This window comes from Nocardiopsis sp. KDC1DS13DA1 (genome assembly GCF_055632325.1).
Genome location: NZ_JBVMUY010000015.1, coordinates 1 through 56541, shown reverse-complemented (window position 1 = coordinate 56541; position 56541 = coordinate 1). Strand labels below are relative to the sequence as shown.

52 protein-coding genes (1 of these 52 only partly in view) are annotated in these 56541 nt (G+C 72.0%); 34 read left to right on the top strand and 18 right to left on the bottom strand.

Annotated elements, in window-relative coordinates; genetic code table 11:
- Window positions 1–92, bottom strand: partial view of a nitrite/sulfite reductase gene (locus tag ACTVAJ_RS10635; RefSeq protein WP_470387939.1) — the beginning only. 1606 nt of this gene lie to the left of the window's left edge; only the first 92 of its 1698 coding nucleotides appear in the window; its start codon is at window positions 90–92; its stop codon lies beyond the left edge, outside the window.
- A gap of 402 nt (window positions 93–494) precedes the next feature.
- Here ACTVAJ_RS10635 and ACTVAJ_RS10630 point away from each other — a divergent pair, with 402 nt between their 5' ends.
- From ACTVAJ_RS10630 to ACTVAJ_RS10620, 3 genes are all read left to right on the top strand, one after another.
- Entirely contained in the window at window positions 495–1505 is a 1011-nt protein-coding gene (locus tag ACTVAJ_RS10630; RefSeq protein ID WP_470387938.1) for a YihY/virulence factor BrkB family protein, read from the top strand.
- 361 nt (window positions 1506–1866) lie between these two features.
- Window positions 1867–3330: a hypothetical protein gene (locus ACTVAJ_RS10625; RefSeq protein WP_470387937.1), complete on the top strand. Its 1464-nt coding sequence runs from the start codon at window positions 1867–1869 to the stop codon at window positions 3328–3330.
- A 28-nt stretch (window positions 3331–3358) separates the two neighbouring features.
- Window positions 3359–4258, top strand: a complete 900-nt coding sequence (locus ACTVAJ_RS10620; protein WP_470387936.1) for a hypothetical protein — start codon at window positions 3359–3361, stop codon at window positions 4256–4258.
- Window positions 4259–4350: 92 nt separating this feature from the next.
- On the opposite strand, the gene ACTVAJ_RS10615 is transcribed toward ACTVAJ_RS10620, so the two are convergent.
- Complete coding sequence (locus tag ACTVAJ_RS10615; protein WP_470387935.1) at window positions 4351–5559, bottom strand: MFS transporter; 1209 nt, start codon at window positions 5557–5559, stop codon at window positions 4351–4353.
- A 241-nt stretch (window positions 5560–5800) separates the two neighbouring features.
- Here ACTVAJ_RS10615 and ACTVAJ_RS10610 point away from each other — a divergent pair, with 241 nt between their 5' ends.
- From ACTVAJ_RS10610 to ACTVAJ_RS10600, 3 genes are all read left to right on the top strand, one after another.
- On the top strand, window positions 5801–6244 hold the full coding sequence (locus ACTVAJ_RS10610) for a zinc ribbon domain-containing protein (RefSeq protein ID WP_470387934.1): 444 nt from the start codon (window positions 5801–5803) through the stop codon (window positions 6242–6244).
- A gap of 398 nt (window positions 6245–6642) precedes the next feature.
- Window positions 6643–7203 carry a GNAT family N-acetyltransferase gene (locus ACTVAJ_RS10605; protein ID WP_470387933.1) on the top strand — a complete coding sequence of 187 codons (561 nt, stop codon included), beginning with the start codon at window positions 6643–6645 and terminating at the stop codon, window positions 7201–7203.
- Window positions 7204–7336: 133 nt separating this feature from the next.
- A complete protein-coding gene (locus ACTVAJ_RS10600) occupies window positions 7337–8644 on the top strand; it encodes a phosphoribosyltransferase family protein (protein ID WP_470387932.1) in 1308 nt (435 codons plus the stop codon).
- 137 nt (window positions 8645–8781) lie between these two features.
- Here the strand turns inward: ACTVAJ_RS10600 and ACTVAJ_RS10595 are convergent, their stop codons facing one another.
- On the bottom strand, window positions 8782–9081 hold the full coding sequence (locus tag ACTVAJ_RS10595; protein ID WP_017588640.1) for a WhiB family transcriptional regulator: 300 nt from the start codon (window positions 9079–9081) through the stop codon (window positions 8782–8784).
- A gap of 667 nt (window positions 9082–9748) precedes the next feature.
- On the opposite strand from ACTVAJ_RS10595, the gene ACTVAJ_RS10590 reads away from it, so the two are divergent.
- The 6 genes from ACTVAJ_RS10590 (at window position 9749) to ACTVAJ_RS10565 (ending at window position 16719) form a co-directional block, all read left to right on the top strand.
- On the top strand, window positions 9749–10156 hold the full coding sequence (locus tag ACTVAJ_RS10590; RefSeq protein WP_470387931.1) for a YccF domain-containing protein: 408 nt from the start codon (window positions 9749–9751) through the stop codon (window positions 10154–10156).
- 125 nt (window positions 10157–10281) lie between these two features.
- Window positions 10282–11586: an AI-2E family transporter gene (locus tag ACTVAJ_RS10585; protein WP_470387930.1), complete on the top strand. Its 1305-nt coding sequence runs from the start codon at window positions 10282–10284 to the stop codon at window positions 11584–11586.
- A 265-nt stretch (window positions 11587–11851) separates the two neighbouring features.
- Window positions 11852–13450 carry an ABC-F family ATP-binding cassette domain-containing protein gene (locus tag ACTVAJ_RS10580; RefSeq protein ID WP_470387929.1) on the top strand — a complete coding sequence of 533 codons (1599 nt, stop codon included), beginning with the start codon at window positions 11852–11854 and terminating at the stop codon, window positions 13448–13450.
- A gap of 221 nt (window positions 13451–13671) precedes the next feature.
- The gene (locus ACTVAJ_RS10575; protein WP_470387928.1) at window positions 13672–13890 is read left to right on the top strand and encodes a helix-turn-helix domain-containing protein; all 219 of its coding nucleotides are present in this window, start codon (window positions 13672–13674) and stop codon (window positions 13888–13890) included.
- 82 nt (window positions 13891–13972) lie between these two features.
- Window positions 13973–14806, top strand: coding sequence for an enoyl-CoA hydratase/isomerase family protein (locus ACTVAJ_RS10570; protein WP_470387927.1), 834 nt, complete (start codon window positions 13973–13975; stop codon window positions 14804–14806).
- A gap of 329 nt (window positions 14807–15135) precedes the next feature.
- The gene (locus ACTVAJ_RS10565) at window positions 15136–16719 is read left to right on the top strand and encodes a DEAD/DEAH box helicase (protein WP_470387926.1); all 1584 of its coding nucleotides are present in this window, start codon (window positions 15136–15138) and stop codon (window positions 16717–16719) included.
- Window positions 16720–16812: 93 nt separating this feature from the next.
- On the opposite strand, the gene ACTVAJ_RS10560 is transcribed toward ACTVAJ_RS10565, so the two are convergent.
- Window positions 16813–18159, bottom strand: coding sequence for an MFS transporter (locus ACTVAJ_RS10560; RefSeq protein ID WP_470387925.1), 1347 nt, complete (start codon window positions 18157–18159; stop codon window positions 16813–16815).
- A 224-nt stretch (window positions 18160–18383) separates the two neighbouring features.
- On the opposite strand from ACTVAJ_RS10560, the gene ACTVAJ_RS10555 reads away from it, so the two are divergent.
- The 3 genes from ACTVAJ_RS10555 (at window position 18384) to ACTVAJ_RS10545 (ending at window position 21919) form a co-directional block, all read left to right on the top strand.
- Window positions 18384–19928: an alanine/glycine:cation symporter family protein gene (locus tag ACTVAJ_RS10555; RefSeq protein ID WP_470387924.1), complete on the top strand. Its 1545-nt coding sequence runs from the start codon at window positions 18384–18386 to the stop codon at window positions 19926–19928.
- Between the two features lie 120 nt (window positions 19929–20048).
- Complete coding sequence (locus ACTVAJ_RS10550; protein ID WP_470387923.1) at window positions 20049–21128, top strand: permease; 1080 nt, start codon at window positions 20049–20051, stop codon at window positions 21126–21128.
- Window positions 21125–21919: a TIGR03943 family putative permease subunit gene (locus ACTVAJ_RS10545; RefSeq protein ID WP_470387922.1), complete on the top strand. Its 795-nt coding sequence runs from the start codon at window positions 21125–21127 to the stop codon at window positions 21917–21919. The genes ACTVAJ_RS10550 and ACTVAJ_RS10545 overlap by 4 nt, the downstream gene beginning before the upstream one ends.
- Window positions 21920–21923: 4 nt before the next feature.
- Here the strand turns inward: ACTVAJ_RS10545 and ACTVAJ_RS10540 are convergent, their stop codons facing one another.
- Window positions 21924–22088, bottom strand: a complete 165-nt coding sequence (locus tag ACTVAJ_RS10540; RefSeq protein ID WP_470387921.1) for a hypothetical protein — start codon at window positions 22086–22088, stop codon at window positions 21924–21926.
- 124 nt (window positions 22089–22212) lie between these two features.
- Between ACTVAJ_RS10540 and ACTVAJ_RS10535 the strand changes: the two genes are divergently transcribed.
- Window positions 22213–23553 carry a sensor histidine kinase gene (locus ACTVAJ_RS10535; protein WP_470388045.1) on the top strand — a complete coding sequence of 447 codons (1341 nt, stop codon included), beginning with the start codon at window positions 22213–22215 and terminating at the stop codon, window positions 23551–23553.
- Window positions 23554–23563: 10 nt separating this feature from the next.
- On the opposite strand, the gene ACTVAJ_RS10530 is transcribed toward ACTVAJ_RS10535, so the two are convergent.
- Both ACTVAJ_RS10530 and ACTVAJ_RS10525 read right to left on the bottom strand, forming a co-directional pair.
- On the bottom strand, window positions 23564–24886 hold the full coding sequence (locus ACTVAJ_RS10530; protein ID WP_470387920.1) for an ABC transporter substrate-binding protein: 1323 nt from the start codon (window positions 24884–24886) through the stop codon (window positions 23564–23566).
- A gap of 342 nt (window positions 24887–25228) precedes the next feature.
- Window positions 25229–26173 (bottom strand): helix-turn-helix domain-containing protein, encoded by a 945-nt coding sequence (locus ACTVAJ_RS10525; RefSeq protein ID WP_470387919.1) that lies wholly within the window; start codon window positions 26171–26173, stop codon window positions 25229–25231.
- A gap of 244 nt (window positions 26174–26417) precedes the next feature.
- Between ACTVAJ_RS10525 and ACTVAJ_RS10520 the strand changes: the two genes are divergently transcribed.
- Both ACTVAJ_RS10520 and ACTVAJ_RS10515 read left to right on the top strand, forming a co-directional pair.
- Window positions 26418–26996: a hypothetical protein gene (locus tag ACTVAJ_RS10520; protein ID WP_470387918.1), complete on the top strand. Its 579-nt coding sequence runs from the start codon at window positions 26418–26420 to the stop codon at window positions 26994–26996.
- Entirely contained in the window at window positions 26993–27424 is a 432-nt protein-coding gene (locus ACTVAJ_RS10515) for a hypothetical protein (RefSeq protein ID WP_470387917.1), read from the top strand. Before ACTVAJ_RS10520 ends, ACTVAJ_RS10515 begins: the two co-directional genes overlap by 4 nt.
- 5 nt (window positions 27425–27429) lie before the next feature.
- On the opposite strand, the gene ACTVAJ_RS10510 is transcribed toward ACTVAJ_RS10515, so the two are convergent.
- Window positions 27430–28389: a LysR family transcriptional regulator gene (locus ACTVAJ_RS10510; protein ID WP_470387916.1), complete on the bottom strand. Its 960-nt coding sequence runs from the start codon at window positions 28387–28389 to the stop codon at window positions 27430–27432.
- A gap of 218 nt (window positions 28390–28607) precedes the next feature.
- On the opposite strand from ACTVAJ_RS10510, the gene ACTVAJ_RS10505 reads away from it, so the two are divergent.
- Window positions 28608–29762, top strand: coding sequence for an acyl-CoA dehydrogenase family protein (locus tag ACTVAJ_RS10505; RefSeq protein ID WP_470387915.1), 1155 nt, complete (start codon window positions 28608–28610; stop codon window positions 29760–29762).
- A gap of 42 nt (window positions 29763–29804) precedes the next feature.
- Here ACTVAJ_RS10505 and ACTVAJ_RS10500 read toward each other — a convergent pair whose 3' ends face one another.
- On the bottom strand, window positions 29805–30581 hold the full coding sequence (locus tag ACTVAJ_RS10500; protein WP_470387914.1) for a 4'-phosphopantetheinyl transferase family protein: 777 nt from the start codon (window positions 30579–30581) through the stop codon (window positions 29805–29807).
- Between the two features lie 293 nt (window positions 30582–30874).
- Between ACTVAJ_RS10500 and ACTVAJ_RS10495 the strand changes: the two genes are divergently transcribed.
- From ACTVAJ_RS10495 to ACTVAJ_RS10485, 3 genes are all read left to right on the top strand, one after another.
- Window positions 30875–31681 carry a DeoR/GlpR family DNA-binding transcription regulator gene (locus ACTVAJ_RS10495; protein ID WP_470387913.1) on the top strand — a complete coding sequence of 269 codons (807 nt, stop codon included), beginning with the start codon at window positions 30875–30877 and terminating at the stop codon, window positions 31679–31681.
- A gap of 157 nt (window positions 31682–31838) precedes the next feature.
- On the top strand, window positions 31839–32657 hold the full coding sequence (locus ACTVAJ_RS10490) for a polyprenol monophosphomannose synthase (RefSeq protein ID WP_470388044.1): 819 nt from the start codon (window positions 31839–31841) through the stop codon (window positions 32655–32657).
- Window positions 32658–32737: 80 nt separating this feature from the next.
- Window positions 32738–33034 carry a hypothetical protein gene (locus ACTVAJ_RS10485; RefSeq protein WP_470387912.1) on the top strand — a complete coding sequence of 99 codons (297 nt, stop codon included), beginning with the start codon at window positions 32738–32740 and terminating at the stop codon, window positions 33032–33034.
- Between the two features lie 62 nt (window positions 33035–33096).
- Here the strand turns inward: ACTVAJ_RS10485 and ACTVAJ_RS10480 are convergent, their stop codons facing one another.
- The 3 genes from ACTVAJ_RS10480 to ACTVAJ_RS10470 form a co-directional block, all read right to left on the bottom strand.
- Entirely contained in the window at window positions 33097–34707 is a 1611-nt protein-coding gene (locus ACTVAJ_RS10480; RefSeq protein ID WP_470387911.1) for an MFS transporter, read from the bottom strand.
- 99 nt (window positions 34708–34806) lie between these two features.
- Window positions 34807–37533 (bottom strand): ABC transporter permease, encoded by a 2727-nt coding sequence (locus ACTVAJ_RS10475; RefSeq protein WP_470387910.1) that lies wholly within the window; start codon window positions 37531–37533, stop codon window positions 34807–34809.
- A gap of 4 nt (window positions 37534–37537) precedes the next feature.
- Window positions 37538–38302, bottom strand: a complete 765-nt coding sequence (locus ACTVAJ_RS10470) for an ABC transporter ATP-binding protein (protein WP_470387909.1) — start codon at window positions 38300–38302, stop codon at window positions 37538–37540.
- A gap of 356 nt (window positions 38303–38658) precedes the next feature.
- Here ACTVAJ_RS10470 and ACTVAJ_RS10465 point away from each other — a divergent pair, with 356 nt between their 5' ends.
- From ACTVAJ_RS10465 to ACTVAJ_RS10440, 6 genes are all read left to right on the top strand, one after another.
- Window positions 38659–39912 carry a sensor histidine kinase gene (locus tag ACTVAJ_RS10465; protein WP_470387908.1) on the top strand — a complete coding sequence of 418 codons (1254 nt, stop codon included), beginning with the start codon at window positions 38659–38661 and terminating at the stop codon, window positions 39910–39912.
- Entirely contained in the window at window positions 39909–40568 is a 660-nt protein-coding gene (locus ACTVAJ_RS10460) for a response regulator (RefSeq protein WP_470387907.1), read from the top strand. Before ACTVAJ_RS10465 ends, ACTVAJ_RS10460 begins: the two co-directional genes overlap by 4 nt.
- A gap of 142 nt (window positions 40569–40710) precedes the next feature.
- On the top strand, window positions 40711–41415 hold the full coding sequence (fabG, locus tag ACTVAJ_RS10455; protein WP_470387906.1) for a 3-oxoacyl-ACP reductase FabG: 705 nt from the start codon (window positions 40711–40713) through the stop codon (window positions 41413–41415).
- Window positions 41416–41529: 114 nt separating this feature from the next.
- Window positions 41530–42294: an enoyl-ACP reductase FabI gene (fabI, locus tag ACTVAJ_RS10450; RefSeq protein WP_470387905.1), complete on the top strand. Its 765-nt coding sequence runs from the start codon at window positions 41530–41532 to the stop codon at window positions 42292–42294.
- A gap of 113 nt (window positions 42295–42407) precedes the next feature.
- Window positions 42408–43232, top strand: coding sequence for a class I SAM-dependent methyltransferase (locus ACTVAJ_RS10445; RefSeq protein WP_470387904.1), 825 nt, complete (start codon window positions 42408–42410; stop codon window positions 43230–43232).
- A gap of 122 nt (window positions 43233–43354) precedes the next feature.
- Window positions 43355–44116 (top strand): SDR family NAD(P)-dependent oxidoreductase, encoded by a 762-nt coding sequence (locus ACTVAJ_RS10440; RefSeq protein WP_470387903.1) that lies wholly within the window; start codon window positions 43355–43357, stop codon window positions 44114–44116.
- A 6-nt stretch (window positions 44117–44122) separates the two neighbouring features.
- Here the strand turns inward: ACTVAJ_RS10440 and ACTVAJ_RS10435 are convergent, their stop codons facing one another.
- Window positions 44123–45568 (bottom strand): serine hydrolase domain-containing protein, encoded by a 1446-nt coding sequence (locus ACTVAJ_RS10435; protein ID WP_470387902.1) that lies wholly within the window; start codon window positions 45566–45568, stop codon window positions 44123–44125.
- A 63-nt stretch (window positions 45569–45631) separates the two neighbouring features.
- On the opposite strand from ACTVAJ_RS10435, the gene ACTVAJ_RS10430 reads away from it, so the two are divergent.
- The gene (locus ACTVAJ_RS10430; protein ID WP_470387901.1) at window positions 45632–46258 is read left to right on the top strand and encodes a TetR/AcrR family transcriptional regulator; all 627 of its coding nucleotides are present in this window, start codon (window positions 45632–45634) and stop codon (window positions 46256–46258) included.
- 87 nt (window positions 46259–46345) lie between these two features.
- Here ACTVAJ_RS10430 and ACTVAJ_RS10425 read toward each other — a convergent pair whose 3' ends face one another.
- Together ACTVAJ_RS10425 and ACTVAJ_RS10420 are read right to left on the bottom strand one after the other, a co-directional pair.
- The gene (locus ACTVAJ_RS10425; protein WP_470387900.1) at window positions 46346–48082 is read right to left on the bottom strand and encodes a helix-hairpin-helix domain-containing protein; all 1737 of its coding nucleotides are present in this window, start codon (window positions 48080–48082) and stop codon (window positions 46346–46348) included.
- Window positions 48083–48175: 93 nt separating this feature from the next.
- Window positions 48176–49129, bottom strand: coding sequence for an aldo/keto reductase (locus ACTVAJ_RS10420; RefSeq protein WP_470387899.1), 954 nt, complete (start codon window positions 49127–49129; stop codon window positions 48176–48178).
- Between the two features lie 82 nt (window positions 49130–49211).
- Here ACTVAJ_RS10420 and ACTVAJ_RS10415 point away from each other — a divergent pair, with 82 nt between their 5' ends.
- Window positions 49212–49982: an MSMEG_4193 family putative phosphomutase gene (locus ACTVAJ_RS10415; protein WP_470387898.1), complete on the top strand. Its 771-nt coding sequence runs from the start codon at window positions 49212–49214 to the stop codon at window positions 49980–49982.
- Window positions 49983–50007: 25 nt separating this feature from the next.
- Here ACTVAJ_RS10415 and ACTVAJ_RS10410 read toward each other — a convergent pair whose 3' ends face one another.
- Complete coding sequence (locus ACTVAJ_RS10410; protein ID WP_470387897.1) at window positions 50008–50397, bottom strand: SgcJ/EcaC family oxidoreductase; 390 nt, start codon at window positions 50395–50397, stop codon at window positions 50008–50010.
- Between the two features lie 134 nt (window positions 50398–50531).
- On the opposite strand from ACTVAJ_RS10410, the gene ACTVAJ_RS10405 reads away from it, so the two are divergent.
- The 3 genes from ACTVAJ_RS10405 to ACTVAJ_RS10395 all read left to right on the top strand — a co-directional run bounded on the left by ACTVAJ_RS10405 (window position 50532) and on the right by ACTVAJ_RS10395 (window position 52856).
- The gene (locus ACTVAJ_RS10405; protein WP_470387896.1) at window positions 50532–51113 is read left to right on the top strand and encodes a DUF3090 domain-containing protein; all 582 of its coding nucleotides are present in this window, start codon (window positions 50532–50534) and stop codon (window positions 51111–51113) included.
- A 61-nt stretch (window positions 51114–51174) separates the two neighbouring features.
- Window positions 51175–51927 carry an SCO1664 family protein gene (locus ACTVAJ_RS10400; RefSeq protein WP_470387895.1) on the top strand — a complete coding sequence of 251 codons (753 nt, stop codon included), beginning with the start codon at window positions 51175–51177 and terminating at the stop codon, window positions 51925–51927.
- Between the two features lie 119 nt (window positions 51928–52046).
- Window positions 52047–52856, top strand: coding sequence for an HAD-IIA family hydrolase (locus ACTVAJ_RS10395; RefSeq protein ID WP_470387894.1), 810 nt, complete (start codon window positions 52047–52049; stop codon window positions 52854–52856).
- Between the two features lie 97 nt (window positions 52857–52953).
- On the opposite strand, the gene ACTVAJ_RS10390 is transcribed toward ACTVAJ_RS10395, so the two are convergent.
- Window positions 52954–53328: an RNA polymerase-binding protein RbpA gene (locus ACTVAJ_RS10390; RefSeq protein ID WP_017601845.1), complete on the bottom strand. Its 375-nt coding sequence runs from the start codon at window positions 53326–53328 to the stop codon at window positions 52954–52956.
- A 188-nt stretch (window positions 53329–53516) separates the two neighbouring features.
- Window positions 53517–54887, bottom strand: coding sequence for a nucleobase:cation symporter-2 family protein (locus ACTVAJ_RS10385; protein ID WP_470387893.1), 1371 nt, complete (start codon window positions 54885–54887; stop codon window positions 53517–53519).
- Between the two features lie 361 nt (window positions 54888–55248).
- On the opposite strand from ACTVAJ_RS10385, the gene ACTVAJ_RS10380 reads away from it, so the two are divergent.
- Window positions 55249–56205: a hypothetical protein gene (locus ACTVAJ_RS10380; protein WP_470387892.1), complete on the top strand. Its 957-nt coding sequence runs from the start codon at window positions 55249–55251 to the stop codon at window positions 56203–56205.
- Window positions 56206–56541: the final 336 nt, after the last annotated feature.

Sequence of the window (56541 nt, the reverse complement as noted above, 5' to 3'; positions counted from 1 at the left end):
CGGTAGCCGAGGGCCCACTGGCCCTCGCCACGGCTGCGGCGGGGCTTGGCCGCCGTCGCGGACTTGCCGGGCTGCGCGGAAGAGGGAGGCATCGCGGGTGTCTCCGATGGGGTCGCGGGGTGCTCACGGGCCCGGCGCCCGCACCACTGGCCCGATCGCGCCGCACGTCGTCGTGCTGGGCAAACGGGTGGAAACCACGGGTGTGGGAATCGAAGAGGGCGAGCGCCGGGGCCGCGCGCACACCTGAATAACGGGTGCGTCACAAAGGCGGCGAGATCAACCGACGCTGCAACAGATGGCGCTACGGACCCGCAGGAAGTCCACGTGGCGGCGCACGCAGAGCATGGGGTCCAGAGCAGCGATCATGCATCGAGAATGGCACGCGGTCCGGCCCCTTGTCCAGGCACGCCCGCCGGGTCCCTGCGTGAGTCACGTCACTCCCGCGCGGTGGCGGGAGGGGGCGCCGAGGCCACCCGGCCGCTAACGTTCTCCCCGTGGTGGGATTCTGGGAGAGCCTGTGGCGGGCGATCGACGCGTGGCTGCGCCGACACCCGTTCACGCACGGTGCCCTCCTCCTGTTCCTGCGCACGATCCGATCCTTCTCCCGGTACCGGGTGTTCGGTCTGGCCGCCGAGTCGGCCTTCTTCTCCCTGATCTCCCTGCCCGCGCTCCTGCTGTGCCTCCTGGGTGCCCTGGGGCCGTTGGCGGAGGTGTTCGGACCGGACCTGGTCGAGGAGATCCGGCTGTGGATGCTCGACCTGGCGGCCCGCGCGCTGACCCCGGACACCGTGCGCACGGTTGTGGAACCACTCGTCGACGACTTCCTCGGCGGGGCGCGCGGCGGCCTCCTGTCGGTGACCTTCCTGGTCTCGCTGTGGTCGGGGTCACGGGCGATGAACGTGTTCATCCGCTCCATCACGATCGCCTACGGGCTCGACGAACTCCGGGGATGGCTGCGCCAGCGCGTCCTGGCCTTCGTCGCCTACCTGGGGGGCCTGCTGTTCGCGATCCTGGTCCTACCGGTCCTCGTCGCCGGCCCCGGCCTGGTCCACCAGTTGCTCCCGGCGACGGTGGGGCGGCTCAACCACTTCTACTGGCCGGTGGTCGGCCTGATCGCCACGGCCGGCGTCACGCTCCTCTACGCGCTCAGCGTCCCGGTGCGCACACCCCCCTGGCGTCACCTGCCCGGGGCGCTGCTCGCCACGGTCGTACTGATGGGTGGCTCGGCCGGGCTGCGCGCCTACCTGGACGCCTCCCTGGGGGACGTGAGCATCTACGGGTCCCTCGCCGCGCCGATCGCCATCCTGGCCTGGCTCTACGTCATGGCCGTCGCGGTCCTCGCCGGATCCTCGCTCAACTCCGAGATCGACGCGATGTGGCCGACCGTGCGCACCGCCTCGGCGCGGGCGGAGATCGCCGACCGCGGTTTCGAACGCGCCGACCGCCTGGTCCGGCGTCGGGAGAAGGCGGTCATCGACACCCTCACCGACGCCGACGGCCGCTGACGGGCTGGCCAGATCCGGCCATTTTCGGTGTGAACCAAATGCCTTACACGAGTGTCCTAACCATGGTCGAGGATGCTCTGGAGGCGAGTGTTGAACCCTGGGAAGAGGAGAATGTGCAGGTCATGGCAGAGGTGCGGGGCGCGCCTGCGCGGTCGCGGCCGTCATTGACCGAATTCCCCACCCAGATCCCGATCCGGCACGGTCACCGGCGGTCAGTATCATCTCGTGCAGCCGTGACGACGCGTGTACCGACACGCTCCCCCTGGCGGCCCCAGGTCGCGAGCCACCGTCATAGCTGATCGAGGTCACCCGTCACCCGTCACACGAACAGGTCCACCTTTCCCATGCCTTCGGAGGCACCATGAGCCGGGCGTCCCGACCGGAGCACTCCCGGCCCACCGTCGTCATCGTCATCGCTCCCGACGAACGGAGCGCGGAGATCTCCATCGGGGGGCACCGCCAGGTCGTCACCGGCCAGGTGCCCAGGGAGACCAGACGCGCGGCTCTGGACGTCGCCACCGGCTACGCCGCCAGCATCGGACAGCCGGTGCTCGTCGACGCCCGAGACGCCAACGGCTTCTGGCGGTTGGTCGCCACCCCCGACGGTGTGGTCCAGGCAGCCGACACGGTCGAGCCCGGCCGGCCCCAAGGCGCTGACACGGTCGGTACCGCCCAGCCCCGGGTCCCGCACTCTGCGGAGAAGGAGAGGCGGCGCGGGCGTCCCCTGCTGATCGCCGGGGCCGCCGTGCTCGCGCTGGTCCTGGTCGTCGGTGCGGGCGCCCTGGCCCTGCGCCTTCTGCCGGAGACGCCCGCCGATTCCGGCAACGAGGGCACGGCCGAGCCCGCCGAGCCGCTGCCGTGGCCCGCGCCCCCGGGTTTCGCCGAGACCGTCGTCTTCGACGCTGAGGTGGCTCCCGGGACCTGGCCGAGGGCCAGCCGGGACGGCGAACTCCTCTCCCTCATCACGCCCGACGACCGACTCCACCTGTACGACGCCGAGGGTGAGCGCCTCTGGGCGGCCGACCTCCCGACGGCGGCCGGGGAGTTCCTGGGCATTCCGCGGATCAAGGGGTACGACGGCGCCCCCGCGGTGGTGTTGGAGACCACCGACGCCCTGTGGTTCTGGCCCGTGACGGGCGGTGATCCCGTCAGCGTCGAACTTCCCGGTGACGCGATGGTCTGGTACGTGGGCGGCTCTCCGCTCGTGGTCGTCGGGGAACAGGTCTTCGTTCCGGCGGAGGGTGGGCTCCGTGAGGTCGTGGTGCCCGACGACCACGCGGCCATGCTGGCCGACGGCGGACGCGTCCTCAGCGTGGTCGTGGACGGCCCGTGGGTGTGGTCCGGCCCCGAGGGCGGGAACACCGAGGTCCGCGCCCAGCCTCCGGAGGGCGCGGGTGAGATGGAGGAGGTGCTGACCGCCCTGCGGGAGTACGTCGTCGTCCTCTGGCGGGCCGCCGAGGGCGACGGGACCTTCATGGCCTTCCACGACAACCAGGACGGTGCCGTGGTCGCCACGGTCGAGGTCGACGCCTCCGACCTGGAGGACGCCGGACACCAGGCGATGCCGGTCGGGACGCGTGTCGCCTCCCACGGCCCCACCGTGGTGGACCTCGAAACGGGCGAGGGCACCGTCGTCCCCGGGTTCCAGCCGCAGATCGCCGTGGGCGACCGGGTCTTCGGTGAGCTGGACGGACGCTCGGTGGCGGTCACCGCCGACGGCACGCCCACCGACCTGCCCGAGGGGGCCGCGCAGCCGCGCGGGCTGCTCGGCGACAACGCGCTCGTGGTCCACGAGGACCACCTCTATGCCATTCCCCCTCAGTGAGTACATCCCGAATGAAGAAAGGAGACGGATGTCCCCCAAGAAGCGGGTTCTGACGGTGACCGCCGCCAGCCTGTGCATGGCCGGGTTCTCGGTCGGACCGGCGTTCGCCGACACGACCGACGTGACCGCGCCCGACACCGCCCCCGAGGTGCAGGAGCAGGCGGCCGTGGCCCCCGCTCTCGAGAACGTCGTCGAGCCCCTCGACGACGTTGTCACCCCCGGTGACGGTGGCCCGGGTCTTCCGGACCCGGGCGACCCCGGCCCGGACCCGGACCCCGGTGACCCTGGGCCGGACCCGGACCCGGACCCCGGTGACCCTGGGCCGGACCCGGACCCGGACCCGGACCCGGGTGACCCCGGTGACCCTGGTGACCCTGGGCCTGACCCGGACCCGGGTGACCCCGGCGATCCTGGTGACCCGGGAGACCCTGGTGACCCGGGTGACCCTGGTGACCCGGGCGATCCTGGTGACCCCGGTGACCCCGGTGACCCGGGCGACCCCGGCGATCCTGGTGACCCCGGTGACCCCGGTGACCCGGGAGACCCGGGTGACCCCGGCGATCCTGGCGACCCGGGAGACCCTGGTGACCCTGGTGACCCGGGTGACCCCGGCGATCCTGGTGACCCCGGCGACCCGGGTGACCCCAGCCCCGGGCCGGGTGACCCCGGTGACGACGGCGACGACAGTCCGAGCCCGGACGACGACGGAGACACGGGCAACCGTGACTCCGACGACGACGGTGACGACAACCAGGCGCCGAGCGGCAACGCGAACGACTCGGACTCCTCCGACGAGGACGAGGAGAACGAGTCGCTCGCCACGACCGGTGTCGACCTCCAGGGCTTCGTGCTCGGGGGCGCTGTCGTGACCGCGATCGGCGCGATGGCGCTGTGGTCCGGTGCCCGCCGCCCGGCGTCGGTCGCCTGACGACGGCACACCCGCGGCCCCAACGGGCCGTGACGTGCGTCGGGCCCCCGACCGTGTTCCGCGGTCGGGGGCCCTCTCCGTTCCCGGGGCTGTCAGCGGCGCGGTCGAAGCGCGGGTGCGAGCAGGAAGGCCACCACGCCGCCCGCGGCGATCAACCACAGTGCGGTCCCCAAGCTGAGTGCGTCCGCGGCGAATCCGACCACCGGAGGGAAGGCGAGGAAGCCGACGCGCCCCAGCCAGCCCACGACCGTCACGCCGTCACCGGTGCGCACTCCGGGTACGTTCCCCGCCGCCGCGAGGGTGAGCGGGAACAGGGTGGACACCCCCAGACCCATGACGGCGAACCCGACGACCGTGGTCACCGGGTGCGGCAGCAGCAGCGCGAACGCCATGCCCGCCGCCGCCAGGAGACCGGACCCCGCACCCACGGCGGCCGCACCGAAGCGATCGGTCACCCGGTCGCCGGCCAGGCGTCCCAACGTCATCATCGCCTGGCAGGCGACGAACGGCATCGCCGCGAGGAACAGCGGAGCCGACAGCTCCGACGTCATGTAGACCGCACCCCACGAGGCGGCCGAGTCCTCGATGCCTCCGGCGAGCATCAGCAGCACACCGAGCGCCAGGAGGAGGAGCAGGCCGCGCAGAGGTGTGCGCGTCCGTCGCCCGTCCTCACCACGGGCCCCGTCGGCCCGCTCGCTGTGCTCGGGGCCGGGCAGCAGCATCCGGCTCACGACCAGGTTGACGCACACCAGTACCAACGAGACCCCGCCCAGGTGGGCCAGGACGGGCACCCCCGAACCGGCCATCGCCGCGCCCAGAAGACCGCCGGAGACGGCGGCCATGCTCCACACGGCGTGGAAGGTGTTGATGATACTGCGGCCGTACCGGCGCTGTACGCGCAGTCCGTGCGAGTTCTGCGCCGAGTCCGTCCAGGCGTCGGCGCTGCCCAGCACCAGGAAGGCGGCCGCGAGCATCCACCAGTTCTGCGCGAGGGCGATGAACGGAAGCGCTCCCAGGGTGATCAGGCTCGTTCCCACGGCGGTGCGGCCACTGCCGAACCGGTGGATCATCGGCCCCGCGAGCATGCCGGTCAGGATCGCTCCCGCGGGTCCCGCTGCGATCGCCGTCCCCAGTTCGGCGTTGCTGAGCCCCAGTTCGGACTTGATCACCGGCAACCACGGGACGGCGTTGGTGTAGGTGAACCCGTTGACGAAGAACAGGGTGGAGACCGCGATCCGGGCCCGGCGGGTCTCGCGGGCCGGTGCCTCCGTCGGGGCGGCGGGGGTGGCTGGACTGTTCACTACGGCTCCCAGGGCTGTGGACGCTGCCAGCGGATGCTACCTGTCTTGTCCGAGAGTGTTCCGGCCTTCATGCCGCAGGTGCAGCGGATCCGCGTACTCCGCCCGTTGGCCAAGGCGGGCGGTCCCGGTGGTGTCGTAGGCGGATGCGAGGGTGTGCGCATGCAGCTTCGCTGCCGGTACCGGTCGCCACCCGGACGAGGCCCGGCGCGTGGCGCCGGCCCGTCCGTTCGGGTGCGCGCGGGTGGTGTTCGACGACGCCCTGGAACGGGTCACCCCCGCCAAGGCGTCCACCACGCTGCTCGGCTCCCCGCGGAACCGGACCGCCGAGGGCCCCACCCGTATCGTCCGCGAGCACCGAGCGGCGTACGTGGAGGACCCGTGTGTGCGGGGGCTCGGACGCACGAAGCGGGCCAAGAGCGTGCACGACGCCGGGTGGTCGGCGTTCGTGCGCATACCGGAGTACAAGGCCGCCCGGTACCGGCGCGCGTTGGTCGGGGCGAACCGGTTCCTGGCCTCCTCGCGAACGTGTTCGGAGCGCTGGGCGGTGGACGGGCCCAGACCGTTGCATGTGCGTACCCGGACCTGTTCGGGGTGCGGTGCCGTCCACGACCGGGACGTGAACGCGTCCAGGATCGTGCTCACCGCTGGACGGAAACTCGCCGGAGCGCGGGAAGCGGAGAGCTGAAAACGCCGGGCCCCGCCGCGAGATCATGGCGAAGCCCTCGCAGTAGGGGAGGGCGGCGGGGTAGGACCACGGTCTTCTGCGTGGGGCGCCGGTCAGTGAGGCGGGAACCAGCGGGCGCCCTGAGGCGCACCGCGCCCGCGGTCGCGAGGCGGTGGGAATCCCGGGGTTCCCACCGGGGAGGACGTCAAGCGGCCGCCCGTGCGCGCGGCTCCCCGATATCGGCCGGGTCGGGCTCCGGGCTTGCCTCAACGGCCACGGCGGATTTACATAGAGGTCCCGCCGCCGTTACCGCCACGCTCCACCCCGGCCCCGCGGCCCCTCCCGCACGGGCTCAGTTCCTGTCCGCCGACCCCACCCCGGGATCCGTGCGCACGGCCCGGTCGGAACCGGAAGTGTCCATGATCAATCCGAGAGCGCTGCGAGACACACCCACCCTCGTCGGTACACGCGTCCGCCTGGTCCCCCTCGCCCCCGAGCACACGGACGCCTACTTCGCCGCGAGTCTCGACGAGGAGGTCCGCCGGCTCACCGGGAACCACCGGCACCTCACCTACGAACGGGCCCGTGAGTGGTGCGCCACCCGCGCGGGCCGCACCGACCGCCTCGACCTGGCGATCACCGCGCCCAGGGACGGCCGCTACCTGGGGGAGCTGTCGGTCTACGACGTGTCCCCCGAGAACGAGAGCGCCGGGTACCGCATCGCGCTGTCAGCGATCGAGTTCGCCGGTCAGGGGCTGGGCCGGGAGGCCACCGAACTCGTGCTGGAGTACGCCTTCGGCCGCATCGGCCTGCACCGGGTCTGGCTGCACGTGTACGCGTTCAACATGCGGGCCATCGCGGTCTACCGGTCGTGCGGCTTCACCGTCGAGGGGCGTCTGCGTGACGCGCTCCTGTGGGACGGTCGCAGGCACGACGCACTGCTCATGGGGGTGCTCAGGACCACCCCCCGCCACACCTGAACGAGGGTTTTTGCCTGCGCGCGGGGTTGCGACCGCCATCTCGCGGGGTATGCCGGTACCACTTTTCCAACGGCTCACTCCGCACAGCCGAGAGGAGCGGTGCCGGGGCCACGGTCCCGGTGCCGGTGAGGACATGAACCCGGTACCCGTTTCGTTGCCCTTCACCGACCGGTCCGAGGCGGGCCGCCGCCTCGCTGAGCGGGTGCGGCCCTTCGCGGTCAGGGACCCGCTGGTGCTGGCCCTGCCCAGAGGCGGGGTTCCGGTCGGTGCCGAACTCGCGCGTCTGCTCGACGCCGACTTCGACGTACTCATGGTCCGCAAGGTCGGTCTTCCGGGCCGCCCCGAACTGGGGGTCGGCGCGATCTCCGAGGACGGACACGTCATCTTCGACGACCTCGCGCTGGCCCGGATGCGCATCCCGCGCCAGGCGTTGGCCGACACCGTCGAGACCGAACGCGAGGAGCTCGAACGCCGACGCCGTGTCTACCGGGGCGACCGTCCCACACCCCGGATCGCGGGGCGCGACTGCGTGGTCGTGGACGACGGTGTGGCCACCGGCGGCACCGCCCGCGCGGCGCTGCGCATGGTGCGGCAGGCCAATCCCGCACAGCTCGTCCTGGCCGTACCCGTCGCCGCCCCGGAGGCGGTCGCGTCCCTGCGCGAGGAGGCCGACGTGATGGTCGTGCTCAGCGCTCCGGACAACTTCCACGCGGTGGGGGAGTGGTACCGCGACTTCTCCCAGCTCTCCGACGGGCACGTGACCGCGATCCTGGCCGAACGCGGACGCGCCCATCCGCCACCGGACGTCGCCCGCGGTGTCCGGATCAGAGCCGGTGAGGACTACCTCGACGGCGACCTCACCATGCCCGCCGCCCTACGCGGCGCGATCGTCCTGGCGGTGGGGGAGGGGCGGACCGATCCGCGCTGGCGGGCGATCGCCTCGGTGCTCCGGCGCTCCGGATACGCCACGCTGCTGTTGGACCTGGCGGCCGGGGACGAGCGGGCCGGGCACGCCGGGGGTGTCGACACCGGGGTCCTGGGGGAGCGGCTGAACGCCGCGGTCACGTGGCTGCGACGGGCCACGGACGCGGCCAACGAGCCGGTGGGGGTCCTGGGCTCGGGTACGGCGGCCCCGGCGGCACTGGTCACCGCGGCCGAGCGACCGCGGGACGTCGGCGCCGTCGTGGTGTACGGCGGCCGGATCGACCTGGCCGAACCCGCCCTGTCCAGGGTGCGCGCGCCGGTCATGGTGCTCCTGGAGAGCGGCGACTCCTTCGTCCGCGAGCTGGGTGAGTGGGCGCGGGGCCGCATGGCCGGACCCACCGACCTGCGGGTGATGCCGGGCGCCGAACAGCTTCTTGAGGGCGGTCAGGAGTGGCGGCAGGTGGCGGTGGAGACACTCGACTGGTTCGACCGGCACCTGGCCGGAGGCGGGGACTGATCCCGTCCCGGTGTTCGGCGGTGCGCACACGAGAAAACCCGCGGCGCCCTCGACGAGAGAATCGTCGGGGCGCCGCGGGTTGTTCGGGGGCCGGGGCCACCGGGGGAGATCCGCTGATCGTGCGTCAAAAGCCTCGGCTAGGCAGCGTTGGCGCGGCGCATCCGGCGGCGGCGCTCGGAGGCGCGCTCGTCCTCGTTGAGCCCGCCCCAGGTGCCGTACTTCTCCGGACGCGAGATCGCGTAGTCCAGGCAGTCGGTTCGCACCGGACAGGCCGCGCAGATCTCCTTGGCCTTGCGCTCACGGATCTCCCGCTCCGGCTGGCGTTCGCCGTCGGGGCCGAAGAAGAGCACAAGGTCCTCGCCCCGGCACGCGGCGGCATCCTGCCACCCCCAGCTCGGGCGGGGGCGCAGCGCGGCCTGCCGACGTACCTGAGACATGCTTGAACCACCTCTACTGAAATCGCTAGTAAGCTGTCGGAAAAAGCTTCAGTCACCAAAAGTTGGTCATGCGGCGTGAGGCACCCCGCACGACGCGAACGCCGGACGGTACTGGCGGTGTTCCCCGGTGTGGCTGAGACCACGAGAAGCACGGCCCTGGCGGTCCTGGACCGCCTGCGGCGGAGTGCTCTCACACGAACGGCTGCGGAGGCGGTGACGGCCTCCGTCCGAGCCGGTACGTAATCATGCCATCCCCACTCCCGATCATGCACGGGGGGTAGGGAAATTACTCGCAGAACCGTTACCGAAACCTGATGCCCTCTAGGTGGCATCTGACGGATTGTCCGAGTTTGTCGCAAATCGCAAGATCTGCTGTCTCGCGAAGGACACAGCACATCGTATGGCGCGATGTCCCGCCTGCCTAGGGGGTCCCTCTGATGCGCCGATCACATTGTGGACAGCACTCTGGGCCGAGATAGGGCTTGACCGTATGTCCTCACCCAGGGCGACGCGCCTCGGGCGGGCGGAGAGTCGTCCCCTAGGGGAGGAGTGGGGGAAACGGCGCCGAACGGGTCGTGGCGTCGGTGCGTCCCAGCGTGTAGAAGTTCGGGTGCGACCCCTTCGCGCCGGTCGCCCATCCGTCGTGACACACAAGGAGCAAGGCACCGTGGCCCTTCTGCGGCTCATCCTCAACGTCATCTGGCTGTTCGTCGCCGGGTTCTGGCTCGCGGTCGGCTACGTCGTCGCGGGCGTCATCTGCTGCGTCCTCATCGTGACGATCCCCTTCGGTGTCGCCTCCTTCCGCATGGCGAGCTACGCCCTGTGGCCCTTCGGCCGGGATCTGGTCCGCAGGCCGGGGGCGGGCGGGGGAAGCACGGTCCTCAACGTCATCTGGCTCATCGTCGCCGGTTGGTGGCTGACCATCGGCCACGTCGTCACCGCTGTCGGTCTGGCCGTCACTATCATCGGACTACCCATGGCGTGGGCGTCACTGAAGATGATCCCCGTGGCCCTCGCGCCCTTCGGCAACGAGATCGTCCGTAGCGGCAGCCCCCGGGAACCCTGGCAGTTCTGATCACGTTGGGCATCCATGTGGCTCGGGAGAACCGGTGCGCCCGCCCGGGTCACCGGTGAGGCTTCCCCCGCGGACCCGTCTGATCTCGGACACCCGCCCCGCAACCCCCAGAGAATGGAGTCCATGTGCAAGCCCAGCGGTCGGGAGTGTGGGCGCTCCTGAACAGGTGGATCTCCGCCCGCAGAGCCCGTGCCGAGCGCCGCGCGCAGGCCCAGGAACGGGCCGTGGCGGTGCCCGAGCCCGAGGGCCCCGAAGCGGAACTGGCCGAACAGGACGACGTCGGGGCGGGCGACCTCCTCCGCATGATCAGCGACGTGGCCTGGCGGGTGCTCATCATCGGGGTCGTGGCGGGACTGCTCGTCTACGCGCTCGTCTACCTCAGCGTCGTCACCCTGCCCCTGATCCTCGCCGTGTTCCTGACCGCCCTGCTCATGCCCATGGCCAACTGGCTGCGCAGGCCCAACCCGATCAAGCGCTCCGGGTTCGGCCGGGGCACGTCCACCGCGGTCAGCATGATCTTCGGACTCGCCGTCTTCAGCGGGGTCATCTCCCTGATCGTGACCCCCGCCGTCAGCGGTTTCGACGCCCTTGTGGACAGCGTCAACAGCGCGGTCACCCAGCTCCAGCAGGTGGAGGTGCCCTTCGGCCTCGACCCCGCGCTGTTCAGCAACCTCATCGACAACGCCTGGGAGCAGATCGAGGCCACGATCACGGAGAACCAGGACCAGATCCTCACCGGAGCCTGGACCGCGACCACGGCCGTGATCCAGCTGCTGGTGGGCCTGGTGCTGATGCTCGCGCTGACGGTGTACTTCGTGCACTCCGGCGACCAGCTGGTGGAGTGGATCGTCACCCTCCTGCCGCCCAAGTCCCGCCCGGGCCTGCGGTACAGCGGGAGAGTCGCCTACGGGGTGATGGGCCGCTACGTGCGCGGTGTGGCGATGGTCGGTCTGTTCGACGCGGTCGGCATCGGCATCGTCCTCATCTTCCTCATCGACACCACCCTGGCGATCCCGCTGATCGTGCTCACCTTCATCGGCGCCTTCCTGCCGATCATCGGGGCCTTTCTCTCCGGTCTGCTCGCCGTGCTCGTCGCCCTGGTGACCGAGAACTGGGTCGTGGCCCTGGTCGTGCTCGCGGCGGTGATCCTCGTGCAGCAGCTGGAGAGCAACGTCTTCGCCCCGCGCATCTACGGTCAGGCGCTCGAACTGCCCTCGGCCGTGGTGCTCATCGCCCTGACCGTTGGTGGCATCCTCGGCGGTATCCCCGGCCTGTTCCTGGCGACGCCCATCGCCGCCGTGCTCGCGGCCCTGCTGCGCAACCGTCCTCCGGTCCACCAGACCCACACGCCCGAGGAGACCGCGGACGCGGGGTCCACGGGTCCGCCCCGGGAAGAGGGCGAGGCTGACGCCCCGGAGCCACGGGCCTGACCCGTCCGGTTCCGGCCGCAGGCGGACCGCACCGGGGAATGCGCGCGGCTCCGCGCCCGTTGTGGGTGCGGAGCCGCCTTTCGCCCTGACCCGGCGGTAAACCCTGTGCCACCTCGCGCGGGGGGCGTTAGGCTGGGTCGGTCCGCCGTGCCGGCCCGCCGCACCGGCAGGCCGGGGCCGACCGCCGCCCCTTCTCCGCCGCCGGGCCGCGCCCGTGTTCCGGCCTCCCACCACCCAGTCCCACCACCGCTAGGAAGCCCCTGTCATGCTGATCGCCACCGACCTCGAACTGCGCGTCGGACCCCGGGTCCTGCTGGAGCCGAGCACGTTCCGTGTCGCGGCGGGAGACCGGATCGGGCTGGTCGGTCGCAACGGCGCGGGTAAGACGACCATGACGAAGGTGCTCGCGGGCGAGGGCCTGCCCACCGACGGCACGGTCACCTCCTCCGGCAGTATCGGCTACCTCCCCCAGGACCCGCGCACCGGCGACCTGGACGTGATCGCCAAGGACCGGATCCTCTCCGCCCGCGGTATCGACGAGGCCCTCGAGGGGCTGCGCCAGGCCGAGAAGAAGATGGCCAGCACCGACACCAAGACGCGGAACAAGGGTGTGCGCGCCTACGCGCGTTGGGAGGAGAGGCTGCACGTGCTGGGCGGATACGCGGCCGAGTCCGAGGCCGCCGCGATCGCCTCCAGCCTGGGACTGCCCGACACCGTGCTCTCCCAGCCGCTGCACACGCTCTCCGGCGGTCAGCGGCGCCGGATCGAGCTGGCGCGCATCCTCTTCAGCGGTGCCGACACCCTTCTCCTCGACGAGCCCACCAACCACCTGGACGGCGACTCCATCGTCTGGCTGCGTGACTTCCTCAGGAGCCACCAGGGCGGACTCATCGTCATCAGCCACGACGTGGAACTGGTCGAACACGTGGTGAACAAGGTGTTCTACCTGGACGCCAACCGCAGTGTCATCGACATCTACAACATGGGTTGGAAGCAGTACCTGACCCAGCGCGAGGCCGATGAGCGCCGCCGCCGCCGTGAACTGGCCAACGCGGAGAAACAGGCCGACACCCTGCGCAAGCAGGCGGACAGGTTCCGGGCCAAGGCATCCAAGGCGCGGGCCGCCCAGCAGATGCTCAACCGGGCCGACCGGATCATGGGCGGCGTGCAGGGGGTGCGCAAGTCCGACCGGGTGGCCAAACTGCGCTTCCCCGACCCCGCGCCCAGCGGACGGACGCCGCTCATGGCGGAGGGGCTGTCCAAGTCCTACGGATCCCTGGAGATCTTCTCCGGTGTCGACCTGGCCATCGATCGGGGCAGCCGCGTCGTGATCCTCGGGCTCAACGGCGCGGGCAAGACCACGCTCCTGAGACTGCTCGGCCAGGTCGAGGAGCCCGACACCGGCCGGATCGTGCCCGGGCACGGGCTCAAGCTCGGCTACTACGCACAGGAGCACGAGACCCTGGACGTGGAGCGGAGCGTCCTGGAGAACATGATGAGCGCCGCACCCGACCTGCCCGAGGTCGAGGCGCGCAAGACGTTGGGTTCCTTCCTGTTCACCGGTGACGACGTGGACAAGCCCGCCGGGGTGCTCTCCGGAGGGGAGAAGACCCGTCTGGCCCTGGCCACGCTGGTGGTCTCCAGCGCCAACGTGCTCCTCCTGGACGAGCCGACCAACAACCTCGACCCGGCCAGCCGCGAGGAGATCCTGGCGGCACTGCGCAACTACAAGGGCGCGATCGTGCTGGTCACCCACGACGAGGGCGCGGTCGAGGCGCTCCAGCCCGAGCGGGTGATCCTGCTGCCCGACGGTGTCGAGGACGTGTGGAACACCGAGTTCGAGGACCTCATCGCCCTGGCCTGACGCATACGCGGTGGTGGTCGCGGGCGGCGGGGGGCCAGGGGACGCGTGAGCGTCCGCGAGGTTCACCGCCGCCCGTTTCGGTCATCCGCGGCGGCGTTCCGAAACCCCGTCCGAGGAGAGTATCCGGGGCGCCACGCACGGTGGGGTGGCGGTACCCAGTCCCGGTGCCGGATCATGTCCAAGAGCACGATCCGGCTCACCACGACCCCGAGGAGTGATCAGTGAACGACCCGCTGGGCAAGGGCACCCGCGTGTCCGGGGAGGACCGCTCGGCCCTGGCCGCCCGACTCAAGCACCGCTACGACGCGGGTGAGAGCATCCGCATGCTGGCGGCCGCCACCGGCCGGTCCTACGGGTTCGTCCACAGACTGCTCGGCGAGGCGGGCGTCGAACTGCGCGGGCGCGGCGGAGCGACCCGCAGGCCGGGGCCGAACGCGTAGCGGGCGCTTGCCGGGCCCTTCCGCCCCGGATTGGTTACCAGCCAGTAATGTCGGGGTGGAACCCGACACGACGGAGGAACCCATGGCACAGGTCCCGAACGCCCACGCGAGCGCCCCCACCGAGGAGGAGCTGTCCCGGGCGGGTCTGAAGCTGGCGGTGGACGGCCCGGTCGCCCGGATCACCATCAGCCGCCCGGAGCGCCGCAACGCGATGACCGGCCGTACGTGGACCACCCTGGCCCATATCGGCCAGACGCTGCCGGACGATGTCCGAATCGTCGTCATCGCCGGAGACGGTGACATCTTCTCCGCGGGCATCGACCTGAACATGTTCACCCCCGAGGGCGTCGACGGAGAGCGGTCCATCGTCGCGGGGCTGGCCGACGGTTCGGCAAACGAGGCGGAGCTGGAGGAGTACATCGCCGGTCTCCAGGAGGGTTTCCTCTGGCTGCGCCGCCCCGACCTCGTGACCGTCGCGGCCGTGCGCGGCCACGCGATCGGCGCCGGTTTCCAGTTGGCCCTCTCCTGTGACATCCGCGTCCTGGCCGAGGACGCCTTCCTGTGCATGAAGGAGCCCGCGCTCGGCCTGGTTCCGGACCTGACCGGGACCAAGCCGCTCGTGGACATCGTGGGTGTGCACCGCGCGACCGAGATCTGTCTGACCGCGCGTCGCGTGGGCGCGCACGAGGCCCGCGAACTGGGCCTGGCCGAGCTGGTGGTGGGGGTCGACGAACTGCACGGGGCCGTCGACGACCTCGTCGAGGGGCTGCTCGCCACCGACCCCGACGCCGCCACCGCCACCAAGGCGCTGCTCCAGCAGGCGGCGGGCAACACACTCGAACAGCAGGCCGCCGCGGAGCGCCGGGCCCAGATCGGCCGGCTCACCGCACTCGCCGAGGCGACGGCCGCCGGGTAACGGGACCGCCTGTCGGGGGCGGGGTGGGAGACCTGGATCACCGGGGAAAACCACCCATCCCGTCCCCGATCCCGGAGGATCTCTAGTACGCTGCTCCAGGCGGTCATTCCATTGCCGCGCGCATCCGAGCGCGCCGGGCCGCACAAGACGCGGACAGCGTGTCGACGGCGTCGTCGCCACTTCGACCCGAAGAGTCCATGAGCCCCCTGTGCAGCGGGGCCCGCTTCCGCGTGTGATCAGGCGCGTTTGTGTGATTTCTTCGCTGGGTCTCCCGGGCCGTGTGGAGCCTTCCTCGAAACGCAGCCAAACGATGAGGAAGGTTACGTCACTTGACGGACACTGCCGTAGAGCCTGCCTTCGACGCCCTCGGGCTTCCCCAGGACATCGTCGACGAGCTGGCGAAGAACGGTGTGACCACCCCGTTCCCGATCCAGGCCGCCACCATTCCCGACGCCATCGACGGACGCGACGTCCTCGGCTGCGGCCGCACCGGATCGGGCAAGACCCTGGCCTTCGGCCTGCCGGTCCTGACGCGCTGCTCCGAGCGCCGCGCCGCCTCCACCCGCCCCCGGGCCCTGATCCTGGTGCCCACCCGCGAACTGGCCCACCAGGTGCGTGACGCCCTGCGCGGTTACGCCCGCATTCTGGGCGTGCGCGTCGGCGACGTCGTGGGCGGCAGCTCCTACACCCGCCAGATCAACGAACTCCGCCGCGGCGTCGACGTCCTCGTCGCCACCCCGGGCCGCCTCACCGACCTCATCGAGCAGGGCGCGTGCGACCTGGGCGACGTGGAGATCTCGGTGCTGGACGAGGCCGACCAGATGTGCGACATGGGCTTCATGCCGCAGGTCAGCGAACTGCTCGACCAGGTGCACCCGGACGGCCAGACCCTGCTGTTCTCCGCCACGCTCGACGGCGACGTCGACAAGCTGGTGCGCAAGTACATGGACAACCCGCGCACCCACTCGGTGGACCCGCCGGTCTCCCAGGTCACCACCATGGAGCACCACCTGCTCAAGGTGCTGCCGCGCGACAAGAACAAGATCGTCGCCCAGATCGCCGCCCGCGAGGGCCGCACCATCCTGTTCGTGCGCAGCAAGTACCGTGCCGACACGATCAGCGAGCAGCTGGTCCAGGCCGGTGTGCCCTGCGCGTCCCTGCACGGCGGCAAGACGCAGAGCGTGCGCACCCGCACTCTCGCCAAGTTCCGCGAGGGGCGCATCCAGGCCCTGGTCGCCACCGACGTCGCCGCGCGCGGTATCCACGTCGACGGCATCGACCTGGTCGTCAACATCGACCTGCCCACCGGGCACAAGGACTACCTGCACCGCGGCGGCCGTACCGCCCGCGCGGGCTCCTCGGGCGCCGTGGTGTCCCTGGTGGCGCCCAACCAGCGCCGGATGGCCCGTCGCCTGCTCAACGACGCCGGGGTGGACGCCAAGCAGCACCTGGTCAACCCCGGCGACGAACTGCTCTCCGAGGTGACCGGGGCCAAGGAGCCCAGCTGGGAGCCGTGGATCGAGCCGCCGGAGCCCGAGCGTCCGCGCCGCGGCCGCGGCGGCCCGCGCCGGGGCGGACCCCGTGGCGGCGGTTACCGCGGTGGCGGTCCGCGCCGTGGCGGCGGTTACCGGGGTGAGGGCGGCGGTTTCCGCGACGGCGAGCGCCGCGGCGGCTACCGGGACGGCGAGCGCCGTTCCGAGCGCGGCGAGGGCGGCGGCTACCGGGGCGACCGTCCCCGCAGCGACCGCTTCGGTGACTCCGGTGAGCGCCGTGGCGGCGGCTACCGCGGTGACCGTCCGCGCGGCGAGCGCCGCGGTGAGGGCGGCGGTTTCCGCGACGGCGAGCGCCGCGGCGGCTACCGGGGCAGGAGCAACCGCCGCGACGACCGCTACGACTCGGCCTCGCGGTACTGAACCGCGCTGACGGGCCCCCATGACGCGGGTGCCCGCGGGCACATCGGGCTCGGGTCCGGCCTCGGCCGGGCCCGAGCCCCTTCGCGTTCGGGCTCAGCGGACGGTCCGCGAGGGCGCCGACTCGCCCAGGTCGCGGCCGCGCGTCTCGCGGGCGACCGCCACCGCCGCCAGCGTCACGGCGCACATGGCCGTGAGGTACAGCGCCACGGGCAGCGAGCTGCCGAAGGTGGCGAGCAGGGCGGTCGCGATCAGCGGAGCCAGGCCGCCGGCGACGATCGACGCGAGCTGGTAGCCGATGGAGGCGCCCGAGTAGCGCACCCGCGTGCTGAACAGCTCGGAGAAGAAGGCCGCCTGCGGTCCGTACATGGCGCCGTGGAAGACCAGGCCCACCGTGGCGGCCAGGGTCGCCGACCAGAAGGTTCCCATGTCGATGAGCGGGAAGAAGGCGAAGCCCCACAGGCCGACCCCGAGCGCGCCGACCATGACGACCGGACGGCGGCCGATCCGGTCGGACAGCGCGCCCCAGGCGGGGATGGTCACCAGGTGGACCGCGGAGGCGACCAGGACCGCGTTGAGCACCTCCCCGTTGGACAGCTGCGCCTCCTGGGTGGCGTAGACGAGGATGAACGCGGTGACGATGTAGTACGACACGTTCTCCGCCATCCGCACGCCCATGGCGACCAGGGCCTCGCGCCAGTGGTCGCGCAGGACGCCGACGATCGGTGCGCGCTCCCGTGTCGGGGCGGCCTCGGCGCGCTCACGGGCTTCGCGGAACACCGGGGACTCGCTGACCGCGAGACGGATCCACAGCCCCACGAGCACCAGCACCCCGGACAGCAGGAACGGCACCCGCCAGCCCCAGTCGAGGAAGGCGGCGTCGGACATCGTCACGGACAGGATCGCCAGCACGGCGGTGGCGAGCAGGTTGCCGCCCGGTGCGCCCGCCTGCGGCCAGGAGGCCCAGAAGCCGCGGTGCTCGGGGCTGCCGTGCTCGGAGACGAGCAGGACGGCGCCGCCCCACTCACCGCCCAGGGAGAAGCCCTGGACCACGCGCAGGAGCGTCAGGAGCAGGGGCGCGCCCACACCCAGCGCCGCGTACGTCGGCAGCAGGCCGATGGCGAACGTCGAGCCGCCCATCATCAGCAGACTGATCACCAGGAGCCGTTTGCGGCCGATCCGGTCGCCGAAGTGCCCGAAGACCAGGCCGCCCAGAGGCCGGGCCACGAACCCCACCGCATAGGTGGTGAACGCCAACATGGTGCCGACCAGCGGGTCGGACTCGGGGAAGAAGACCTGGTTGAAGACGAGCGCGGCGGCGGCGCCGTAGAGGAAGAAGTCGTACCACTCGATCGTCGTACCGATGAGGCTGGCCGTCACCACGCGCAGGATGGATGTCCTGGGCTGGTCCGGGGCCGCGGGGGAGGCGGTGTTCGGTTCCATGTGACGAACGGTAGGGACCGCACGTGACCTGGGCCATATCCCCTCTCCCCACAGGTGGGCGCGCCGTCATGTGGGACATCGGCATAGGTCGGGTGAACGGGACCGCGGCGGTCCTTTACCCCGATTTCGCGTGTCCCGCTCGCACGGGGCGTCCGCCCTCACGGACAGTGGCGGGACGGCCCCGGTCCCGGTCCGGGGTGACCGCGCCGCCGGGAGGGGAACGGGTGAACGTCCTGAACGACGCCATCGTCGCAGCCAACGACGTGTTCTGGAGCTGGATCGTCATCCCGCTCCTGATCATCCTGGCGGTCTACTTCACACTGCGCTCGGGCATCGTCCAGCTCCGGCTGCTCCCGGAGATGTTCCGGGTCATCCGCAGCAGTCCGGGCATCGCCCCCGACGGAAAGAAGGAGATCTCCTCCTTCCAGGCCTTCGCGATCTCGGCGGCGTCCCGTGTGGGCACGGGCAACATCGTCGGTGTGGCCACCGCGATCGTCCTCGGCGGCCCCGGCGCGGTCTTCTGGATGTGGCTGATGGCGACCGTGGTGGGTTCGGCCGCCTTCGTGGAGTCCACCCTGGCCCAGCTGTACAAGGTGCGGACCGAGACCGGGTTCCGCGGCGGCCCCGCGTACTACATGCTCCACGGTCTCGGCCAGCGGTGGATGGGCGTGCTCTTCGCCGTCGTCCTCATCGTCACCTTCCCGCTGGTGTTCAACTCGGTACAGGCCAACAGCATCTCCGGAGCGGTCGCCACCACGGTCGTGGAGCTCGGGGGGTCCGACGGATGGGGGCTGGACGTCGTGGTCGGGCTCGTCCTGGTCGGGCTCGTGGCCCTCATCATCTTCGGCGGCGTCCGGCGCATCGCCCACGTGACCGAGGCGCTGGTCCCCGGAATGGCGCTGCTGTACGTCCTGCTCGGACTGGTCGTCGTCGCGCTCAACATCGGCGAGCTGCCGCGGGTCGTCGGCGACATCCTCGCCTCGGCGTTCGGCCTCCGGGAGTTCGTCGCGGGCGGGGCGGGCGCGGCCATCGTCCAGGGCATGCGACGGGGCATGTTCTCCAACGAGGCCGGCCTGGGCTCGGCCCCCAACGCGGGCGCCACCGCGTCGGTGTCGCACCCGGTCAAGCAGGGGCTGGTGCAGTGCCTGGGCGTCTACTTCGACACCCTCCTCATCTGCACGGTGACCGCGTTCATCGTCCTGGTGTCGGACCCGGGGTACGGGGGCGCGGGGGGAGCCCAGGTCACACAGACGGCGTTGGAGGCCAGCCTGGGGGGATGGGCGGTGCACGCGCTCACCGTCATCCTGTTCCTGCTCGCCTTCTCCTCCGTCCTGGGCAACTACTACTACGGTCAGACGAACATGAGGTTCCTGGACGCCAACGCGCGCCACCTGACCTATTTCCGTGTGCTCGTGCTGGTGTCCGTGTTCGCCGGGAGCGTGGCCCCGCTGACCCTGGTGTGGAGCCTCGCGGACGCCTTCATGGGCGTGATGGCGGTGGTCAACCTCGTCGCGCTGGTCCCGCTGTCCGGGATCGCCTTCCGTCTGCTGGCGGACTACGGCCGCCAGTACCGCAACGGTCTGGACCCGCAGTTCACCCTGGCCAAGATGCCCGACCTGAGGAACGTGGAGTGCTGGGGTGACCCCTCCGGCGCACTGCCCGAGGACGTGGTCCGGGAACACGGTGTCAGGCTGGGGGACCCGGTGGTGCGAACCGGGGACCGGCACGAGGACGACGGGGACGGGGAGGACACCGGCGGCGGGCGCTGACGCGGGCGGCTCCGGTCGGGGCGGCGCGCGTCGTCCACAGGCCGCCACCGCCCGGCTCGAACGAAAACGATTTTCGGTTACCATTCCTGAAGATCCCGTCCGACCACTCGGAGTAACACCGTGCCCGACCGGACCCCGACCCCCTCGTCGGACTCCACCCCGCATGCCTCCCTCGGCGACTCGCTCGCCGCGGGATGGGACGAGCGCGGGGACGAACTGCCGCCCTCGGACTGGGGGCGCCGCTCCGGAGCGCGCCGGACCGGCACCGTCTGGCTGTTCGCCCTGTTCATCACCGCGATGGCGCTGGCGCACGCCTGGCTGTCCGACCAGCTGACCAGCGAGGCCTTCCTGGCCTGGGCGACCGTCTTCACGGCGATCAGCTTCCAGGCCCTGCCCTTCCTGGTGTTCGGCGTCGCCCTGTCCGCCGCGCTCACCGCGTTCGTGCCCGCCTCGGTCTACCAGCGGTTCATCCCCTCCAGACCAGGTGCGGCGGTTCCGGTCGCCGGACTGTCCGGCGCGCTCCTGCCCGGATGCGAGTGCGCCTCGGTACCCATCGCCGGAAGCCTGGTCAAACGGGGGGTGGCCCCGGCGGCCGCGCTCACGTTCCTGCTGGCCGCGCCGGCCATCAACCCGGTCGTCATGATCGCCACCGCGGTGGCCTTCGCGGGGCAGCCGGAAATGGTGCTGGCCCGGTTCGCGGCGTCGCTGTCGGCGTCGGTGGCCATCGGGTGGATCTGGGTGCGCTTCGGTCGGGCGGACTGGCTGCGGCTGCCCACCCCCACCCACGCCGAGGGGACGGCCCGGTGGGTGGTCTTCCGCGACTCGATGCTGCACGACATGATGCACGCGGGCGGCTACCTCGTGGTCGGCGCGCTGGCGGCGGCGAGCCTCAACATCCTCGTGCCGCGTGAGTGGCTGCTGTCGGTGGCCGGGGCCCCGGTGGTCTCGGTCCTGGTCATGGCGGCCCTGGCGGTCCTGTTGTCCATCTGCTCGGAGGCCGACGCCTTCGTCGCGCTCAGCTTCACCGACTTCTCGCCCACCGCCAAGCTCGCGTTCATGGTGATCGGTCCGATGGTGGACCTCAAGCTCATCGCGATGCAGGCGGCGGTGTTCGGCTGGCGGTTCGCCGTCCGCTTCGCCCCGCTGTGCCTGGTGGTCGGACTGCTCAGTACGTTCCTGATCGGAGAACTGCTCCTGTGAACCGCATCGCCCAGGGACTGACCCTCGTGCTGTTGGGAGCGGCAGCCCTGACCAGTACGGTCGCCACGGACATGTACCTCAACTGGGTCAAACCGGGGTTCGGCCCCTTCCTGATCGCCGCCGGGGCGACCACGGTGGCGCTCGGTGCCGCGGTGGTGGCGGCGGAGATCCGCCGAGGGAACCATCCCGGAGACGACGGAGCGGACCACTCGGCGTGCGCGGTGGCGTCCGCGGAAAGGGGGGCGGACAGCGGCGGGCACGCCGGCCACGACCACGCGCGGGCGCCGCGCGTGGCCTGGCTGCTGCTGGTCCCGGTCGTGGCCGTCTTCGTCGTGGCCCCTCCGGCCCTGGGGTCCTACACCGTCGAGCGGAGCGAGCCCGCCAGCGCACCGCAGGAGGGTCCGCCCTCCGGTCGGTTCGACGACGGGCTGGACGACGCGGAGCCCGGTGAGGTCGTGTCCATGGACATCCGCCAGTTCGTCATGCGGGCCTGGGTGGACGAGGAGCGCGCGCTGTCCGGTCGGGAGGTCGAACTGACCGGCTTCGCCGTGCCCAACGACGAGGGCGAGGGATGGTACCTGGCCCGGCTCCAGATGGCCTGCTGCGCGGCCGACGCCATCGTCAACCGGGTGCTCGTCACCGGTGTGCCCGAACCGGAGGCCGACTCCTGGTGGACCGTGCGCGGCACGTGGACCGAACCCGAGGGCGAACTGGTCGACGTCAGCGAACACCGGTTCGAGGCGCGGGAGTGGGAGTCGGTGGGCAACCCGCCTGACCCCTACGAGGCGTAGCCGGTCACGTCGCGCCGGTGGCCCGCACCGGCCTCGGGTCCCGGCCGTGGTCCCTGGACGCTGCGGGCGCGCAGCAGGGCCGGGGCAGGCCGTCGGCGGGGTCGTCCGCGTACCTGAGGGCGTCGAACGGGTGCGGAGAACGGTCGTGCGGCCCGTTCCGCATCGCCACACCGGACACCTTCCGACACTTGTGCATCGCTTTGAGTAACAATGGCCGGGTGTCAGGTTGGGGCGGAAGAGGAAGAACGACGTGGCGTCACGTACGTCCGCGGTCGATCCGTGCCCGGGTGACCATGTGGGCCGTCGCGGTGCTCGTCCTGGTCATCGGCCTGTGGTCGCTGGCGACCGCGGTCGCGGTCCGCGAACTGGTCCTGGACCGCGACCGCGACCAGGCGGCCCGGGCCGTTCGCATGGTCATCGACGACATCATCACCGACCGGTACGAGGGCCTGATACCGGCCGAGTCGCCCATCCTGTGGCTCCAGATCATCGACCCCGACACGGGTGAGGTCCTCGCTGCCAGCGCCGCGCTGCACGGCGAACCCCCGATCGCCCAGAAGGACGAGGACTCGGGCAGTACCCGCCTGGACACGACCGTCTGCGGGCCCGAGGCCGGACTCGGGCCCGACGACTGTCTGCTCGTGGTCGGCTACGAGGCGGGCGGGACGGCCTACGGGGACGTCTGGGTCCTGGCCGCGACGCCCCGGCCCACGCTCCTGGAGACCAACACCCCCGAGGTCGTGATGGGGGGTATGTCGGGGCTGCTGCTCAGCATCACCGCTCTGGTCACCTGGTACGGGGTGGGGCGGGCACTGCGTCCCGTGGAGCGGATCAGCGCCGAACTGGACCGTCTGTCGGCCAGCAACCTGGACCGCAGGCTCCCCGTGCCGAGGAGCCACGACGAGATCGCCCACCTGGCCCGCACCGCCAACGCCAGCCTCGAACGACTCTCCGAGGCCGTGGCCAAACAGCGCCGGTTCGTCTCCGACGCCTCCCACGAGTTGCGCAACCCCATCGCCGGAATGCGGACCCGGATCGAGGTCGAGCTCTCCGACCCGGAGCCCGATCCCCGGGCCCGCGAACTCCTGCTCACCGCCTTGCTCGACGACACCGAGCGGTTGGAGAACATCGTCGCCGACCTGCTGGAGCTCGCGCGTCTGGACACCGGGGCGAAGGCTGACAGAGAGCGCGTGGACCTGTCAGCCCTGGTGGCCGAGGAGCTCGTGGCCAGACGGAACGGCCCCGTGATCCAGGTGCACTCGGCCGGCCCCGTCTGGGTGCTCGTCAACCGGCTGCGCGTGGCCCGCGTGCTCACCAACCTGGTCGCCAACGCCGAGCGGCACGCCCGCTCCCGGATCGACGTCACCATCGACCGTGAGGGGGACTCGGCTGTGCTCCGGGTCCACGACGACGGTGCCGGTGTGCCCGAAGCCGACCGGGAGCGCGTGTTCGAGCGCTTCGCGCGCCTCCGGGAGTCCCGTGAGCGCGATCCCGGGGGGAGCGGCCTGGGGCTGCCGATCTCCCGGGAGATCGCCGAGGACTACGGCGGAACGCTCACGGTCGGGGAGAGCGACCGGCTCGGCGGAGCCGTGTTCACACTGCGGCTTCCCGCCGAGCCGGGCCGACTGGCCTGATTCCGTGGCCCTACCCGGCGGTGTCGCCGTCAAAGAGCACGACCTCGTCGGGGGTGGGGCGCTCCAGCTCGAAGTCGACGATCTCGCCGCCACCGCCGTCGGTGGCCCTGGGGTCCTGGAGGACCTCCATCTCGTCGTCGGCGTGGTGTTGGACGACCATCACCCCGGTGTAACCGCTGTGGTCGTTCTCGCTCGCGGAGAAGGGGACCAGGCCCGGGCCCGTCCACTCATGGGAGTTCAGTGTCTCCAGGAGCACCTCGCGGTTCAGGTCCGGGCCCACCTCCATGAGCACCTGGGCGAACAGCGTCGCCTGCACCATGCCGTAGATCGTGGTGTCGGTGAACGGCGTGCCCTCGTTGTACTGCTCGTGGATGCCCCGGTAGAACGCGGTCCACGGATCGTCGGACTGGGAGGCCATGGGCAGGAACGCGGTCATGATCAGTCCGTCCAGGAAGGCCTCGGGCGGGATGTCCTCGGCCGGTGTGCCCTCGGCGAACTCCTCGATCAGTCCGGTGACGATCCGTACGTCGGCACCGAAGCTGGGCGCCACCCACTGGGGCTCGTAACCGATCGCGGCCGCCTCCATGACGGCCAGACCCAGGTAGGAGGGGATGCAGTAGCACACGGCGACCTCGGCGCCGGACTGCTTCATCGCCGTGATCTGCCCGGAGAGTTCGGGCACCCCGGGGTCGTAGGACTCCCAGGCCACGATCTCCTCGGACAGGTACTGCTCGATCCCGGCGTGCGACGCGGGACCCACGTCGTCGTTCTGGTAGAGCAGGCCGACGTCCTCACCCGCGAAGTTCTCGGCGATGAACTGGCCCTGGATCTTGGCCTCGCGGGTGTAGTCCACCTGGAAGCCGTAGCTGTAGGGGTACTCCTCGGGCTGGTCCCAGGCCAGGGCGCCGGAGGAGACGAACAGGTCCGGCACCTCCTGGTCGTTCAGTTCGTCGATGACCGACTCGTGGGTGGGTGTACCCAGGCCGCCGAGCATCGCGAAGATCTCGTGGTCCTCCAGGAGGGAGTGGGTGACCTCCTGGGTGAGCGCCGGGTCGAAGCCGTCGTCCTGGACCTGGTACTCGATACGGCGCCCGTGGATGCCGCCGTTGTCGTTGATGTAGTCGAACACGGCGCGGGCACCGCTGGACACGTGGCGGAATCCGGGGGCGGCCGCACCGGTGAGCGGCTGGTGCGTACCGATGATCACGGCGTCGTCGGTCACACCCTGAGTGATGTCCGCGTTGTCGTCACCCTCGCTCGACTGCCCGAAGGAGCAGGAGGCCGCCAGTATCACGACGGCCGTGGCCGAGGCGAGGGAACTCAGTGGTCGCATGGTGGTGTGTCCTGTGGGTCCGTGGTGTGTTTCAGCGGGGACGGGCCCTTGCGCAGGGGGAGCCGTCACTCTGGGTCGGCAATGCATTGCTACCCATCAGTACGTTACTCGCGAGTTAACACCATATGCGTGTCGAACGCCACTGCAACCTTGGGGGTGTTCGTGCGTACTCCCTGATCAGGGTGGCGGCCACGTCCTGCCCGGCCCCGTTTCCGGGGTGTGGCCACAACTGGCCGGGCAGGAGGGCCGTGGCCTGGCCCGTACCGGGGTACACCTCCCGCTCGCGGTCCCGCTCGGGAGGTACACCCGGGGGAGTCCACCGTGTCCTCAGGGGATGCGGGGTCAGCCGCAGGCCAGCGCGGGCGGCCGTTCGGAGTGCCGATCGGCCGGTGGGGTGTCCGCGAGGGTGATCGCGATGGGGGCGTCGGTGGGGGCGAGCCGCCGCATCGGTATCCAGGTGCGTGAGTCGGCGCCCGGGCGGATGGGGATCCGTGTGGGGGAGGAACCGACGAAGACGTTCTCCCGGGCGTGGGTCGTGTTCCCGGGCATGGCGATGGCGATGACCGACCACTCGCCCGTGGGGACGGCCGAGAGGGTGAACTCCGTGCGTCCGAGCGTGGGGAGGGCCCGGTGCACCACGGGGGCCTGCTGCGGGATGCGTTCCTGGTAGACGCCGACCAGCACGGTCGTGTCCGGCCGGCACCGGGGGAGTTCGATGACTCCGCTCAGCGTTCCGGTGCTATGTCGGTGTTCGACGCGCCGTCGGCCGGTTCTGTTCAGCTCCTCCAGGGGAGGCATGCGGTTGAAGTCGCCGGAAGCGGCCACCAGCAGCCGCGCGACCTCGGGCTTGCGGTACTCGCGGGGTGACCTGCCCACGGCACGGGTGAACCGGCTCGTGAAGGTGCCCACGCTGTTGTACCCGACGCTGTGGACGATGTCGCAGACGGTCATGGGAGAGGCGATGAGCCGCCTCTTGGCCTCGAACATGCGAACCGCGGTGAGGTATCTGCCGGGGGGAACACCGACCTCCTGTGCGAAGACCCTGGACAGGTGGAAGGGGCTGACGAAGACTTCGGCGGCGATATCGGTCAGGGTGATCGGCTCGGCATAACGTGCGTGTATGGAGGAAACGGCCTGACGAACCGATTCTCGCACTCTCTCTCCTAGCGGTTCTGAGCCAGCACGGTGATCACGGGGTGGGGGAGTCCGTCGTGGTGGATGTGGGCTGGGGCTCACCGCTCCATCCTGGCCACGGCCCCCCCGCCTAACGTCTTCCACGTTGCTCATTTCCGTACTCCGGATCCCCTCTGCCCCCGCGGACGCGTGTTCCGTCCGCGCTGCCTCCGTCGCGGGTGACGCCTTCGCGCTGACCGTCGCCGAGTTCCGCCCCGACCGGTGTGTCCCCCGCACAGCAATGCGGGAGAGGACGGGACGCCGGACCCGACCGACGATGGGCATGGCGTCGCGGCCCCCGGGCGCGGCACCCCGCGAACGAAGGGGCATATCCGATGACGACCATGGGGAGAGAGCGATGACCCTGGCGCAGAACACCTACCGGGCCTGGCGTGGCGGACTCGACGCCCTGAACACCCGAGGGCACAGAGCCGGTCTGCGGCTGTTCATGGTGATCGTCCTCGCGCACTGGGCCGAGCACCTGGCCCAAGCCGCGCAGATCTACGCGCTGGACTGGCCGGTGGCCGAGGCCCGCGGCGTGCTCGGCATCCCCTTCCCCTGGCTGGTCACGTCGGAGTGGCTGCACTATGGCTACGCGCTCGTCATGCTCGTGGGGCTGTTCCTCCTGCTCCCGGGCTTCAGGGGGCGCTCCCGGACCTGGTGGTGGATCTCCCTGGGCATCCAGATCTGGCACCACTTCGAACATCTGCTGCTGCTGGTCCAGGCCCTGGTCGGGGTCAACATCGCCGGGATGCAGGCTCCGACCAGCCTCGTCCAGTTGGTCATCCCGCGGGTGGAGCTGCACCTGCTCTACAACTCCCTGGTCTTCGTGCCGATGATGGTCGCCATGTACCTGCACGTGCGGCCGGGCCCCGGTGACAGGGAGGCGATGGTGTGCCGCTGCGCGGAGAGGGAGCACGCGGAGGCGGCCACATGACCCGGCCCCGGGTGGGCGCCTTCCCCATCGTGGTCCTGCTGCTCGGTCTGCTCCTCGTCTACCTGGGCGGGGGCAACGTGGACCGGAGCGTCCGCGCTCTGCGCGCCGACGGCGCCCCGGGCCAGTTCACCGCTGCGGCGCAGGACTGCGTGAGCCACTTCGGTCACGTGTCCTGTACCTGCTACGGCGACTACCGGGCCGACGACGGTTCCGTGGAGCGCGAGTGGGTCTACCTCGCGGGTGGCGACTTCGCCTGCGAGGAGGGCTCGGTGTCGGCCGCCGTGGACATCGGCGCGAACACCCGTGTGTACCACCCCGACGGGTCGCACGAGTGGATCGCCACCGCCGGGCTGATCCTGGCCGGACTGGCGATGGCGGTGTGGTCGGCGCTGCCCTGGGTGCGCGCGGCGGTCCGTTCGCGGAGCTGAGGTCCTCAGCCGCCGGAGGGGTCGCCCGCCGCGCCCTCCTCCGCCGTTTCCCGTCGGGGGGCCGCCAGCGACAGGGGGGACCGGTCCAGCAGCTCGCGTGCGGCCCGGGCGACGCGGTCCGAGGCCTGGTGCACGGGGCTGTCGCGGCGCCAGACCAGCAGGTGGCGTAGTTGGATCGGGGCTCCGGCCAGGGGTCGGATCACGACGCCCTCGGACGTGTCGAAGTCGGACTGGCAGGGGGCCACCGCCCGGTGGGCCGAGATGAGGTCGTGGATCTCGGAGCGGTCGTAGAGGCGGAAGGGCACCTCGGGTGTGAACCCCGCACGCTGGCAGGCCAGGTAGAAGCACTCCGGCCAGCCGGATCCGTCCGGAGGGGTGAGTGCCCAGGGCGAGTCGGCGAGGTCGGCCAGTCGCACCACCGGCCGGTCCGCCTGGGGGTGGTCCTCCCACAGAGCCACGTGCAGCGGTTCGACGGCGAGCATGGCCCAGGAGAGCGGGCCGTCACCGGGCAGGTCGCGGTCCACGTAGTCGACGGTGGTGCCCATGTCCAGACGGCCGGCGCGCACCAGGTCCGTGACCAGTTTGGGGGAGTACTCGGTACGCACGTGGACGGGGACACCGGGGAAGACCTCGGGCAGCCGCGCCGACAGTTCCAGGGCCAGCGGCCCCACCCCGCCGATCCTGAGCGTGGTCGGGGAGGCGCGGCGCGCCGTGATGTCGTTCAGGAGATCATCCATGGACAGCAGGACCGAGCGCGCGCGGACCAGGACGAACTCGCCCAGCTCCGTCGGGCTGACACCGGACCGCCCCCGGTGGAAGAGCGGACCGCCGACCTCGCGCTCGATGCGTTGCAGCTGGGTGGTCAGGGCGGGCTGCGACGTCGACAGGGCGGCGGCGGCCCGGGTCACACTGCCGGTGTCGGCCAGGAGGCAGAGGGTGCGCAGGTGGCGGAGTTCGAGGTCCATGCGTGGAATGTAGGACGCGCGGGGGGTTCGTGTACAGACGGGTGTTCGCGGGTCGTCGACCCGTACGCGCCGTCAACCCGATCAGGCTCAGGCTTCCTCCTCGTCCAGCCCCGCGCGTCGCTGTGATCGATCTTGTGGGATAGGGTGCCGTTCGTCACCATATAGTTGGACGACCTACTAAATGGGCCGTGGGTCGCCGCAACCGTGGGAGAGGCTTCATGGCGGTCGAACGCACACTGCACACACCCGAGGCGGAACAGCTCCTGGATCTGACCCGGGAGATCGTGGACAAGGAGTTGCTCCCGCGCGCCGCCGCGGACGAGGAGAACGCCGCCTTCCCACGCGACGTCTTCCGCACGCTCGGCGCCGCGGGACTGCTGGGCCTGCCCTACCCGGGCGAGTACGGCGGCGGTGACCAGCCCTACGAGGTCTACCTCCAGGTCGTCGAGGAACTCGCCCGCGGCTGGCTCGCGGTCGGCCTGGGCGTGAGTGTCCACACCCTGTCCTGTTACCCCGTGGCCGCCTTCGGCACCGACGAGCAGAAGGCCGCCCACCTGCCCGACATGGTCGGCGGCGACCTCCTCGGCGCCTACTGCCTGTCCGAGACCGTTTCCGGCTCCGACGCCGCCGCCCTCACCACCCGCGCCGAACCCGTCGAGGGCGGTTACCGCGTCAACGGCGCCAAGGCATGGATCACCCACGGCGGACGGGCCGACTACTACGCCCTCTTCGCCCGCACCGGCGCCCCCGGCTCCGGGGCGCGCGGCATCAGCTGCTTCCACGTCCCGGCCGGGACCCCCGGGCTGAGTTCGGCGGCGCCCGAGCGCAAGATGGGCATGTCCTCCTCGCCCACCGCCGGGGTGCTCTTCGACGGTGTCGAGCTCGGTGCGGACGCCCTCGTCGGAGAGCGGGACCGGGGCTTTGGCATCGCCCTGTCGGCCCTGGACTCCGGGCGGCTGGGCATCGCGGCCTGCGCGGTCGGCCTCGCCCAGGCCGCCCTGGAGGCGGCGGTCGCCTACTCCCGTGAACGCCGCCAGTTCGGGACGGCCATCGGCGACTTCCAGGGTGTGGGCTTCATGCTCGCCGACATGGCCACCCAGATCGCCGCCGCACGCGAGCTCTACCTGTCCGCGGCCCGGCTCCGCGACGCGGGCCGCCCGTTCGGGACCCGGGCGGCGATGGCCAAGCTCATGGCCACCGACACGGCCATGCGGGTCACCACCGACGCCGTCCAGGTCTTCGGCGGGTACGGCTACACCCGTGACTTCCCCGTCGAGCGCTACATGCGCGAGGCCAAGGTCCTCCAGATCGTCGAGGGCACCAACCAGGTCCAGCGCCTCGTGATCGGCCGCGACCTCGCCCGCGGCGTCTGAGAGCCGGTACGGGCCCGCGGCGCGCCGCGGGCCCGGCGCACGTCAGGAGCGCAGGAGCGCGACGGTGTCGGCGCGTGACCGGACCCGCGTGCTCACGGGGCGGTCGGTGAGTACGGCCAACGCGGACCGGTAGTCGGTGCCCCGGTCCAGGTCGGTCAGCCAGACCGCCCCCGGTGCGCCCCCGCCCGCCCAGGAGTCCAGCCGGGCCTCGGTGTGCGGCGGGCTGACCGACACCCGCCGCAGTCCGCCCGACAGCCCCAGCCCGGTCGCCTTGAGCAGGGCCTCCTTGCGGGCCCAGTAGCCGAAGAACGCGCCCGTGCGCTCCTGCGGTGTCAGGGCGTCCCACGCCGACCGCTCCGCGTCGGCCAGCGTGTACTCCACCAGCCCGTCCAGGTCGCGCGCCACCGACACCTGTTCGACGTCCACCCCCACAGGGGCCCCCTGGGCCACCGCCAGCACCGCCCACTCACCCGAGTGGCTGACCGACACCTCCCAGCCGTGCGCGGGGCCGGAGGGGACGGGTTTGCCGTGCGGTTCCCGTCCACCGGGGTCCGCGCCCGTGCGCCTCTTCTCCTCACACGAGCGGCAGACCAGGTCGAAGGTCACCTCCTCGGGCGGGCACGACACCAGTTCGGCCAGGGCCAGCCGGGCCATCGCGCGGCCGAGCAGGTGGCGGTCGCGGTCGGCCTGGTGCCGGAAGCGGGCGTTGCGGGCGCGTTCCCGTTCGTCCAGCACGCGAAGGAGCCGGTCGGACGCGGCGGACGTGTGCGCCCACCAGACCGTGGTCGTCAGGGGAGCGATGGTGGAACCGAGGGTCATACCCCCATTGTCGCCCCATGTTCCGTCGGCCGGTCGGTGTGAGCCCGTCCGAAACCGGGAATCGGTCCTATGGCAGGTCAGCCCGTCCCCCTGGGAGGCCCGTATGTCGGTCGTGGTGCTGTTCGGAACGGGAGCGGTCATCGGACTCGTGTTCCTGTCCGCGGTTCTCGTGATGACCCTCCTCTCGGACGGGTCCGGTGCGGAGGCTCCCCCCTCACACGACAGATCCGTACTCTAGGGACACACGGGACCTGTCCCGTGCGCACGCACCGGTACGGGAAGGGGTCGCGTCCATGGCCGAGGAGAGTCGTCCGGCGTTCGCCGCCGAACGCAGGGACCGCATCCTCGCACTCGTCCGTGCCCGCGGAACCCTGTCCCTGCGCGACATCGCGGCCGAGGTCGGCGCCTCCGAGGTCACTGTCCGCCGCGACGTCCGCGCGCTGGAGGCCGAGGGCCTGGTCGACCGCAGGCGCGGCGGCGCGGCACTGCCGGGCCGGATCGGCCACGAACAGAGCTACTCCGGGCGCAGCGGGCAGTGCGCGGCGGAGAAGGCGGCCGTCGCCGCCTCCGCCGCGCGGTTGGTCCGCCCCGGCGAGGCGATCGCCGTCGGGCCCGGCACCACGACCGAGGCCCTCGCCCGGGAGTTGCTCACCCACACCGAACTGACCGTCGTCACCAACTCCCTGCGGGTGGCCGAGGCCCTGGCCAACGCCTCCGGGGTCGAGGTGGTGATGACCGGGGGGACCCTGCACGGCCCCATCCGCGCGCTCGTCGGTACCGCCGCGGAGCGGAGCCTGGCCGGACTCCGCGTCACACGGGCCTTCCTGTCGGGCAACGGGGTCAGCGCCGACCGCGGACTGAGTACCCCCAACCCGGCCGTGGCCACCGTGGACCGGGCGCTGGCGGCCTGCGCGGAGGAGACGGTCGTGCTGGCCGACCACACCAAGATCGGTGCCGACAGCATGGTGCCCACCGTCGCACCGGAGGAGATCGCACACCTGGTGACCGACAGCAGTGCCGACCCGGAGGTCCTCATGACCCTGGAGGAGACCGGCGCCCTCGTCCACGTGGCGGTGGTCGCCCAGGAACGCGGGGAGTGATCCCACCGCCGGGGACGGCCGTCCGTTCCGGGAAGGAGGAACACGTACCCTACCGTTCACACACGCTTGTGCCGCTGGTGCCCTATGCGTGATCCTGGGCCACACCCCGCTCGTCAAGCGCCCCCACACCGTCGTCCACACGCAGGAGCCGCCGCACATGCACTCCCAGCCGACACCTCCCGAGCCCACCGGACCCGCCCCGGTCCGTGTCACGCCCGCTCCCGTGACCCTGCCCGAACCCTGGTCGGACGCGCGCCTGACCGTGGTCGTACCCACCTACAACGAGGCCGCCAACCTCCCGGTGCTCGTCGGTCAGCTGATGGCGCTCGGTCTGCCGAACCTGGGCGTCGTGGTCGTGGACGACAACTCCCCGGACGGCACCGGCGAGGTCGCCGACAAGCTCTCCGTCGAGTACGGCGGCAGGGTCGCGGTCGTGCACCGCACCCGCAAGGAGGGGCTCGGGCGCGCCTACGTCGCGGGCATGACCCGGGCGCTCGACGACGGCGCCGACCACGTGGTGCAGATGGACGCCGACCTCAGCCATCCCGCGGGATACGTGCCCCAGCTGCTCGGCACCCTGCTGTCCACCAACGCCGACGTCGTCATCGGTAGCCGGTACGTGCCCGGCGGCAGCCTCTCGGAGAACTGGGGGACCCGGCGCCGACTGCTCAGCGGGTGGGCCAACGCCTACGTCAAGACCGTGCTGTCCATGCCGGTCCGCGACGTCACCGCGGGTTTCAAGATCTGGCGGGCCGCGACCCTGCGCGTACTGGACCTGCCCAGCATCCAGAGCACCGGCTACGCCTTCCAGATCGAGATGCACTACCGGGCCTTCCGGCGCGGCCAGAAGATGATGGAGATCCCGATCCACTTCGAGGACCGCGTCGTGGGCGAGAGCAAGCTGGACGGCGCGGTCGCCCTGGAGGCGGCCCTGCGCCCGCTGCGCCTGCGTCGGTCCGAACGCACCCGCCGCTGACCCGGCCGTGTCCTCCCCGTCCTTCCCTTGTCCGCCCTGACCTGCGATCATCAGGGACAACGGGGAAGGAGGGGGACACCGTGAGCGAACAACCCTACGACGTCGACACCGATCTGGGGGACGACCCCCAGGAGACCGAGATCGCCGAGTGCGAGCGTGTGATCGACCCCGACTTCAACATCCTCGACTACGACTTCGTGGACGACGACAGCCGGGGTGAGTGGGGGATCAGTCAGGAGGTGCGCGCCGAACGGCGGCGGGTCGTCCCCCACCAGCGCTGGGGCACGCAGCGCAGCGCCGAGGAGGACGCGGTGAGCGTGGTGCCGGAGTCGGACATCTCGGCCGAACCCGACACCGCTTCCGAGCCCGACATGTGACCCGCCCCCGTGCGGGGACGGCCGCCATCGTCGGGTACCGGCAGGTCGAGGAGTACGCCGGATCAGTCCGCGCCCCCGCGGCCCACGTCGTGCGCCCCGCCCGCGCTCGAACCCGGACACGCGCGTACCGGCGGCCCCGACACACCGCAGAACCGCGCCGGGCGCCCCCTCCCGACGGGACGCACCTCGGGAGCCTCCGCCGGTGCGGCCCCCTCCTCCCTCCCGGCGGGCGCCTCCGCCGGTCCCGGCATCCGCCCGCGCGGCAGGGCCGCGGCGCACAGGGCGGCCAGGACGCACGCTCCGGCCAGCACCAGCATCGCCGGGCCGAACCCCTGGGCGATCGCCTCCGTCCCCGCCCCCGGACCCGCGGCCTCCCCGCCCGCCCCGCTGATCCCGACCACCGCCGGAACCGCGGCCACCCCGATCAGCTGCGCGCCCCGGGCGAAGGTGTTGTTCACCCCCGAGGCCAGCCCCGCGTGCCGCTCGGGCGCCGACGCCAACACGGTCGCGGTCAGCGGCGCCACCGCCGCCGACAGCCCCAGCGCGATCAGCAGGACCCCCGGCAGCACCCCGGTCAGGTAGGGGTCGCCGCTGTCCAGCCGGGACAGCAGCACGAACCCCGCCGCCAACAGCAGCGGGCCGACGACCAGCTGCGGACGCGGACCGAGCCTCGCCGCCAGCCGTCCGGAGCGCGCGGACAGCGCCAGCATGAGCGCGGTGATCGGCAGCGAGGCCGAACCGGCGGCGATCGGAGAGTAGCCGCCCACCTCCTGGAGGTAGATCACCAGCAGGAAGAAGAGCGGTCCGAGCGAGCCGTAGATGAGGACGGTGGCCACGTTGGTCACCGAGAACGCGGGGGAGGAGAAGATCCCGAGCGGCAGCATCGGCTCGGTGCCCGACCGCTCCACCAGGACGAACGCGACCAGGGCCGCGGCCCCGGCCACCGCCGCGACCCACACGGCGGGCGTTGCCCCCACCGCGCCCCACTGGATGAGCGCGTACGTGGTCCCGCCCAGAGCCACGATGCCCAGGAGCGCGCCCGGAAGGTCCAGCCGCCGGCCGGCCGACTCGTCCCGGGACTCGGGCACCTTCCACCAGGAGATCGCGAGCACCACCGCGGCCAGCGGCAGGTTGATCAGGAAGATCAGCCGCCAGTCGCCGACCTGGACCAGCCAGCCGCCCACGAACGGGCCCACCGCCGCGGCCACACCGGTCAGTCCCGACCACGCGCCGATCGCCCGCGCCCGGTCCTCCTCCCGGAAGCCCGCCTGGAGGATCGCCAGGCTGCCGGGTGTCAGCAGCGCCCCGCCGACCCCCTGCACGACCCGGCCCGCCACGAGCCACCCCAGCGTCGGCGCGAACGTGCACAGCGCCGAGGCCAGCGCGAACACCGCCACGCCCGCAGTGAACAGCCGCACCCGGCCGAACCGGTCGGCCAGGGAACCGCTGAGCAGGATGAGCGCGGACAGCGTCACCATGTATCCGTTGACGATCCACTGCAAACCGGACAGGCCGGTGTCGAGGTCGTCCTGGATGGCGGGCAGGGCCACCGTCACCACCGTGGAGTCCAGGAAGGCCGTCCCCGAACCGAGCACCGTGGCCGTCAGCGTCCAGCGCGCGGTGGGCGTTCCCCACGCCACCGCGCCCGCCGCAACCGGGATCGAAGCACGCACAGCACACCTCCGACCCACAACAGTACGGCGCGGTCCCCCACCGCGGTGGGGGACCGCGCCGCGTGTCACGGGCCCGTCAGGGCCGGAGCGCCGGGGACGTCACTCGCTGGCCAGGGCCCCGGTGATCGAGGTGCCCGCCGCCCGGCGGCCCGGCAGGACCGAGGCGAGCAGCCCGGCCGCGACGGCGACCCCGATGAACACCGCGATCTGTCCGGCCGGCAGGTCGAAGACCATGCCCGGCAGCACCGAGGCGGCGGCCGCCCAGCCGAACACCACACCCAGCACGATGCCGATCCCCGCGCCGATCAGGCACAGCAGTACGGCCTCCACGCTGAGCATCCGCCGCAGCTGGCCCCGGGCCAGCCCCAGCGCCCGCAGCATCGCGGACTCGCGGGTGCGCTCCAGCACCGACAGCGCCATCGTGTTGGAGATGCCGAACACCGCGATGATGATCGCCAGGCCCAGCATCGCCGCGATCGTGTAGAAGGCGATGTCCATCATGTCCGAGAACTGGTCCTTGATCTCGGCCACGGACATGACCTGGAGCGTGGGGTGGTCGTCGACCGAGGCGTAGACCGCCTCGCGCAGCTCGGCGGGGTCGGCGTCCGGTTCCCCGCGGATGAGCAGGGCCTGGTCCTCGGTCAACTCCGGGAAGAGGGCGGTCAGGTCCTCCTCGTGGAGGACGGCGCCCCCGGTGCCCGTGGCGTCCACCACGATCGCCGCGACCTCCAGGTCGACCTCGGCGCCCTCGTTGACCAGTGTGAGGGAGTCGCCCAGGTCCGTGCCCTCGGCGGAGCCCTCCGGCAGGGCGATGCTGCCGGGACCGACGTCGGACAGGTCGCCCTCGACGGTCTCCATGGTCAGGTCGGTGCCGTACTCCGCACCGGGGTAGGCGACGACGTCCATGTACCGGCCGTCCCCGGTCTCCAGGTAGCCGTTGCGCTGGCCGAAGACCCCGGCGATGGTCGGCTCGTCCTCCAGGTCGCGGCGGACCTCCTCGGGGATCGTCCCGAGCCCGGACGCGTCGGTGTCGGCGGCCATGTCGGTTCCGTCCGCGGCGTCCGCCTCCGGAGCGCCGTCCGCGCCCTCGGCGGGCGCGACGTTCGGCTCCGCGCCCGGCACCCCGGCTTCCTGGGTGGTCTGCGTGCCCTCGGCGGCGCCGTCCCCGCCCGCCGGCTCCTCACCGGCACCGTCCCCGGCGCCCGCCGGCTCCTCCATGGAGAACTGCGGGTTGATCTGGTAGTCGATCGGGAACTGCTCGTCCAGCATCCGGGTCAGGGTCGACTCGGTGGACGCGCTGACGACGGAGTAGCCGGTGATGAGCGTGGCTCCCACGGTCAGGGCGATCATCGCCGTCGCGGCGCGGCGCGGGCTGCGGACGGAGTTGTCCACGGCCAGCATGCTCGCCACGCCGATCTTGCGCAGGGGCAGGCCGACCACGCGGACGATCCCGCGTACCAGCAGCGGTCCCAGGACCACGACGCCGACGAAGGCGACCAGGGCGGCACCCGTCACGATGACCGGCCCGGTCATGCCCATGTCCGACATCTGGGTCAGCGCGATCAGTGCGCCGGAGACCGCGAAGGTCACCAGGCCGAACACGACGCGGATCCAGCCGGTGCCCTTCTCGATCCCGGCGGCGGTGGCGCTGGTGCGCAGGGCCGTCAGCGGCGCCACACGGGTGGCGCGCAGCGCGGGGACCATCGCGGAGACGACGGTCACGACCGTGCCGACACCGAGTCCGGTCAGGATCGCGGTCGGGGTGATGACCACGGGGATGCCGCCGTCTGCGCCCATCGCCGGGGCGGCGACCGCCGCGCCGCCGATGCCGATGCCCACACCCGCCAGAACACCGAGGGCGGAGGCGACCAGGCCCACGACCACGGACTCCAGCAGCACCGACCGGAAGACCTGGCCGCGCTTGGCGCCCACGCACCGCAGCAGGGCCAGTTCGCGCTGGCGCTGGGCGATGAGGATGGCGAAGGTGTTGTAGATGACGATTCCGGCGACGAACATCGCGATGAACGCGAAGAGCAGCAGCGCGGTGCGGAAGATCTCGGTCTCGGCGCCGGCGCCCTCGGCCATCTCCAGGCCGTACTCCTCGCCGGTCATGACCTCGGCGGAGGAACCGAGCACTCCGGCGATCGCGTCGGTGGCCTGCGTGTCGGTGTAGCCCTCGGCGGCGACCGCGTCGATCTCGACGTAGTCCGTCACGCCGGTCATCTCCTCCACCGTCCCGGGTGCGAGGACCACGGCGCCGGAGAAGCTGTAGGCCGGGTCGACACCGAAGTTGACCAGGCCGGTGACCTCGAACTCGCGCCTGTCCTGCGCGGGGTCGAGCACGGTCACGGTGTCGCCGACGGTGAAGCCCGTCTGCTCGGCGGTGGAGGTGGACAGGGCGATCTCGTCACCGTCCGAGGGCAGTTCGCCCTCGGTCGCGTCGAAGCGGTTGACGCCCTCGACGGAGACCGCGGCGGGCGGCATGAAGCCGAAGGCGCGGCCCTCGGCGTCCAGCAGGACGGCCTGTCCCCGCACCATGCCGTCGGCCCCGGCGACCTCGGGCAGGGCGCGGACCTGCTCCAGCTGGTCCGCGGTCAGCAGACCGGGGTCGGGGGCCTGGTCGGTCACCTCGTCCGGGACCGCCGGTGTGGCGATGGCGTCGACGGTGGTGGCGGAGCCCATCACGGACTCCTCGTAGTTGGCGTTCAGGGTGTCGGCGAACACCATGGTTCCGGAGACGAACATGACGCCGAGCAGGATCGCCAGGACCGTCGTCACGTAGCGGGACTTGTGCAGCCGCAGTCCCGCGAGTGTGGTGCGCAGCATGGGGTCAGGCCTCCAGCTTCAGCAGCCGGGCGGAGACCAGCTCGGGGTTGGGGTCGGTGACCTCGTCGACCAGTGCGCCGTCGCGCAGGAAGACGACGCGGTCGGCGTAGGAGGCGGCCACGGGGTCGTGGGTGACCATGACGATGGTCTGGTCCAGGTCCCTGGCCGAGTCGCGCAGGAACGCCAGGACCTCCGCGCCCGAACGCGAGTCCAGGTTTCCGGTGGGCTCGTCGGCGTAGACCACCTCGGGCGCGTTGAGCAGGGCGCGGGCCACGGCCACGCGCTGCTGCTGGCCGCCGGAGAGTTTGGTGGGCAGGTGGTCGAGGCGGTCGCGCAGGCCGACCACGTCGATGATGTGGTCGAACCGCTGCTGGTCGACCCCGCGCTTGGCGATCTGCGACGGCAGCAGGATGTTCTGCTCGGCGGTCAGCATCGGCAGCAGGTTGAACGACTGGAAGATGAACCCGATCCGGTCGCGGCGCAGCAGGGTCAGCTCGCCGTCGCGCAGACCGGTGATCTGGGTCCGGCCCAGGTGCACGGTGCCGGACGTGGGCACGTCCAGGCCCGCCAGGCAGTGCATCAGGGTGGACTTGCCCGAGCCGGAGGGGCCCATGATCGCGGTGAACGCGCCCCGGTGGAAGTCCACGTCCACCCCGGCGAGGGCGTGGACCTGGCTGCCCCCGGTGTCGTAGGTCTTGGTGAGCCCCCGGGCGACCACCACCGGCGGGGCGGTGGCCGGGGGAACGGGCTGGACTGAGGACGCGGTCACGGCAGACAACTCCAGTGGTGACGGTACGGACACGTGTCACCGGGCGGCTCGGAGGCCGCCTCCGGTCCCGCCCGGTGTGGTGACCACGCTAGGTCCGCCGCGGGGCCCGGATCCTCCCCCCACAGGCCGATTCGCACCCCGGCCAAAGGGACGGGGCGGACACGGATCCACGACTCCAACGTCGGGGGCCGGTACCGACTTTCGTTGGGGGTCGCCACGGCGGCGGTGGCCGGTCTGGGCCCGCGGGACCGGTCGCCACCAGGGAGAACGCGGTCGGTATCGACGATCGGCCGTCGGACGCACCGCCCGTCGGCGAACGGCGTGGCCGGACGGTGCCCGAACGTAGAATCCGGCGCATGAGGGAGCAGAGCACGAGGGTAGCCGCTGGACCGGAGGGCTGGTGGCGGCGGGGGGAGCAGTGGTGGTGGGACCGCCGTCTGCGCTTCGCCGACTGGTTCTACGCCGTCGGGTCGTTCCCGATGGTCGCCTTCGTCCAGATCATGCCGGACATCGGGCTGTTGCGGGGAGTGTTCACCCCGCTCCTCCAGCGGACCGACGACCCGCTCGCGCTCACGTTCCTGGGCGTGGCCCTCTACCTGCTCCCGGCCGGGCTGGTCTCCCTGGCCGTCCTGTTCCGGCGCTCCCGCCCGCACTGGCTGCTGGCCCTGGCGTTCGCGCTCCTGCTGCTCTTCGGCAACATGCTCCCGGCCGGGTTCGCCCTCTACTCCTACGCGGTGCACTTCGACGACCGCCGGCTCCTGGCCGGATGGTTCGCGCTGATGGCCCTGGCGATGTACGTCGGTCTGGACCTGAACACGCTCGCGTACATCTTCAACACCGGCCTGTTCCTCGTCATCCCCACCACCCTCGGCCTGTGGGTGGGGACCCGGCGCCAGCTCATCGACCGCCTCCAGGAACGGGCCGAGCGCCTCGAACGCGAACAGCACCTCATGGCCGAGCACGCCATCACCGCCGAACGCACCCGGATCGCCCGGGAGATGCACGACGTCGTGGCGCACCGGGTGAGCCTCATGGTCCTGCACGCCGGCGGCCTGGAGGTCTCCGCCGAGGACCCGCGCACGGCCGAGGCCGCCGGGCTGATCCGTACGACCGGCCGCGAGGCCCTCGCCGAGCTGAGGGGCATCCTCGGGGTCCTGCGCGACGAGGACGGGGAGAAGGCGCCCACCGCCCCCCAACCGGCCCTGGCCGACCTGGACCGGCTGGTGGGGGAGTGGCGGGACGCGGGCATGGCGGTGGACCGGGTGGGGGCCGAGCCGCTCGGCGACCTGCCCCCGACGGTCCAGCGCACCGCCTACCGGGTGGTACAGGAGGGGCTGACCAACGCCGCCAAGCACGCGCCGGGCGCCCGGGTGCGCCTGGAGCTGCGCCGGAGGGGTGACGTTGTGGAGGTGGAGGTGGCCAACGGACCCGCGACCGTCGCCGCCCCGCCCCCGCCGAGCAGCGGGTACGGTCTTGCGGGTATCCGTGAGCGCGTCGTCCTGGCGGGTGGCTCACTCACGGCGGGCCCCCGGTTCGACGGGGGATGGCGACTGAGCGTCGTCCTTCCGTTGGGCGGGGGACACGACGCGGAGGGGAGTGATCGACGGTGATCCGTACCGTCCTCGTCGACGACGAGAACCTGGTCCGGTCCGGGCTGCGGATGATCCTGGAGTCGGCGCCCGACATCGAGGTGGTCGGGGAGGGCGGGGACGGCGACGAGGCGGTCCGGCTGGCCCGTGAACTGTCGCCCGACGTGGTCCTGCTCGACATCCGCATGCCCGGTACCGACGGGCTCACCGCCGCCGCGCGCCTGACCGCGCTGCCCGACGCTCCGCGGGTGGTCCTGCTGACCACCTTCGACCTGGACGAGTACGTGCACCGGGCGCTGCGCACCGGCGCCGTGGGGTTCCTGCTCAAGGACACCCCGCCGCGCGACCTCATCGGCGCCGTGCGCACGGTGCACGAGGGGAACGCCATGCTCGCGCCGAGCGTGACCAAGCGCATGCTCGAACGCTTCGCCGAACCCGGGTCCTCCGGAACCTCCACCGGACGGGCGGAGGCCGAGCGGCGGCTGTCGGTGCTCAGCGGGCGGGAGCGGGCGGTGCTGGTCGCCGTCGCCAAGGGCATGTCCAACGCCGAGGCCGGCCGTAGCCTGGGGATGCGGGAGGCGACGGTCAAGGCGCACGTCAGCCGTATCCTGGCCAAACTGGGGATGTCCAACCGGGTGCAGGCGGCCATCCTCGCCCACGACGCCGGGTGGGCGTGAGGTCCGCGTCGGGGTTGCGTGGGCATCCGCCCACCTCGGTTGCTGTTACCGCCAGGTAGCTCGGTACCCTGCAAGGCGATCCCACCCCCGGAACATCCACGTCGTGGCTGGTGACGCCAGCCGCAGGAGAAGAGGTGCCCCTATGTCGCGATCGGTTCTGGTCACCGGCGGCAACCGCGGAATCGGCCTGGCCATCGCCCGTGAGCTCGCCGCCGGAGGCGACGACGTCGCCGTGACCCACCGTTCCGGTGAGCCGCCGGAGGGCCTGCTCGGAGTGCGCTGCGACATCACCGACTCCGCCCAGGTGGACGCCGCGTTCAAGGAGGTCGAGGAGGCGCAGGGCCCCGTCGAGGTGCTCGTCGCCAACGCCGGGATCACCAAGGACCAGCTCCTCGCCCTCATGAGCGAGGACGACTTCTCCTCGGTCCTGGACACCAACCTCACCGGTGCGTTCCGCGTCGCCAAACGCGCCGTGCGCGGCATGATGCGCAAGCGCGGGGGCCGCATCATCCTCATCTCGTCCGTCGTGGGCCTGCTCGGCTCGGGCGGGCAGGCCAACTACGCGGCCTCCAAGGCCGGTCTGGTCGGCTTCGGCCGCTCCCTCGCCCGCGAGCTCGGCTCCCGCAACATCACGGTCAACGTCGTGGCCCCCGGTTTCATCGAGACCGACATGACCGCCCAGCTGGGCGAGGACCGCCAGGCCGAGATCAGGAAGAACATCCCGCTCGGGCGCATCGGCGCCACCGAGGACATCGCCAAGACGGTGGGCTTCCTCGCCGGGCCCGGGGCCGCCTACATCACCGGCGCCGTCATCCCCGTGGACGGCGGCATGGGCATGGGCCACTAGCCCGCGCCCACTCGGACCTTCGCCGCGGTCCGCCCGGCGCCCGAACCCCTCCATCCGTACAGCCACCGGACCACCCCGCCGGTCCAGACCAGAATCAGGACGGACAACCCGACCATGGGACTTCTCGAAGGTAAGCGCATCCTCGTCACCGGGGTGCTCACCGACTCCTCCATCGCCTTCCACGTGGCCCGCCTGGCCCAGGAGCAGGGCGCCACCGTCGTGCTCACCGGTTACGGCCGGATGAGCCTGGTGGAGCGCGTCGCCAAGCGGCTGCCCGAGACACCGCCGGTCCTGGAGCTCGACGTCACCGACGACGAGCAGCTCGGTACGCTGGCGACCCGCGTCGGCGAGCACGTCGACGGCATCGACGGCATCGTGCACTCCATCGGCTTCACCCCCCAGGACGCCCTGGGCGGCAACTTCCTCAACACGCAGTGGTCGGACGTGGCCACCGCCATGCACACCTCGACCTTCTCCCTGAAGTCGCTCACCACGGCGCTCATGCCGATGATGAAGAACGGCGGCTCGGTGGTGGCGCTGGACTTCGACAACAGCGTGTCCTACCCCATCTACGACTGGATGGGAGTGGCCAAGTCCGCGCTCACCTCCACCGCGCGCTACCTCGCCCGCTACGTCGGCGACCAGGACATCCGCGTCAACCTGGTCTCGGCGGGGCCGCTGAGCACCATGGCCGCGCGCAGCATCCCGGGCTTCTCCGACCTGGCCAAGCACTGGCCCGAGCGCGCCCCGCTGGGCTGGGACGTGACCGACCCGGAGCCCGCGGCCAAGGCCGTCGTGGCGCTGCTGTCGGACTGGTTCCCGGCGACCACCGGTGAGATCGTGCACGTGGACGGCGGCTTCCACTCCACGGGCGCCTGATCCGTCCGGTCGGGGGCACCCCGAGGCGTGTCCCCGACCGGAAAACGCGTTGACGCGCGTGTTCCCCGGCTGGTCTGATCACGTGACCACAGGACGAGGACAGTGGGGGAACTGTGGAGTTCACCGTCGAGGAGCCCGCCCGTGACGCCGACGAGGTGCGCCGTCGGCACGAGGCGAACCGGATCGCCTGGGACGAGGCGGCCCTGCACTACACGAGGGAGCTGGCCGCCGACATCGAGCGGCTGCGCGCGGGGGAGTCGTCGGTGCACCCGGTCGAGCGGCCGGCCCTGGGCGACCTGGCCCCCTGGTGCGAGCGGGCCGTCCACCTGCAGTGCGCGTCCGGGCAGGACACCCTGTCGCTGCTCCTGGAGGGCGCCCGCGAGGTCGTCGGGGTCGACATCTGCGCCCGGCACGTCGACAACGCCCGTGCCAAGGCGCGCGCCCTCGCCCTACCCGCCACCTTCCACCGCTGCGACCTGTTCGACACGCCGTCCGACCTGGACGGCACCGCCGACCTGGTCTACACCGGCCAGGGTGCGCTCTGCTGGATCCACGACATCCGCGCCTGGGCCGGGGTGGTCGCCCGCCTGCTGCGCCCCGGCGGTCGGGTGCTCGTCTTCGACACCCATCCGGCCACGTGGCTGTGGGACCCCGAGGCGACCACCCCCGTCTGGTCGGGCCTGGACTACTTCACGCACGCGGAGCGCAACACCGGCTGGACGGCCGAGTACATCGGCGACGTGGTCGAGGAGCCCTCGGTCAAGCACGAGCGGCTGTGGACGATCGCCGACGTCGTCCAGGCGCTCATCGACACGGGCCTGGTCCTCACCCGCCTGGAGGAGCGCCCGGACGAGTTCTGGAACGCCTTCCCGGGGCTCGACGACGAGGTGAAGCGCGCACTGCCGATGACGTTCCTGATCACCGCCGAACGCCGTTGACCCGGGCCCGGCGGACCGCGCCGCCGGGCCGTGTCCGGCACGCCGGACACCGCCTCCGCCCGCGCCGGTGTAACCTGCCGGACGCAGGCAGGGCGGTGAAGGGGCCGCCGGGAGGGGGACGCATGGATCTGCACCTGACGGACGCACGGGTCGTCATCACGGGGGCCAGCCGGGGGATCGGCCGGGCCATCGCCGACGTGTTCGCCGACGAGGGGGCCGACCTCGCGGTCTGCGCACGGGGCGCCGAGCCGCTGGAGGAGGCCGCCGAGGAGCTGCGCCTGACCGGCGCGACCGTGTTCGCCCGCTCCCTGGACGTGGCCGACGCGCCCGCGCTGGACTCCTTCATCGACGACGCCGCCGAGATCATGGGCGGGATCGACGTCCTGGTCTCCAACGTCTCCGCCGGCAGCAGCCGCACCTCCGACCAGTGGGAGCGCAACTTCGGCGCCGACGTCCTGCCGTTCGTGCGCATGGCCGAACGCGTCTACCCCTATCTGCGCGAGTCCGAGCGCGGCGGTTCGGTGGTGCTCATCTCCACGACCTCCGCCCTGCACACCACGCGTCCGGCCGGACCCGCCGCCTACGGCGCCCTCAAGGCCGCGCTCAACCACCACGCCGCCTCCCTCGCCCGGTCGTGGGCGCCCGAGGGCGTCCGCGTCAACACGGTCTCGCCCGGCCCGATCGAGTTCCCCGGCGGCGGCTGGGACCGGCGCCGCGAGAACGACCCCGAGTTCTACGCGACCGTCCGCGGCCGCATCCCCTACGGCCGGCTCGGCCGCCCCGAGGAGGTCGCCCGGGCCGCCGCCTTCCTGGCCAGTCCCGCCGCCAGCTTCGTCACCGGCAACAACCTCGTGGTGGACGGCGGATTCCTCGACCGGGTCTGACCGCCCTCACCCGCGCCGGGCGTCCTCGGGGACGGGAGCCCCGTGCGCCGCGGCCCGGTTCCGGAGCACCGCCGCCGCTCTCAGCACCAGAGTGATCCCGCCGAGCGCGCCCGCCGCCAGGGTCGCCAGCCCGACCTCGGGCAGCCACAGCAGGACCAAGCGCGTGCCGTACGCGGCGACCAGCCACACGGCCGCCGCGACGGCCGCCGCCCCGGCCCCGCCCCAGGCCAGGGCAGCGGTGACACCGCCCCGGCGCCGCCACACGGCCAGCGCGGCCAGCACCGCACCCACCGCCATGGCCAGCGCGAACGCCGTGGAACCCCACACCATCGCCCGGTCGGCCGCGCTCGGCCCGGGGTCCCGCGGCTGGTCGCCGCCCGCCACCAGGTGGGCCAGGCCGAAGGCCACCGCCTGGATCTGCCCGTCGCGCATCAGGTCGTAGGTGTTCTGGAGGACCACCACCGCCCGGCCGTGCTCGGGCAGGACCACCACCATCGCCGCGTGTCCCGGGGTCGCGCCGCCGTGGAAGACGATCGGCTCGTCCGGATCCGACAGCCGGGTGTCGCGCCACCCCAGCCCGTACTCCTGCCGCGAACCGGGCACGGGCACGACCCCCGTGTGCGCCTCCGCCAGCGTCTGCGCGTCGAGCACCGCGGGGTCGTCCGCGAGCTGCGCCCGGGCGAACGCCGCCAGCGCGCCCAGGTCCCCGCCCAGGTATCCGTAGGCCACCCCGGCGTCGTCCACGCCGTCCGCGTCGGCCAGCGGCACCCCCCACGGTGAGCGGTACCCCGGGGCCAGCCCCGCCACCGCGGCCTCCTCGGCACTGGTGAACGCGCCGTCCATCCCGGCCGGGTCCAGCACGGCCTCGCGCAGGTAGGCGCCGAAGTCCCGGCCGGTCACGCGTTCGATGACCGCGCCCAGGACCAGGTAGTTGGCGCTGCTGTACTCGTGCGTGCCGGGGTCGCCCACCTCGGAGGCCGCGATCCGCTCCACGCGCGGTCCGAACGCCGCCGACTCCGCGCCGTACACGTCGGCGGTCTCGACCGTGGCCGCCTCGGTGATCCCCGAGCTGTGCGTCATCAGGTCGCGCACGGTCGGGTCGGCGCCGAAGCCGGTGAACTCGGGCAGGTACTCCGTCACTGGCGCGTCCAGGTCGAGACGTCCCTCCTCGGCGAGGACCAGCGCGGCCGTCGCGGTCACCGGTTTGGCCACCGACCCCCACAGGAACGGGGTCCGCTCGGTGACGGGTGCGCCGTTCCCGTCCACCCCGAAGGCGCCCCGCTCCTCGACCCCCTCGGGCCCCACCACCGCGTAGGCGAGACCGGGGGTCCCGGTGGCCGCCATGCGGGCGCGGACGTAGGAGGCCGTGTCCTGCGTCGCGGCGGACACCGGAGGCGGGGCGGGTGACATCAGGGCCAGGGCGAGGGACACGGCTGCGGCACGTCGGTACACGGGGTCTCCTTCGGATAACCATACGGGCATACGATTATTACCATACGCTGATACGGTTATGTCGTGCCAAGAACAGCGGACCACGCCCTCAGGCGTGCACAGATCACCCGGGCCGTGCGCGAGATGATCGCCGAGACCGGCCTGGACACCGTCACCGTGTCCCGCACGGCCGCGCGCGCGGGGATGTCGGTCGGGCTCGTGCAGCACTACTTCCGCACCAAGGACGACATGCTGCTGCACGCGTTCCAGGAGGTCAGCACGGAGGTCGCCGACCGGGTCGCCGCGATCGTCCGCGCCGCGCCCGCCCATCGGCGCACCATCGCCGACGTCCTGCTGGACGCCCTCTCCGAGCACCTGCCGATCGACGAACCCCGCCGCGCCGAGTTCCGGGTCGTGCGCGCCTTCGCGGGGCGCGCCCTGGACAGCCCCGCGCTGGCCGAGGTGGACGCGCGCACCGCCGAGGCCACGCACGCGGAGATCACCCGGGCGGTGCGCAACGGCACCGAGTGCGGGGAGGTCGAACCGGACGCGGACGCCGTCACCGCCGCCACGCGCATCGTCTCGGTGGCCGAGGGCCTGGCCACCCGCGTGTACCGGGACGGAGCGGGCGCCGCCGACCACGTCCGCACGGCCCTGCGCGCGGAGCTCGCCACCGTGTTCACCGGACACTGCCGCCAGTACGACAGGTGAGCACCGGCCCGGTTCCTCGCCCGAGCCGCCCCAGGACAGGGGGCCGACACCCCGGTCCTCTCCCGGTAGGGGAGCCGGCCCTTCCCGTCAGGCCTCCCGCAGCACCCGCACCAGCCGCGTCGTCCGTTCCGCGCCCGCGTTCTCCCGCACCCCCGACTCCAGGCCGCCGCCCGTGGCGTCCACCAGCGACACGTGCCGCACGGCCCGGGTCAGCGCCGTGTACACCTGCGGGCGCGACACCGGCACCTTTGGCGGGAACACCGCCACCACGGCGGGCCACCGGCTCCCGTGCGCCGCGGCCACCGTCACCGCCCATCCCGGCCGCAGCGCCGCCGGGTCGGCCACCGACACCCGGCGGCCGTCGGCCAGCTCGACCACCGCCGCCTCACCCACCTCGCGCAGGTAGCCCGTGTCACCCGGCCCGTACCCGGGGCCCCCGGCCACCAGCAGTACCCGGTCGCCCGCGTCGAACCCCCCGTGCGTCCCCGGACCCGGGTTCAGCCGTTCCTTGCACGCGGCGTTGAGCGCGCCCGCACCCGCCGGCCCGTCCTCGCGCGCCGCCACCACCTGCACGTCCTCCGGGGCGATGCCGAGCGCGCGCGGGATCGAGTCGGTGAGCAGCTGCACCACCCGGTGCGCGGCCTCCTCCGCGGACGCGGCCGGTACCCGGACCACCTCGCGCTCCGGCGCCGCCACCTCGGGCACCCCTCCGTCGGCCACCGCCTGGCCCAGCTCGGCGATCGGACCGGGCTCGCCCGGATCGGCCACCTCGGCCACGTGCGCGGTCCGGGAGGCGGCCACGTCCACCACCACCCGGCCCGGGGTCGCGGACGGCGCCTGGCCCGGGTCGGCGGCCAGGACCAGGTGGGCGCCGTCGGCGCAGGACGAGGCCAGCTCGGCCGCCCGGGCCACCCCCACCGACATCGCCTCGCACAGCACCACCAACCCGGCCTCCAGCGGTGCGCCCGCCAGCAGCTCGGGCAGGGACACCGCGCGCGGTCCGGGTTCGTCCCCGTGCCAGCACCGCGCCAGCTCCGCGTTGACCGCGGCCGCGGCCTGCGCGGTCGGCACGGCCACCGCGATCCCCACCTGGCTGTCCGTCGCGACCGCGTGCAGGCAGATCAGGGCGCGGGCCAGTTCGGCCGCGTCGCCCGGGCCGTGCCGCAGCACCGTGACCGGGCGCAGCGCCACCGTGACCAGTGCCTCGCGGGTGCGGTCGGACAGTGCGAACTCGTGCCGCTCGGCCGCCGCGGCCACGGTCTCGGCGGCGGTCAGCGCGTCCATGATCGGGTCGTTGCCGCTGATCAGCCGTGCCAGCTGCGCACCGAGCCGCTGTTCGGCGTGGCCGACGTCGGGCAGGGCGTGGAAGCGCTCGGCGTCCGGAAGGTCCGGGACCCCGCCCTCGGCGAAGTCGAAGTCGTCATCGGTGTCGTCGGTGCTCTCGAACACCACCGAGACGCCGTCCGCCACGGCCGCCTCCAGGGCCGCCGCGGGGTCGGCCACCCCCATCCCGCCGACGGCGTTCGCCAGCCTGCGCTCCTCGACCGCCGTGTGACCGCGCCGTGCCGCCTGCCGCAACACGTGCTCCGTCAACGCGCTCAGCCGTCGGGGGTCGTCCGGCCGGGCACCGTCGCCCAGGTGCCGCCGCGCGCAGAAGTCGGCCTGCTCGACGCTCACCCCGGGCAGCCGCAGCAGCAGCCACGGGTTGGCCTCCAACTCGGCGGCGGCTCCCTGACCCAGCCTCGCGGCCAGACGCGGCGCCAGGGCGCTCGGCGCCCCCATCCGGTCGAGGACGGCACTGACCTGTTCCACAGCCTCGGACACCTCGGATGGTTCCCCTCGTCACGCTCTCCACAGACCATGGGAGCCTACCGAGAAGTGGCGACCGTCCGCTCCGGGACCGACGCGGTCGGTACGTCAGCGCTCGTGCCCGGCGGTGGCGTCGTCCAACGCGTCCCGGATCTCCGGCGGCAGTTCCACACCCTCCACCCGCAGGACCCCCTCCAACTGGGGGAGCGTGCGCGGACCGACCACCGCCGACGCCACCCCCGCCTGGTCGCGGGCCCAGCTCAGCGCGACCGCCAGCGGCGGTACGCCCAGCCCCTCGGCCGCCGTGCACACCGACTCGACCACGCGCCGGCTGTGCCCGTCCAGGTAGGGCTCGACGTAGGGGGCCATGTGCGGGAAAGACGCCCGCGAGTCCGGCGGCACCCCGTTGCGGTACTTGGCGCTGAGCACCCCCCGGCCCAGCGGCGACCACGCGATCAGGTGGGCGCCCGCGGCCTCCGCCGCCGGGCGCAGCGCCCGGTCCGCACTCCGGTTGAGCAGCGAGTACTCCGATCCCGCGCTCACCAGCCACACCCGGCCGGGCTGGGCCCGCTGCCAGGTGGCCAGGGTGGCGAACTGCCAGGCCTCCAGGTCACCCGTGCCCACGTACCGGGCCTTGCCCGCCGCGACCGCGGTCTCCATCGCCGCCAGCGACTCCTCGGGCGGCGTGGCCGGGTCGAACACGTGCAGCTGCCACAGGTCGACGTAGTCGGTCTGGAGTCGTCGCAGCGACGCGTCCAGGGAGGCGAGCAGGTGCCGACGCGAGGCGTCCACCCGGCGGTACCCCTCCGGAGTGTGCCCCGTCTTGGTGGCCACCACCACGTCCTCACGGCGCACCGCGGCGCTCAGCAGCCGCCCCAGGATGCGTTCGCTCTGCCCGCCCGTGTAGATGTCAGCGGTGTCCACGAGCGTGCCGCCCGCGTCGACGAACGCGGTGAGCTGCTGTCCGGCCTCCTCCTCGGAGGTGTCCTTGCCCCAGGTCATCGTGCCCAGGGCGGTGCGTGACACCCACAGGCCTGATCGGCCTACCTGTCGCTGTTCCATGCGGCGGAGAGTACCGTGTCCTCCCGGACGGGGGCCGAGGTGTTCACCGGCCGGGAGCCCCGCCGTGGCTAAGGTGGGGGGCATGGCGACACCCGAAGCAGACCAGGACGCCCGTCCCCCCGTACCCGAGGCGGTCACCCTCCTCCTCGTCCGCCACGGCATGACCGACGCCACCGGCCCCCGCCTGGCGGGCCGCGCCGAGGGGGTGCACCTCAACGGGACCGGCCGCGCGCAGGCCACCCGCCTGGCCCACCGGCTCACGGAGTTGCGGCCCGCCGCGCTGGTGTCCAGCCCTCTCGAACGCTGCCGTGAGACGGCCGAGGCCGTCGGCGAGCACCTGGGTATCGCGGTCACGCCGGACGAGCGCCTCATCGAGTGCGACTACGGAGCCTGGACCGGCCGGGGGCTGGAGGAACTCGGTCACGAACCGCTGTGGCGGGTCGTCCAGGACCACCCCAGTGCGGCGCGGTTCCCCGGCGGTGAGGCGCTCGCGGCGGCCTCCGCGCGCGCCGTCGAGGCGGTCCGGGACTGGAACACGCGCCTGCTCCAGGCCCCGGCCGACCCCGGAACCGGCCCGACGCCGCCCGTGTACGTCGTGTGCAGCCACGGTGACATCATCAAGGCGATCGTCGCCGACGCCCTCGGCCTGCACCTGGACCTCTTCCAGCGCCTGCGCGTCGACCCCTGTTCGGTCACCTCGATCACCTACACCCGCACGCGCCCCTTCCTCAACACGCTCAACGACACCGGGGAGGGACTGGCGGGCAGCCTGCCGACCCGGGCCGAGTCGCGGGGCGACGCGGCCGTCGGCGGCGGTGCCGGGGGTCGGACGGAGGAGGGCGGCACCCCCTGAGCGGCGGGCTCGGGAGTGGCGCGCCTCAGGCCGCCACGACCGTGTTCTGGCCCACGACGATCTCCCACCCCTGGGCCCCGCGGGCGAAGACGTACACCGCGCTGGCGTGCGGTGCGTCGGTCGGCGTGCCGTCGGCGTCGACGGGGGACTGGGCGACGTGCACGGCGACCACGTCCGGGCGGACCTCCAGGACGTCGACGACCCGGTAACGGGCGTAGGCGTCGGCCAGTTGCGCCATGACCTCCTCGCCCAACGCGACGACGGCCGCGCGGCCGCGCATCCGCTTTCCGGCCACGTTGGTCCACAGCGAGTCGGCGGCGAAGTGCCCGCCGAGGGCGACCGGGTCGTGGGCGTTGAAGGCGTCCTCGAAGCTCTGGACGAGGGCGTGGAACTCGGAGTGGCGCGTGCTGGCCATGGTGACTCCCGTGGGTCGTGAACCGTGTGGAGCCGGTGCGCTCCGGCAGCAAGGCAACAACATCAAGTCCACTTGAGGTCAACAACCGGGGACGGTTGAGCGCCGTGCGGCCCGCATCCCTTAGGGTTCATGGCATGCCCGTCTTTCAGTTCAATCCGCCGGAGCGGTTCATCGCCGGAACCGTGGGCCAGCCGGGAGACCGCACCTTCTTCCTCCAGGCCGTGGGAGAGGGGCGCATCACCAGCGTCGTTCTGGAGAAGGCGCAGGTCGAGGCGTTGGCGACCCGTATCGAGGAACTACTGGAAGAGGTGCACCGCCGCTTCGGGACGCCGCCGGGCGACGACACCCCTCCGGAGGACGACGGTCCCCTCCAGCAGCCCATCGAGCAGGACTTCCGCGTGGGCACCCTCGCCCTGGCCTGGGACGCCGAGGCTGCCCGCGTCATCGTGGAGGCCCAGGAGGTCGACGAGTCCGCGGGTGAGGAGGTGGTCGAGGACGACGACGAGGAACTGGAGGTCTTCGCGGAGGAGGCTCCCGCGCACCGCGACGTCCTGCGCGTCTACCTGACGCCCGGTGAGGCCCGCGCGTTCGCCGGACGCGCCATGAAGGTCGTGGCCGCCGGACGCCCCGACTGCCCGTTGTGCGGCCGCCCGCTGGACCCCGGCGGCCACATCTGCGTCCGCCAGAACGGGTACCGGCCGGACCGCCTCGTGTGACGCCGGTACCGATGGCCACCGGACACCGGCTTCCCGGCGCGATTCCCTGGTGGGGGAGCGCATGAACGAGACCACCGACGCCTTCGACGGCCTCGACGCCGCGTCGGGCCTGGACCTGCTCCGGTCCGGGGAGATCACCGTCGAGGGGCGACTGACCTCGGCCTCCAACGCCACCCTGTACTGCACCGTCTCCGACGGCACCCGGTCGGCCGCCTGCGTGTACAAGCCCGTGGCGGGGGAACGGCCCCTGTGGGACTTCCCCGACGGCACCCTGGCGGGGCGCGAGGTGTCGGCCTTCGCCGTCTCCGAGGCGCTCGGCTGGGCGGTCGTGCCGCCCACCGTCCACCGGGACGGGCCGTTCGGGGAGGGCATGGTCCAGCTGTGGGTGCACGGTGACACGACCGTGGACCTGGTCGCGCTGTCCCGCGAGACCGACAACACCGACCTGCGGAACATGGCGGTCTTCGACGCGGTCATCAACAACTCCGACCGCAAGATCGGCCACCTGCTGCCCACCCCCGGCGGCCACCTGTACGGATGCGACCACGGCGTCTCCTTCGCCGAGGACTACAAGCTGCGCACGGTGCTGTGGCAGTGGCGGGGCCAGCCGCTCACCGACGGCGCCCTCGCCGCCCTGGAGGCGGTCCGCGACCAGCTCAAGGACCCCGCGAGCGCGCTGTCCGACGTGTTGGGCGGCCACCTGACCGCACCCGAGGTGTACGCGGTGCGCAGCCGGGTCGAACTGCTCGTCCAGCACCGGATCCACCCCTACCCGGCGCCCGACTGGCCGTCGGTGCCCTGGCCCCCGGTCTGACGGCCTGGTCCCGGGAATCCGCTCCCGTCCGGGTGCGCCCCGGCCCTCGTCCCGTCCGGTGTGAAGCGTGTCCCCTACCGGGGGGTAGGAATGGCGCCGCGCATACCCCAGGCGGCACAATGGGCCCCGTGAGCAACGAAAACGAGTGGAACTACCTCTTCGACATGGACGGCGTGCTCGTCCGTGAGCAGCACCTCGTCCCCGGCGCGGACGCGTTGATCGCCGAGCTGCGGGAGAACGGGATCCCGTTCATGGTGCTGACCAACAACTCCATCTTCACCCCCCGCGACCTGCGTGCTCGTTTGCTCAACACCGGGTTGGACATTCCGGAGGAGTCCATCTGGACCTCGGCCCTGGCCACGGCCCAGTTCCTCCAGACCCAGCGGCCCAACGGGTCCGCGTACGTCGTCGGCGAGTCCGGGCTGACCACGGCGCTGCACAACGCCGGGTACGTGATGACCGAGACCGACCCCGACTACGTCGTGCTCGGCGAGACCCGCACCTACAGCTTCGAGGCGATAACCCGCGCCATCCGCCTGGTGCGCGCCGGTGCGCGGTTCATCGCCACCAACCCGGACGAGACCGGTCCCAGCTCCGAGGGTCCGCTGCCCGCCACGGGCGCGGTCGCGGCGCTGATCGAGAAGGCCACCGGCCGCCGCCCCTACTTCGTGGGCAAGCCCAACCCGCTGATGATGCGCTCGGCGCTGCGCCGGATCGGCGCGCACTCGGAGAACACGGTGATGGTCGGCGACCGCATGGACACCGACGTCCTCAGCGGACTGGAGGCGGGACTCCAGACCGTCCTGGTGCTGTCGGGGATCTCCGGCCGCGACACCGCCGACCAGTTCCCCTACCGGCCGACGCGCGTCATGGAGTCGGTGAAGGAGCTCGTGGGCAACACCCGGGACCCGTTCGGCGACAGGGACTGAGCCCCGGCCCGGAACCGGGCTCCCGGGCCGGGTGGCAGCGGACGCGCGAAGGGGCGGTGGAACCTCCACCGCCCCTTCGCGCGTCCGCTGTCGCGGGTCACCGCTGCTTGGCGAGCTCCTCGACCTTGGCCGCCTCCTCGCGGCGGCGCGCGCGAAGCAGTTCGAGGCGCTCGGCCAGGACCTCTTCCAGGTCCTCCATGCTCCGGCGCTCCAGCAGCATGTCCCAGTGGGTGCGCACCGGCTTGGCGTTCTTGGGCTCCTCGCCGGAACCGTCGCGCCGCAGGGCGCGGTCACCGCAGAAGCGGCACTCCCATTCGGCGGGGATCTCGGCCTCCGTCGCGAAGGTGACCGAGAAGCGGTGGCCCCGGGTGCAGTCGTAGGTGACCTCCTGCCGGGGAGCCAGGTCGGTGTTGCGGTCGTTCTCGTAGCTCGTCGCCCCGAGCCGGGTGCCGCGAAGTGCTCGCTCGGCCATCGTGTGGGTGCCTCCAGGCGCTCGTGCGGTCTCGCGGGGTGTAACGCGTCGGTCCCCGTCAAGATTCCCCACTGACCTGAGGTCGAACCACCTCGGATGGTCCCGCGCCGCGCCCACGCCGCCGAAGACGGCTCCGCGGGGGGCGTGCGGGGTGTCCCACGCGTGTGGGACACCCACGTGTACGGGGGCTACTCGGTGTCCTCGGCGCGTCCGCTCCCCACGGCGCGGCCGAGGATGTTGAAGACGGCGTTGAGTACGAGCGCGGCGATGGCGGCGGCCACGATCCCCGAGTGCAGGATCGTCCCGGCCCAGTCGGGGAAGCCGTCGTAGAAGGCGGGCGCGGCGATCGGGATGATGCCGAAGGCCATCGCCACGGCCACGATGACGAGATTGAGGTTGCCCTCGTACTCGACCTTGGCCAGGGTGCGCACCCCCGCCGCCGCCACCGATCCGAACAGCACCAACCCGGCGCCGCCCAGCACGGGGGAGGGGATCATCGCGACCACGCGGCCGAGGACGGGGAAGAGCCCCAGGGTGATGAGGATGAGGCCGCCGACCGCGACGACGTAGCGGCTGCGAACCCGGGTCAGCGCGATCAGGCCGACGTTCTGGCTGAACGTGCTCCCGGGGAAGGAGTTGAGCAGCGGGCCGATGACCGATGCCAGGGCGTCGACGCGCAGTCCGTCGGCGAGGCGCCGCCCGTCCATGCGCGCCCCGACGATCTCGCCGACGGCGAGGATGTCGGCGATCCCCTCGGTGAGGATGACGAGCATGACCACGCACATGGTGAGGATCGCCGCCACCTGGAACTCCGGGACGCCGAAGTAGAACGGCTGCCCCAGGGAGAAGAACGCGCCCTCACCGGCCGAGGAGACGTCCACCCGGCCGAACGCGGCGGCGATCCCCGTGCCCAGGACCAGGCCGCCCAGGACCGCCATCCGGTTCCACACACCGGGCAGCATCCACGACAGCAGCAGCACGATCACCAGGGTGGTGCCCGCCAGCGCCAGGCCGCCGGTCGTGGGGACGCCGGTCTCGCTGTTTTCCGTGATCCACCCGATCGCCACCGGCAGGAGCGACACACCGATGATCGTGATCACCGACCCCGTGACCACGGGCGGGAAGAAGCGGATCAGCCCGGCCAGGAACGGGACGACCGCGAGGCCGAACACGCCCGCGGCGAGCGAGGCGCCGAACACCGTGGGCAGGCCGCTGTCCTGGCCGATGGCGACCATGGTGCCGACGGGGACGAACGAGGTGCCGATGACGACCGGCAGACGGGCGCCGAACCGCCACACACCGATCGTCTGCACCAGGGTGGCCAGGCCGCTGACCAGCAGCGCGGCGCTGATGAGGATGCCCATCCCCACCGCGTCGAGCCCCACGGCGCCGCCGATGATGATGGGCGGGGTGATCACCCCCGCGTACATGGCGAGGATGTGCTGGAGGCCGTAGGTGACCATCAGTCGTACCGGGGGCCGCTCGTCCTCCGGGTTGACGTTCGCGACCGGGGCCGCCGGTTCGGGTGTCTCGTCCGGGCCGTTCGGGGGAGTGCGCATGCGCGGTACCGCTCTCGTGGACGTCGGGGGGTGGTGGGCGTGGTCCGGGCCGCGTGGGCGCGGTCGTTCGGTCGGGTCGAAGGCAACTACGCGCGTGTTGCGGGCGGGAGCCGCCGGCGTTTCGGCCAGATCAATCCGTCGGATGTATACGTTCAGGCATACAGAGCCCCCCGTCGCCCGTCCACCCCGTGAACGGACGTACTTCCTGTTCGTCACTGATGGTGGAGGGTTGGTTGCGCGTGGTGGGGCGGTGGTGGCCGGGGTTTCCTCGCTCGTGTGCGGAGGAATGAACGTACTGATTTCCGACATAAAGGACATAATTCTCAGAGGTTGACTCCGCGTTCCTCATGGGGGAGGTTCCATGGCCCCGACCCGTCTGCTCGCCGCCGTGGCCCTCGCCGTCCTGACCGGTTGCGGTCCCTTCCACCCGCGGGACGCCGACCCGGGTACGGGAGCCGCCGACCGCGAGGACGCCGCGCCGTCCGCGGACGCCTCCGACCCCGTCCCGCGACGGGATCCGCGACGCGAGCCCGCCGCAGAACCCGGCCCGCCCCCGGCCCCGGCGGGCGAGGGGGGCCAACCGCGGGCGACCGCGCCGCCCTCCGGCCGGGACGGGCCGACCGGCACGGAGGATCCGTACTCCTCCGCCGTCCGTGAGTACGTGGCCGCGCTGGCCGCCTCCTCCGATCCCGACAGGATGCGCGAGGGTCTGGCGGAGGCCGCCGAGGACTCCCCGGCCCGCACCTACCTCCTGCACCACGCGACCGTCGCCAGCGCCTGGGCCGACGGCGGCAACCCCCGGGCCGACGCGGAGGTCGACCGCACCGGCACCGGTTACCGGCTCTGCCGTGACGCCGCCGAGGAGGGGTACTGGGGCAGGGACCGGGACGCCGACCGGCACTGCGTGGAACTGACCGACTTCGCCTACGACGACGGGCGCGTCGCCCGGTTCCGCGTCGACGGTGACGACCCCTCGGCCGCCCTGGTCGAGGGAGGCGGCGCCCGCGTCGGCGCCGGCGGGGTCGAGGCCACCGTCGTGACCGCCTATCGGCCGGTCAACCGGTCGGTCCTGGTCGTCACGCTGGACATCAGCACCGACGACAGCGCCGACCTCGGCCTGCCGAGCGCCAAGTACCGGACGCTCGACGGTGAGCTGCGGAGTGCGGAGCTGACCACCGGCCGGTACGAACTCGACGCGGGGGCGTCGACCAGTGCCGCCCTGTACTTCCCCGACGCCCACCCCGGCGGCAGCGTGGTCGTCACCGGATGCCTGGAGGAGTGCTCCGCCCTCATCAAGCTCGCCCTCCCCGTCTCCTGACCTGCGGAACGGTCGGGAACCGGTCGGCGCCACCGTCAACCCTAAGAGTTCCTTATGGGACGCCTAAGGTCCCATGAAGTCCGATGTGTCGGGCTTTCTCCCTGCTTTACCTTCGTCATCACCGGTCACGTTCGTGACCGTTTTTTACGGGACCGGGGGCCGTGTGTCCCCGTGTCCGACCAGAACCGACGGAGGTGGCGGAGGTGACTCTCATGCAGGGAGCCGTGGCGGCGCGGGTGAACGCGGACACCCGCCCCGGAGGGGAGGAGGGTGCGCCGGAGCTGCCCGTGGATGTGCGTAGGCGGGTGTCCGCCCTGGCCCGCACACCACGCCTCC

Excerpts from the sequence above, each read along its gene's own strand:
- ACTVAJ_RS10625 (WP_470387937.1), top strand. The coding sequence starts at position 1,867 with ATGAGCCGGGCGTCCCGACCGGAGCACTCCCGGCCCACCGTCGTCATC.
- ACTVAJ_RS10620 (WP_470387936.1), top strand. The coding sequence starts at position 3,359 with ATGTCCCCCAAGAAGCGGGTTCTGACGGTGACCGCCGCCAGCCTGTGC.
- ACTVAJ_RS10605 (WP_470387933.1), top strand. The coding sequence starts at position 6,643 with ATGATCAATCCGAGAGCGCTGCGAGACACACCCACCCTCGTCGGTACA.
- ACTVAJ_RS10600 (WP_470387932.1), top strand. The coding sequence starts at position 7,337 with ATGAACCCGGTACCCGTTTCGTTGCCCTTCACCGACCGGTCCGAGGCG.
- ACTVAJ_RS10595 (WP_017588640.1), bottom strand. The coding sequence starts at position 9,081 with ATGTCTCAGGTACGTCGGCAGGCCGCGCTGCGCCCCCGCCCGAGCTGG.
- ACTVAJ_RS10580 (WP_470387929.1), top strand. The coding sequence starts at position 11,852 with ATGCTGATCGCCACCGACCTCGAACTGCGCGTCGGACCCCGGGTCCTG.
- ACTVAJ_RS10570 (WP_470387927.1), top strand. The coding sequence starts at position 13,973 with ATGGCACAGGTCCCGAACGCCCACGCGAGCGCCCCCACCGAGGAGGAG.
- ACTVAJ_RS10560 (WP_470387925.1), bottom strand. The coding sequence starts at position 18,159 with ATGGAACCGAACACCGCCTCCCCCGCGGCCCCGGACCAGCCCAGGACA.
- ACTVAJ_RS10535 (WP_470388045.1), top strand. The coding sequence starts at position 22,213 with ATGTGGGCCGTCGCGGTGCTCGTCCTGGTCATCGGCCTGTGGTCGCTG.
- ACTVAJ_RS10530 (WP_470387920.1), bottom strand. The coding sequence starts at position 24,886 with ATGCGACCACTGAGTTCCCTCGCCTCGGCCACGGCCGTCGTGATACTG.
- ACTVAJ_RS10525 (WP_470387919.1), bottom strand. The coding sequence starts at position 26,173 with ATGAGCAACGTGGAAGACGTTAGGCGGGGGGGCCGTGGCCAGGATGGA.
- ACTVAJ_RS10520 (WP_470387918.1), top strand. The coding sequence starts at position 26,418 with ATGACCCTGGCGCAGAACACCTACCGGGCCTGGCGTGGCGGACTCGAC.
- ACTVAJ_RS10515 (WP_470387917.1), top strand. The coding sequence starts at position 26,993 with ATGACCCGGCCCCGGGTGGGCGCCTTCCCCATCGTGGTCCTGCTGCTC.
- ACTVAJ_RS10510 (WP_470387916.1), bottom strand. The coding sequence starts at position 28,389 with ATGGACCTCGAACTCCGCCACCTGCGCACCCTCTGCCTCCTGGCCGAC.
- ACTVAJ_RS10505 (WP_470387915.1), top strand. The coding sequence starts at position 28,608 with ATGGCGGTCGAACGCACACTGCACACACCCGAGGCGGAACAGCTCCTG.
- ACTVAJ_RS10500 (WP_470387914.1), bottom strand. The coding sequence starts at position 30,581 with ATGACCCTCGGTTCCACCATCGCTCCCCTGACGACCACGGTCTGGTGG.
- ACTVAJ_RS10495 (WP_470387913.1), top strand. The coding sequence starts at position 30,875 with ATGGCCGAGGAGAGTCGTCCGGCGTTCGCCGCCGAACGCAGGGACCGC.
- ACTVAJ_RS10490 (WP_470388044.1), top strand. The coding sequence starts at position 31,839 with ATGCACTCCCAGCCGACACCTCCCGAGCCCACCGGACCCGCCCCGGTC.
- ACTVAJ_RS10475 (WP_470387910.1), bottom strand. The coding sequence starts at position 37,533 with ATGCTGCGCACCACACTCGCGGGACTGCGGCTGCACAAGTCCCGCTAC.
- ACTVAJ_RS10465 (WP_470387908.1), top strand. The coding sequence starts at position 38,659 with ATGAGGGAGCAGAGCACGAGGGTAGCCGCTGGACCGGAGGGCTGGTGG.
- fabG (WP_470387906.1), top strand. The coding sequence starts at position 40,711 with ATGTCGCGATCGGTTCTGGTCACCGGCGGCAACCGCGGAATCGGCCTG.
- fabI (WP_470387905.1), top strand. The coding sequence starts at position 41,530 with ATGGGACTTCTCGAAGGTAAGCGCATCCTCGTCACCGGGGTGCTCACC.
- ACTVAJ_RS10440 (WP_470387903.1), top strand. The coding sequence starts at position 43,355 with ATGGATCTGCACCTGACGGACGCACGGGTCGTCATCACGGGGGCCAGC.
- ACTVAJ_RS10420 (WP_470387899.1), bottom strand. The coding sequence starts at position 49,129 with ATGGAACAGCGACAGGTAGGCCGATCAGGCCTGTGGGTGTCACGCACC.
- ACTVAJ_RS10415 (WP_470387898.1), top strand. The coding sequence starts at position 49,212 with ATGGCGACACCCGAAGCAGACCAGGACGCCCGTCCCCCCGTACCCGAG.
- ACTVAJ_RS10410 (WP_470387897.1), bottom strand. The coding sequence starts at position 50,397 with ATGGCCAGCACGCGCCACTCCGAGTTCCACGCCCTCGTCCAGAGCTTC.
- ACTVAJ_RS10405 (WP_470387896.1), top strand. The coding sequence starts at position 50,532 with ATGCCCGTCTTTCAGTTCAATCCGCCGGAGCGGTTCATCGCCGGAACC.
- ACTVAJ_RS10400 (WP_470387895.1), top strand. The coding sequence starts at position 51,175 with ATGAACGAGACCACCGACGCCTTCGACGGCCTCGACGCCGCGTCGGGC.
- ACTVAJ_RS10395 (WP_470387894.1), top strand. The coding sequence starts at position 52,047 with ATGGGCCCCGTGAGCAACGAAAACGAGTGGAACTACCTCTTCGACATG.
- ACTVAJ_RS10390 (WP_017601845.1), bottom strand. The coding sequence starts at position 53,328 with ATGGCCGAGCGAGCACTTCGCGGCACCCGGCTCGGGGCGACGAGCTAC.
- ACTVAJ_RS10385 (WP_470387893.1), bottom strand. The coding sequence starts at position 54,887 with ATGCGCACTCCCCCGAACGGCCCGGACGAGACACCCGAACCGGCGGCC.
- ACTVAJ_RS10380 (WP_470387892.1), top strand. The coding sequence starts at position 55,249 with ATGGCCCCGACCCGTCTGCTCGCCGCCGTGGCCCTCGCCGTCCTGACC.